47 protein-coding genes, 1 tRNA gene, 4 pseudogenes and 1 riboswitch (2 of these 53 running past the window's edge) are annotated in these 57,671 nt (G+C 60.9%); of the genes and pseudogenes, 21 read left to right on the top strand and 31 right to left on the bottom strand.

From position 1 onward, the window contains the following. The 3 genes in view from ppk2 to ychF are tightly spaced (at most 50 nt apart) and all read left to right on the top strand, a layout consistent with a single transcriptional unit that may run on beyond the window. Window positions 1-494: the 3' portion of a polyphosphate kinase 2 gene (gene ppk2, locus FIV09_RS13050; RefSeq protein ID WP_254702432.1), read on the top strand. 406 nt of this gene lie to the left of the window's left edge; only the last 494 of its 900 coding nucleotides appear in the window; its start codon lies off the left edge, out of view; the stop codon is at window positions 492-494. 50 nt (window positions 495-544) lie between these two features. Continuing rightward, on the top strand, window positions 545-1,939 hold the full coding sequence (locus FIV09_RS13045; RefSeq protein ID WP_152450425.1) for an MATE family efflux transporter: 1,395 nt from the start codon (window positions 545-547) through the stop codon (window positions 1,937-1,939). Window positions 1,940-1,974: 35 nt separating this feature from the next. Next, window positions 1,975-3,072: a redox-regulated ATPase YchF gene (gene ychF, locus FIV09_RS13040; protein WP_152450423.1), complete on the top strand. Its 1,098-nt coding sequence runs from the start codon at window positions 1,975-1,977 to the stop codon at window positions 3,070-3,072. A 19-nt stretch (window positions 3,073-3,091) separates the two neighbouring features. Here ychF and FIV09_RS13035 read toward each other — a convergent pair whose 3' ends face one another. The 5 genes from FIV09_RS13035 to FIV09_RS13015 form a co-directional block, all read right to left on the bottom strand. Next, window positions 3,092-3,310: a hypothetical protein gene (locus FIV09_RS13035; protein ID WP_152450421.1), complete on the bottom strand. Its 219-nt coding sequence runs from the start codon at window positions 3,308-3,310 to the stop codon at window positions 3,092-3,094. A gap of 200 nt (window positions 3,311-3,510) precedes the next feature. Next, the gene (gene thiD, locus FIV09_RS13030) at window positions 3,511-4,317 is read right to left on the bottom strand and encodes a bifunctional hydroxymethylpyrimidine kinase/phosphomethylpyrimidine kinase (RefSeq protein ID WP_152450419.1); all 807 of its coding nucleotides are present in this window, start codon (window positions 4,315-4,317) and stop codon (window positions 3,511-3,513) included. Beyond that, window positions 4,314-4,922, bottom strand: coding sequence for a thiamine phosphate synthase (gene thiE, locus FIV09_RS13025; protein ID WP_152450417.1), 609 nt, complete (start codon window positions 4,920-4,922; stop codon window positions 4,314-4,316). The genes thiD and thiE overlap by 4 nt, the downstream gene beginning before the upstream one ends. Beyond that, window positions 4,919-5,710, bottom strand: a complete 792-nt coding sequence (gene thiM / locus FIV09_RS13020; RefSeq protein ID WP_152450415.1) for a hydroxyethylthiazole kinase — start codon at window positions 5,708-5,710, stop codon at window positions 4,919-4,921. The genes thiE and thiM overlap by 4 nt, the downstream gene beginning before the upstream one ends. 45 nt (window positions 5,711-5,755) lie before the next feature. Next, window positions 5,756-5,851, bottom strand: a riboswitch (TPP riboswitch). 96 nt (window positions 5,852-5,947) lie between these two features. Continuing rightward, window positions 5,948-7,333, bottom strand: a complete 1,386-nt coding sequence (locus tag FIV09_RS13015; RefSeq protein WP_152450414.1) for a M20 family metallopeptidase — start codon at window positions 7,331-7,333, stop codon at window positions 5,948-5,950. Window positions 7,334-7,648: 315 nt separating this feature from the next. On the opposite strand from FIV09_RS13015, the gene FIV09_RS20730 reads away from it, so the two are divergent. Both FIV09_RS20730 and FIV09_RS12995 read left to right on the top strand, forming a co-directional pair. Further along, entirely contained in the window at window positions 7,649-10,513 is a 2,865-nt protein-coding gene (locus FIV09_RS20730; protein ID WP_305793792.1) for a Hint domain-containing protein, read from the top strand. 175 nt (window positions 10,514-10,688) lie between these two features. Beyond that, on the top strand, window positions 10,689-11,726 hold the full coding sequence (locus FIV09_RS12995) for a sodium:calcium antiporter (protein ID WP_152450412.1): 1,038 nt from the start codon (window positions 10,689-10,691) through the stop codon (window positions 11,724-11,726). Here the strand turns inward: FIV09_RS12995 and FIV09_RS12990 are convergent. Further along, complete coding sequence (locus FIV09_RS12990) at window positions 11,711-14,293, bottom strand: cation-transporting P-type ATPase (RefSeq protein WP_254702227.1); 2,583 nt, start codon at window positions 14,291-14,293, stop codon at window positions 11,711-11,713. The genes FIV09_RS12995 and FIV09_RS12990 overlap by 16 nt on opposite strands. Before the next feature lie 283 nt (window positions 14,294-14,576). On the opposite strand from FIV09_RS12990, the gene FIV09_RS12985 reads away from it, so the two are divergent. Next, window positions 14,577-14,666: transfer RNA gene (locus tag FIV09_RS12985), tRNA-Ser, on the top strand. Between the two features lie 349 nt (window positions 14,667-15,015). Here the strand turns inward: FIV09_RS12985 and FIV09_RS12980 are convergent. Genes FIV09_RS12980 through FIV09_RS20755 form a run of 3 tightly spaced genes read right to left on the bottom strand, consistent with a single transcriptional unit; the run spans window position 15,016 to window position 17,359 of the window. After that, window positions 15,016-16,710: a recombinase family protein gene (locus FIV09_RS12980; protein ID WP_152450408.1), complete on the bottom strand. Its 1,695-nt coding sequence runs from the start codon at window positions 16,708-16,710 to the stop codon at window positions 15,016-15,018. A 2-nt stretch (window positions 16,711-16,712) separates the two neighbouring features. Beyond that, the gene (locus FIV09_RS12975) at window positions 16,713-17,090 is read right to left on the bottom strand and encodes a DUF2924 domain-containing protein (RefSeq protein ID WP_152450406.1); all 378 of its coding nucleotides are present in this window, start codon (window positions 17,088-17,090) and stop codon (window positions 16,713-16,715) included. A 26-nt stretch (window positions 17,091-17,116) separates the two neighbouring features. Beyond that, window positions 17,117-17,359: a DUF3489 domain-containing protein gene (locus FIV09_RS20755; protein ID WP_152450404.1), complete on the bottom strand. Its 243-nt coding sequence runs from the start codon at window positions 17,357-17,359 to the stop codon at window positions 17,117-17,119. A gap of 581 nt (window positions 17,360-17,940) precedes the next feature. Here FIV09_RS20755 and FIV09_RS12965 point away from each other — a divergent pair. From FIV09_RS12965 to FIV09_RS12945, 4 genes and pseudogenes are all read left to right on the top strand, one after another. Next, window positions 17,941-19,236: a DNA methyltransferase gene (locus tag FIV09_RS12965; RefSeq protein ID WP_152450402.1), complete on the top strand. Its 1,296-nt coding sequence runs from the start codon at window positions 17,941-17,943 to the stop codon at window positions 19,234-19,236. Further along, a complete protein-coding gene (locus tag FIV09_RS12960) occupies window positions 19,233-19,664 on the top strand; it encodes a DUF5681 domain-containing protein (protein ID WP_152450400.1) in 432 nt (143 codons plus the stop codon). The genes FIV09_RS12965 and FIV09_RS12960 overlap by 4 nt, the downstream gene beginning before the upstream one ends. Beyond that, complete coding sequence (gene terL, locus FIV09_RS12955; RefSeq protein ID WP_172975728.1) at window positions 19,648-21,063, top strand: phage terminase large subunit; 1,416 nt, start codon at window positions 19,648-19,650, stop codon at window positions 21,061-21,063. The genes FIV09_RS12960 and terL overlap by 17 nt, the downstream gene beginning before the upstream one ends. 364 nt (window positions 21,064-21,427) lie before the next feature. Further along, window positions 21,428-21,910: pseudogene (locus FIV09_RS12945) on the top strand (IS110 family transposase); the annotation flags it as partial. 373 nt (window positions 21,911-22,283) lie between these two features. Here the strand turns inward: FIV09_RS12945 and FIV09_RS12940 are convergent. After that, the gene (locus tag FIV09_RS12940; protein ID WP_172976579.1) at window positions 22,284-23,378 is read right to left on the bottom strand and encodes a site-specific integrase; all 1,095 of its coding nucleotides are present in this window, start codon (window positions 23,376-23,378) and stop codon (window positions 22,284-22,286) included. 584 nt (window positions 23,379-23,962) lie between these two features. Between FIV09_RS12940 and FIV09_RS12935 the strand changes: the two are divergent. After that, window positions 23,963-25,038: pseudogene (locus tag FIV09_RS12935) on the top strand (IS3 family transposase). Window positions 25,039-25,165: 127 nt separating this feature from the next. Here the strand turns inward: FIV09_RS12935 and FIV09_RS12930 are convergent. Together FIV09_RS12930 and FIV09_RS12925 are read right to left on the bottom strand one after the other, a co-directional pair. Then, a complete protein-coding gene (locus FIV09_RS12930; RefSeq protein WP_172975727.1) occupies window positions 25,166-25,603 on the bottom strand; it encodes a MarR family winged helix-turn-helix transcriptional regulator in 438 nt (145 codons plus the stop codon). A gap of 591 nt (window positions 25,604-26,194) precedes the next feature. After that, window positions 26,195-26,563, bottom strand: a complete 369-nt coding sequence (locus FIV09_RS12925) for a PleD family two-component system response regulator (protein ID WP_152450391.1) — start codon at window positions 26,561-26,563, stop codon at window positions 26,195-26,197. 384 nt (window positions 26,564-26,947) lie between these two features. Between FIV09_RS12925 and FIV09_RS12920 the strand changes: the two genes are divergently transcribed. Then, a complete protein-coding gene (locus FIV09_RS12920; RefSeq protein ID WP_152450389.1) occupies window positions 26,948-27,883 on the top strand; it encodes a PleD family two-component system response regulator in 936 nt (311 codons plus the stop codon). Between the two features lie 72 nt (window positions 27,884-27,955). Here the strand turns inward: FIV09_RS12920 and FIV09_RS12915 are convergent, their stop codons facing one another. Continuing rightward, window positions 27,956-28,702 carry an acyl-homoserine-lactone synthase gene (locus FIV09_RS12915; RefSeq protein WP_152450387.1) on the bottom strand — a complete coding sequence of 249 codons (747 nt, stop codon included), beginning with the start codon at window positions 28,700-28,702 and terminating at the stop codon, window positions 27,956-27,958. Between the two features lie 165 nt (window positions 28,703-28,867). On the opposite strand from FIV09_RS12915, the gene FIV09_RS12910 reads away from it, so the two are divergent. Then, a complete protein-coding gene (locus FIV09_RS12910; protein WP_152450385.1) occupies window positions 28,868-30,295 on the top strand; it encodes a sensor histidine kinase KdpD in 1,428 nt (475 codons plus the stop codon). Window positions 30,296-30,516: 221 nt separating this feature from the next. Here FIV09_RS12910 and FIV09_RS12905 read toward each other — a convergent pair whose 3' ends face one another. Continuing rightward, on the bottom strand, window positions 30,517-31,830 hold the full coding sequence (locus FIV09_RS12905; RefSeq protein WP_152452585.1) for a UDP-glucose/GDP-mannose dehydrogenase family protein: 1,314 nt from the start codon (window positions 31,828-31,830) through the stop codon (window positions 30,517-30,519). 201 nt (window positions 31,831-32,031) lie between these two features. Between FIV09_RS12905 and FIV09_RS12900 the strand changes: the two genes are divergently transcribed. The 3 genes from FIV09_RS12900 to kdsA are packed head-to-tail and all read left to right on the top strand — an operon-like array spanning window position 32,032 to window position 34,597. Beyond that, the gene (locus tag FIV09_RS12900; RefSeq protein ID WP_172975725.1) at window positions 32,032-32,991 is read left to right on the top strand and encodes an SIS domain-containing protein; all 960 of its coding nucleotides are present in this window, start codon (window positions 32,032-32,034) and stop codon (window positions 32,989-32,991) included. After that, a complete protein-coding gene (locus FIV09_RS12895; protein WP_152450381.1) occupies window positions 32,988-33,779 on the top strand; it encodes a 3-deoxy-manno-octulosonate cytidylyltransferase in 792 nt (263 codons plus the stop codon). Before FIV09_RS12900 ends, FIV09_RS12895 begins: the two co-directional genes overlap by 4 nt. Next, window positions 33,776-34,597: a 3-deoxy-8-phosphooctulonate synthase gene (gene kdsA, locus FIV09_RS12890; RefSeq protein ID WP_152450379.1), complete on the top strand. Its 822-nt coding sequence runs from the start codon at window positions 33,776-33,778 to the stop codon at window positions 34,595-34,597. Before FIV09_RS12895 ends, kdsA begins: the two co-directional genes overlap by 4 nt. Before the next feature lie 191 nt (window positions 34,598-34,788). Here the strand turns inward: kdsA and FIV09_RS12885 are convergent, their stop codons facing one another. The 5 genes from FIV09_RS12885 to rfbC all read right to left on the bottom strand — a co-directional run bounded on the left by FIV09_RS12885 (window position 34,789) and on the right by rfbC (window position 41,787). Beyond that, window positions 34,789-35,790: a PleD family two-component system response regulator gene (locus FIV09_RS12885; protein WP_152450377.1), complete on the bottom strand. Its 1,002-nt coding sequence runs from the start codon at window positions 35,788-35,790 to the stop codon at window positions 34,789-34,791. Between the two features lie 357 nt (window positions 35,791-36,147). Beyond that, window positions 36,148-37,740 (bottom strand): ATP-binding protein, encoded by a 1,593-nt coding sequence (locus FIV09_RS12880; RefSeq protein ID WP_152450375.1) that lies wholly within the window; start codon window positions 37,738-37,740, stop codon window positions 36,148-36,150. A gap of 232 nt (window positions 37,741-37,972) precedes the next feature. Next, window positions 37,973-39,961 carry an acyltransferase family protein gene (locus FIV09_RS12875; protein WP_152450373.1) on the bottom strand — a complete coding sequence of 663 codons (1,989 nt, stop codon included), beginning with the start codon at window positions 39,959-39,961 and terminating at the stop codon, window positions 37,973-37,975. A 163-nt stretch (window positions 39,962-40,124) separates the two neighbouring features. Continuing rightward, window positions 40,125-41,222 (bottom strand): acyltransferase, encoded by a 1,098-nt coding sequence (locus FIV09_RS12870; protein WP_152450371.1) that lies wholly within the window; start codon window positions 41,220-41,222, stop codon window positions 40,125-40,127. Between the two features lie 4 nt (window positions 41,223-41,226). Next, window positions 41,227-41,787: a dTDP-4-dehydrorhamnose 3,5-epimerase gene (gene rfbC, locus FIV09_RS12865; protein WP_152452583.1), complete on the bottom strand. Its 561-nt coding sequence runs from the start codon at window positions 41,785-41,787 to the stop codon at window positions 41,227-41,229. Between the two features lie 473 nt (window positions 41,788-42,260). Between rfbC and FIV09_RS12860 the strand changes: the two genes are divergently transcribed. From FIV09_RS12860 to FIV09_RS12850, 3 genes are all read left to right on the top strand, one after another. Next, window positions 42,261-42,761, top strand: a complete 501-nt coding sequence (locus tag FIV09_RS12860) for a PleD family two-component system response regulator (protein ID WP_172975724.1) — start codon at window positions 42,261-42,263, stop codon at window positions 42,759-42,761. A gap of 40 nt (window positions 42,762-42,801) precedes the next feature. Continuing rightward, complete coding sequence (locus tag FIV09_RS12855; protein WP_152450367.1) at window positions 42,802-43,776, top strand: PleD family two-component system response regulator; 975 nt, start codon at window positions 42,802-42,804, stop codon at window positions 43,774-43,776. 194 nt (window positions 43,777-43,970) lie between these two features. Then, entirely contained in the window at window positions 43,971-44,930 is a 960-nt protein-coding gene (locus tag FIV09_RS12850; RefSeq protein WP_152450365.1) for a PleD family two-component system response regulator, read from the top strand. A gap of 133 nt (window positions 44,931-45,063) precedes the next feature. Here FIV09_RS12850 and FIV09_RS12845 read toward each other — a convergent pair. Beyond that, window positions 45,064-45,249: pseudogene (locus FIV09_RS12845) on the bottom strand (IS3 family transposase); the annotation flags it as partial. Between the two features lie 60 nt (window positions 45,250-45,309). Between FIV09_RS12845 and FIV09_RS12840 the strand changes: the two are divergent. Together FIV09_RS12840 and FIV09_RS12835 are read left to right on the top strand one after the other, a co-directional pair. Then, a pseudogene (locus tag FIV09_RS12840) lies at window positions 45,310-46,013 on the top strand (IS6 family transposase). Between the two features lie 409 nt (window positions 46,014-46,422). Next, on the top strand, window positions 46,423-46,893 hold the full coding sequence (locus tag FIV09_RS12835) for a helix-turn-helix transcriptional regulator (protein ID WP_152450363.1): 471 nt from the start codon (window positions 46,423-46,425) through the stop codon (window positions 46,891-46,893). Between the two features lie 56 nt (window positions 46,894-46,949). Here the strand turns inward: FIV09_RS12835 and FIV09_RS12830 are convergent, their stop codons facing one another. From FIV09_RS12830 to FIV09_RS12780, 11 genes are all read right to left on the bottom strand, one after another. Next, the gene (locus tag FIV09_RS12830) at window positions 46,950-48,740 is read right to left on the bottom strand and encodes a TadG family pilus assembly protein (protein WP_152450361.1); all 1,791 of its coding nucleotides are present in this window, start codon (window positions 48,738-48,740) and stop codon (window positions 46,950-46,952) included. Next, window positions 48,730-49,161 (bottom strand): TadE/TadG family type IV pilus assembly protein, encoded by a 432-nt coding sequence (locus FIV09_RS12825; protein ID WP_172975723.1) that lies wholly within the window; start codon window positions 49,159-49,161, stop codon window positions 48,730-48,732. The genes FIV09_RS12830 and FIV09_RS12825 overlap by 11 nt, the downstream gene beginning before the upstream one ends. A 5-nt stretch (window positions 49,162-49,166) precedes the next feature. After that, a complete protein-coding gene (locus FIV09_RS12820; RefSeq protein WP_152450357.1) occupies window positions 49,167-50,138 on the bottom strand; it encodes a type II secretion system F family protein in 972 nt (323 codons plus the stop codon). Beyond that, window positions 50,131-51,069, bottom strand: a complete 939-nt coding sequence (locus FIV09_RS12815) for a type II secretion system F family protein (protein WP_152450355.1) — start codon at window positions 51,067-51,069, stop codon at window positions 50,131-50,133. The genes FIV09_RS12820 and FIV09_RS12815 overlap by 8 nt, the downstream gene beginning before the upstream one ends. Then, window positions 51,066-52,724 carry a CpaF family protein gene (locus tag FIV09_RS12810; protein ID WP_152450353.1) on the bottom strand — a complete coding sequence of 553 codons (1,659 nt, stop codon included), beginning with the start codon at window positions 52,722-52,724 and terminating at the stop codon, window positions 51,066-51,068. The genes FIV09_RS12815 and FIV09_RS12810 overlap by 4 nt, the downstream gene beginning before the upstream one ends. Next, window positions 52,721-53,932: a hypothetical protein gene (locus FIV09_RS12805; RefSeq protein ID WP_152450351.1), complete on the bottom strand. Its 1,212-nt coding sequence runs from the start codon at window positions 53,930-53,932 to the stop codon at window positions 52,721-52,723. Before FIV09_RS12805 ends, FIV09_RS12810 begins: the two co-directional genes overlap by 4 nt. Before the next feature lie 99 nt (window positions 53,933-54,031). Then, window positions 54,032-54,238, bottom strand: a complete 207-nt coding sequence (locus FIV09_RS12800; RefSeq protein ID WP_152450349.1) for a Flp family type IVb pilin — start codon at window positions 54,236-54,238, stop codon at window positions 54,032-54,034. Window positions 54,239-54,627: 389 nt separating this feature from the next. Then, window positions 54,628-55,371 (bottom strand): SDR family oxidoreductase, encoded by a 744-nt coding sequence (locus FIV09_RS12795; RefSeq protein ID WP_152450347.1) that lies wholly within the window; start codon window positions 55,369-55,371, stop codon window positions 54,628-54,630. Between the two features lie 93 nt (window positions 55,372-55,464). Then, on the bottom strand, window positions 55,465-56,592 hold the full coding sequence (locus tag FIV09_RS12790) for a CaiB/BaiF CoA-transferase family protein (RefSeq protein ID WP_152450345.1): 1,128 nt from the start codon (window positions 56,590-56,592) through the stop codon (window positions 55,465-55,467). A 106-nt stretch (window positions 56,593-56,698) separates the two neighbouring features. Then, window positions 56,699-57,154, bottom strand: coding sequence for an Hpt domain-containing protein (locus tag FIV09_RS12785; protein WP_172975722.1), 456 nt, complete (start codon window positions 57,152-57,154; stop codon window positions 56,699-56,701). A gap of 209 nt (window positions 57,155-57,363) precedes the next feature. Continuing rightward, window positions 57,364-57,671, bottom strand: partial view of a DUF11 domain-containing protein gene (locus tag FIV09_RS12780; protein ID WP_172975721.1) — the end only. 3,013 nt of this gene lie beyond the right edge of the window; only the last 308 of its 3,321 coding nucleotides appear in the window; the start codon falls outside the window, past its right edge — the gene reads right to left on this strand; the stop codon is at window positions 57,364-57,366.

The following is a 57,671-nucleotide window of genomic DNA, read 5'->3' as shown; positions in this document are numbered from 1 at the left end:
GGGTGGAGCGGGTGATGGGGTTCTGCGAGCCGCACGAATACCTCGAATTCATGCGTCAGACACCGGAGCTTGAGCGGATGCTCGTGCGCTCGGGCATCCGGCTTTACAAATACTGGTTCTCCGTCACTCGCGACGAACAGAGCGCACGGTTCCGCAGCCGGGAAACCGATCCTCTGAAGCAGTGGAAACTCTCGCCCATCGATATGGCGAGCCTCAATCGCTGGGATGATTACACCGAGGCCAAGGAGGCGATGTTCTTCTACACAGACACGGCCGATGCGCCCTGGACCATCGTGAAATCCGACGACAAGAAGCGCGCGCGGCTCAATTGCATGCGGCATTTCCTGTCCTCGCTGGATTATCCGGGCAAGGATGCGCGCATCGTGAAGGGACCCGATCCGCTAATCGTGGGGCGCGCGGCGCATGTGATCCTGCACGATCAGCACATCCTCGGGGCATCGCTGCATCCGCCCGCACAGGACGCGACAGCGTAGCGCCGACGGCCGATCTTGCGCCGCGCGAGGGCCGGGCGTAAGCCCAGCCCATGACGCATATCGAGCTGTCCTTCCCGCGCCATCTGCGCGCCACGGCCGTGCTGGGCCTGCCGCTTGTCGGCGGGCATCTCGCGCAGTTTGCCATTGGCCTGACCGACACGGTCATGATCGGCTGGTACGGGGTGGCGGAGCTGGCCGCGCTGACGCTCGCCGTGACGGTCTTCATGACCTTTTTCATGTTCGGGACGGGCTTTGCCTTCGCGGTCATGCCGATGGTGGCCAGCCACGCCGCGCAAGGCGACGATGTGCAGGTGCGGCGGGTCACGCGGATGGGGCTGTGGCTGTCGGGGATGTTCTTCCTCGCCACGCTGCCGATCTTCTGGTTCTCCGCGCCGATCCTGCGTGCGCTCGGCCAGGAGGCTGTGCTGGCGGGCGATGCCCAGACCTATCTGCGCATTGCCGGTCTCGGACTGGCGCCGGCACTCGGCGTGATGGTGCTGAAAAGCTACCTAGCCGGGATGGAGCACACCCGCGCGGTGTTCTGGATCACCGTGCTCGCGGCGCTGCTGAACGTGCCCTTCAACTGGGTGCTGATCTTCGGGAGGTTCGGCTTTCCGGAGCTTGGCATTCAGGGGGCCGCGATCGCGTCCGTGCTGACGCACTCGGTCGCGGCTGTGGGCGCGATCCTCTATGCCCTGCGGGCGTTGCCGCAGCATGACCTTTTCACCCGGTTCTGGCGTCCGGACGTGGAAAGCCTCCGGGCGGTCTTTCGTCTGGGTTGGCCCATCGGTCTGACCAATCTGTCCGAAGTCGGGCTCTTCGCGGCCTCCTCGATTCTGATGGGATGGCTGGGCGCCGTCCCGCTTGCCGCCCATGGCATCGCGATCCAACTCGCCACGGCGGTGTTCATGATCCATATGGGCCTCTCCAACGCGGCCACGATCCGCACCGGCAATGCCTTCGGGCGCGGGGATGCGGCGCATCTGGCGCGGGGGGCCAAGGCCGCGCTGATCCTGTCAGGGGGGATTTCGCTGCTGGGGATGGCGGTCTTCATCCTGGCGCCGGAGCCGCTGATCGGGCTGTTTCTCGATCCCGCCGATCCCGCGCGCCTCAACATCATCGCCATCGGCACGGGGCTTTTGATGATGGCGGCACTCTTTCAGGTGGTGGACGGAGCGCAGGTCATCGCGCTCGGGCTATTGCGCGGGGTGCAGGACACGCGTGCGCCAATGTGGATGGCGGCGCTGGCCTATTGGGGGGTGGGCCTGCCCGCGGCGCTCATTTTCGGCTTTCCGCTGGGCTGGGGCGGCATCGGGGTGTGGTTCGGTCTTGTCCTCGGTCTCGGCGTGGCGGCAATCCTGCTGCTGGCCCGGTTCTGGACCCGCGCCTTGCCGACATTCGCCGCCACCGGGCAGAGCCTTGCGCCCGAAGCCGCAGGCCAATAGAAGCGCCCCGTTCGGGCATCAGGAAAGGGCAGAACATGGGCTTTCGCATGGGAATCGTCGGCTTGCCGAACGTGGGCAAGTCCACCTTGTTCAACGCGCTGACGCGCACCGCATCCGCACAGGCGGCCAACTTTCCGTTCTGCACGATCGAGCCCAATGTCGGCGAGGTCGCGGTCCCCGATACGCGGCTCGACAAGCTGGCCGACATCGCCAAATCCAAGCAGATCATCCCGACCCGGATGACCTTCGTGGATATCGCGGGCCTCGTGAAGGGCGCGTCGAAAGGCGAAGGCCTCGGCAACCAGTTCCTTGCGAATATCCGTGAAGTCGACGCCATCGCGCATGTGCTGCGCTGTTTCGAAGATGGCGATGTCGTGCATGTGGATGGCCGTGTCGATCCCGTCTCGGACGCCGAGACCATCGAGACCGAGCTGATCATCGCCGATATGGAAAGCCTCGAGAAGCGGCTCCAGAACATCGTGCGCAAGGTGCGCGGCGGCGACAAGGAGGCGGTGCAGCAGGAACGCCTGATGAAGATGGCGCTTGAGGCCCTGAACGAGGGCAAGCCCGCCCGCACGGTCGAGGTGGCGGAAGACGATCTGAAGCAGTGGCGCATGCTCCAGCTTCTGACCGCAAAGCCCGTGCTTTACGTCTGCAACGTCGCCGAGGCGGATGCCGCCAACGGCAACGCCCATTCCGACGCCGTGGCAAAGATGGCTGCCGAGCAGGGCAATTCCCACGTCGTGATCTCGGCCCAGATCGAAGAGGAAATCTCCCAGCTCGATGCCGAGGAAGCCGCGATGTTCCTCGAGGAAATGGGGCTCGACGAGGCGGGTCTCGACCGGTTGATCAAGGCGGGCTACCAGCTTTTGCAGCTTGAGACCTATTTCACCGTCGGTCCCAAGGAAGCGCGCGCCTGGACGATTCCGATCGGGACGCCCGCGCCGAAAGCCGCTGGTGTGATCCACGGCGATTTCGAGAAGGGCTTCATCCGCGCCGAAACCATCGCTTACGACGATTTCGTAACCCTGGGCGGGGAACAACCCGCGAAGGACGCGGGCAAGATGCGCGCCGAGGGCAAGGGCTACGTCGTCAAGGATGGCGACGTGCTGCACTTCCTCTTCAACACCTGAGCGCGCGCCGCGCGAGGGCTTACCACAGCGGCATCTGGTGGATCGGTCCTCGCGCGCCGCTGTGACGGCGATTGGCCTCGCTGCGCGGGGCGATGCCCATGTCGTCCAGCCGGTCGCGCGGCAGGGTGTCGAGACGCGCGGCATCGCGCGCCTGGCGTCGCGCCTCGCGTATCTGGCGGAAGATCGTTATAAGAGGATGGCTACGGACGCTCTGGGGCAGGGCGAGGATACGGGTCATGGCAATGTCTCCGGATTGGGGCTTTTGAATGCCCCGATCCTCGCAACCGCCCGTCATCCTATCGCAAAGGTCCGGCTGTGATGACGCCGCCCGCGCGCAATCGTTCCGTCAAATCGACGTCTGCCTGCGTCAGGTGGCGATCCCAAAGCCCGCGAAGAGCCTGCGGACCGCGCGGCATATCGCGCCGCGCGCCGCGGTGCTCAACCCTGCCTGTCTGCGAAAGCGTGGAAGTGATGCACGGGTCCGTGGCCCGAGCCGACCTTCAGATCGTCCGCATGCGCGATGGCCGCGGCGATATAGGCTTTCGCCCGCGCGGTTGCTTCGGGCAGCGCATGGCCGTGACCCAATTGCGTGCCGAGCGTCGCGGAAAGGGTGCAGCCAGTGCCGTGGGTATTGCGCGTGAACGTGCGGGGGCCTTCGAGCCAATGCGCGCCCGCTTGGGTCATCAGAAGGTCGGGGCTGTCCGCGCCGGTCAGATGCCCGCCCTTGAGCAGCACCGCATCTGGGCCGAGTGCCAGAAGCGCTGCCGCCTGCGCCTCCATCGCGTCCCGTGTTCGGGCCGCATCCGTGCCCAGAAGGTCCGCCGCCTCGGGCAGGTTCGGCGTGATCAGGGTGGCTATTGGCAGGAGCCGATCGCGCAGGGCCTCGACCGCGTTGGTGGCGAGCAGACGATCCCCGCCCTTGGCCACCATCACCGGATCGAGCACCAGGGGCGCCGCCAGCCCGTCCAAGGCCGCTGCAACCGCTTCAATGATTGCAGCGCTGCCCAGCATGCCGATCTTGACCGCATCGACGGCGATATCCGCGCGGATGGCGTCGATCTGTGCGGTCACCATTTCGGGCGCGGTCAGCGTGACGGCCCGCACGCCTTGGGTGTTCTGCGCCGTGAGCGCCGTGATCGCGGCCATGCCATAGCCGCCATTTGCCGAGATCGCCTTCAGATCGGCCTGAATGCCCGCGCCGCCCGAAGGGTCCGACCCGGCAATGGAAAGGATGTTGGGGATCATGCGCGCCTCCATGCGTCGACAAGGTGCCGCGTCGCGGCTTCCGCGTCAGTCGCGCGGGCAATGGCCGAGACGACCGCAAGTCCCGCAGCGCCCGCGCGCTTCAGAGCGGGGATGTCGGCCGCCCCCAGCCCACCGATGGCCACGACCGGCACCGAAGAGGCCGCGACGATCCGCGCGAGCCCCGCCGCCCCGATGGGCGCCGCGGCGTCGGGCTTCGTGGGTGTCGCCCGATAGGGACCCGCGCCGATGTAATCGACACCCTCCGGGATGGCCGCGCATTGTGCCTCCGTCTCGACCGACAGGCCCAGCAGGGCCTCTGAGCCAATCTCTGCCCGCGAGCGCTCCGGATCGCCATCGCCCTGACCGATATGCAGATCCGTCCCGGTCCCGGCGCTGACTGCGATCCGGTCATTGACGAAGAGCCGGACACCAAGGGCCGAAAGGTCGGGCTGCACCTTGCGCACGAGTGAAGCGATCTCCGCATCCGGCGCGGATTTGTCGCGGATCTGAACGGCCCAGGCGCCGCCGCGGGCCGCGGCCATCACCTGATCGATCACGGGGCGGTCGGCGGTGGGGTCGGTGACGAAATAGACTGCGCCGATCACGACACGACCTCGATCCGGGCGGCGGCATCGAGAGCCTCCGGCGTCAGCGCATGCAGCGCATCGAGGAAGGCGGGCTGAAAGCTGCCCGGACCCTGCGCCGTTTGGCCTGCCACCTCTCCGGCCACACCGTAGGCGGACATGGCTGCCAGCGTCGCTTCGAAAGGCGGCTGGCCCACGCAGAACGCGGCGATAACGCCGTTGAGCGAGCAGCCCATCACCGTGATCTTCGCCATCAGCGGATGACCGTTCGCCACGCGCGCCGCCCGGCTGCCGTCGGTGACGAAATCCACCGGGCCCGACACGGCGACGATACCACCTGTGCGCTGCGCCAATTGGCGGGCGGCACTTTCGGCATCGGCCACGCTGTCGCCCGCATCGACCCCGCGGGCCTGACCGCCGAGGCCCGCAAGTGTCAGGATTTCCGAGGCATTGCCGCGCACCACAGTGGGCCGTTGGTCCAGAAGCCGCGCCGTCAGGTCCTGACGGAAGCGCGTCGCGGCGACGCCGACCGGGTCGAGGATCCAGGGGCGCTCATGGGCGACCATGACCCCAGCGGCCTCCTCCATGGCGGCCCCCCATTCGGGATCGGCGGTGCCGATATTAACCGTCAGCGCCTGGGCGAGGGCGGCAAATTCCGCGACCTCGACGCGGGCATGCACCATGGCGGGCGAGGCACCGATCGCCAGAAGCACGTTCGCCATCGTGTTCATCGCGACGAAATTGGTGATGTTATGGACGAGGGGCGCTGTCTCGCGCAGCGTCCGGAGAGACGATCCGGGATGTGTCATCTGGCCTCCTTTCGGGCGGAGGCACGGCAGACGCGGCGCAGGTTCGGCGACGTCCCCGCAACTTCCTCCGCCGGCATGATCCGGTTCAGGTTCGAAGGGTGCTTCTCAGCCCGCCTGACGCGGACGCCCCTGTTGCAAGGCGTAACGTGCAGCCCAAGGGCGGCGTGTCAACCGCCGTTCCATGCCGGGGGAGACCAGTGGGTCCTACAACGTGCGCGTTGAGGCGCGGGAGCAGGCTCAGCGCGGCGTCTCTTCCGCCCCGATATCCCAGAACAGCCCGGCCATCAGCCTGAGGCCGTCGCGGCAGACCGATGTCAGAACATGCTCGTCGGGCGCGTGCTGGGAACAGGCGCGGTAGGAATGCGGCACCCAGACGGTCGGGATACCAAGGATATCGGCGAAGACATCGTTTGGCAGCGATCCTGCGAGGTTGGGCAGGATATGCGGCGCTTGCCCCGAGGTGCGGGTGAGGGAGCCTGCCACGAAACGCACCCAGGGGTGATCGGGCGACAGGCGTGTCGCCTGGAAAAGCCCCGTCTCGCAGGGATCGACCCGGACCGCAGAGAACCCATGCGCGTCGAGATGCCGTCTGAGCGCAGGCAGGATCTCCGCGGGATCGGTCCCCACGACGTAACGCAGCTGACAGGTGGCGCGGGCCTTGGCCGAGATCGCGTTGACCGGCGCCTCTGGCACGCCGCTCGTCATGGCCAGCACGGCAAAGCTGTTCCAGCCGAAGGCCCGCTCGGTCGGGGTCAGATCCTCCTCGCCCCAATCCTCATCCACCGACGGGCCGTCCTCGTCTTCGATGGGCAGGTCGCGCAGGGCGGCGCGGATGTCGTCGGTGAGGCTCTCCGGGCGCCATTCGGGAACCCGGATCTGGCCGCGCGCATCGGTGATGCAGGACAGCGCCTGGGCAAGGATCATCGCGGGATCCGCAAGCAGGCCGCCCCAATTGCCCGAATGATGCGCCCCGTCCCGCAGATCGACGACCAGATCGAAGGTCAGACCGCCGCGCGAGCCCATGAACAGGGTGGGCGTCCCGGGCTGCAGACGCGGGCCGTCCGAGGCGATCAGGACGTCCGCGCCAATTGCGTCCTTATGCGCTTCGAAGAACTCGGCAAGACCGGGAGAGCCGGTCTCTTCGCCGGTCTCGATGACCACGCAGCAATTGAAGCCGAGCGCGCCGCGCGTCTGCAGCACGGCCTCGAGCGCGGCGAGGTTGATCAGGTGCTGTCCCTTGTTGTCCGCCGTTCCGCGTCCATAAAGCCGCGCGCCTTCCTCCTTGAGGCGAAAGGGATGCAGACCCTCCCGCCATTGGTCCTGCTGGGCACGGATCACGTCGCCGTGGCCGTAGATCAGGATGGTTGGCAGGTCTGCGCTTTCCTGCCGCCTTGCAACAAGGATCGGATGGGCCGAAGCGACGGGATTGGCGTGGATTTCGCAGGAAAACCCCATCCGGCTCAGCCGGTCGGTCATGGGCTCGCGCAGGTAGCGCATCAGTTCGGGCGCCTGATCGGGGTTCTGGCTTTCCGTCTCGAAGGCCACGAGGCCGGCCAATTCGTCGGTGAATGCTCCCGTATCGAAATAGTCCGATATTGCGGTGATTGCGGTCTCTTTCGTCATGTATCGGATCCTCGTCGTTGCGCGGCGACATTGATCGAAAGCCGCCGCCCATTGCAATGCGCGGAGGCGCCGCCCGCGACAGGGCGGCAGCAGCAGGACGAGGCTATGTGACCGGAGGGCCGCGCCGGCTCAGAATACCCTGACAGCCCTTTGACCCTAAAATTAACTACAAATTTTCGCCTAATTCTCAGCGCATTTAAGACACCTGCGCATCGTATCTGACTTCGAAACAAACCCGTGCAAACGGGGAAATTTGGGCTCTCGCGGTCGCGCCGTTTACCAAAAACGGCACCCGTTCGAGCAAGGAGCAGGTCGATGCCGACGTATTCGGTGGACATCTACATCACGGATCCGCTGAACGTCTGGGGCACAACCGCAGGCGTGACACGGACGTGGACCGGTGCCGCCGATACCGGCGGCACGGCGACGATCACCGATAACCAGCCGGGTGCCGGGTCGCTTACGCTCGAAGATATCGGGGCCGGCGAGACCGCGACCGCCACGGTCACAACGCCAAGCGGCACATCCACCAACGTATCGGTCTACGCCGAAGAGGTCTGGACGGTCACGGATACCGTCACCGGGGAGACGTTCCAGGTCGCCACCCTGCGCGTCACCTCCGGGGATTCCACCGGCTATTACACGCTGTCGGAACAGACCCTCGTTCAGGGCCGCAGCTACACGGTCGACCAGGTCGATACGACACCCAATGCCGCCGCGGGTGATCCGCTTTTCACCTATGACGATTACACGATCGGCACGATCGAGGGCACGGCGGGCAACGATTCCATCGACTTCGGCTACAACGATCCGCAACTCGAAGGCATCGACCAGAACCCGGCCGCGTTCGGCGACACGATCTTCGCGGGCGCGGGCAACGACACCGTCTATGGCGGCGAAGGGTCGGACACGATCGATGGCGGCAGCGGCGACGACCTGATCTATGGCGGCAGCGACACGCTGACGAACCCGAACCTCAACGAGACCTTCCAGTGGAGCGACGTCGCCCCGGACGGCACGGATGTCTCGGGCGGCTTCACCCAGAATGCAGGCGCCGTCGATGTCACGGTCGCGTTCGCGAATACCGGCAATAACGCCCCGACCTTCGAGATCGACACTGGCCAGCCCCAATTCGTGGGCAGTGAGGGCTTCGCGACGAACTCGTCGCTCTTCCTCTTCGGCAACGGGGATGGCCCCACCTCGACCACCACCATCGGGTTCAGCGGGGCGACCGCAGAGTACGAGGATGAGGTCGAAAACCTGACCTTCATCATCAACGATATCGACTGGGGCGCCGGCAACCATACGGACCTCGTGACCGTCACCGCCATCGACGCGAACGGCGATCCGGTCACCGTCCAGCTGACGCCCTTCGGTGCGGATACCGTCAGCGGCAATACCATCACCGCAAGCACGAATGCCGATACCGCGGCACAAGCAGGCGGCGCGGTGCTGGTGGAGATTGCCGGTCCGGTCTCGTCGGTCGATATCAGCTATGCCAACCTGCAAGGCGGGACCCAGGGCATCTGGGTCACCGACATGTCGTATGACGTGATCCCGACCGCGCCGGACGATGACGTGATCACGGGCGGCGCCGGGGCCGACACGATCTTCGGTGAGGCGGGCGACGACACGATCACCGGCGATGATGGCAACGACTCGCTTGATGGCGGGGACGGCAATGACAGCCTCGAGGGCGGCATTGGCGACGACGTCCTGTCGGGCGGGGCTGGCGACGACACGCTCCTCGGCGGGGATGGCAACGACACGCTGATCGCAGGCGACAGCACCGGGACGGGTGACAGCCTCGTTGGTGGGGCGGGCGACGACGTCCTGACCGAGGGCTCTGGTCTCTCGACGCTCGAAGGTGGCGATGGCGCGGACCTGTTCAACGCGGGCTTCGGCACGGCCACCATCACCGGCGGCGAGGGCGGGACCGATTTCGACACGTTGTCCTTCGCGGATGCGGATGATGCGGTCACGGTGCTGCTCAACGGCAATGAAAGCGGCACCTACACCGACGCGGACGGCGACAGCGGCACCTTCACCGAGATCGAGGCCTTCGAGCTTTCCAGCGGCGCGGACAGCTTCGACGGCACCGCCTCCTCCGCGCCCCTCGTCGTCGATGCGGGTGCCGGTGACGACACGATCATCGGTGGCTCCGGCGATGACACGATCGACGGTGGCCTTGGCAATGACAGCCTGACCGGCGGCGATGGCAACGACATCTTCACCCTGTCGGACGGCACCGACACGATCACCGATTTCAACATCGCGGGCGCGGGTGACGACGACCCGACGAACAACGATTTCATCGATCTCGGCGCGTATTACGACAGCCTCGACGAGCTGAATGCCGACCTCGCGGATGACGGCATCCTGAACCAGTCCAATGCCTTCGACGACGAAGGCAACGCAGTCGATTATACCGACAACGCCCAGTTCGGCGCCAATTCCCTGACCGTGCTCGGTGCCGATGGCGGGACCTTCTCATACGACAATACCGGGATCGTCTGCTTTACCGAGGGCACGCGCATCCTGACCCCCAATGGCGAGGTCGCCATCGAGACGCTGCGCGCGGGCGATCTGGTCTGCACGAAGGACAACGGCGCGCAGCCCCTGGCCTGGATCGGCCGCCGCGAGGTGGGGGCGGAGGCGCTCAAGGCCGATATCGGCCTGCGTCCCGTGCTTATCCCGGCAGGTGCGCTGGGCAATGAGCGCGACCTCCTGGTCTCGCGCCAGCACGGGATGATGGTGGGCACGGATCACCTCGTGCGGGCGATCCATCTGACGGATATCGTGCCGGGCGTGCGCATCGCGCATGGCAAGAAGGCCGTGACCTATTTCCATCTGATGTTCGATGCCCACCAGATCATCTTCGCCGAAGGCAGCCCGAGCGAGAGCTTCTTTCCCGGTCCCATGGCGTTGCAGATGATGGCGCCGGACGTGCGGCAGGGCCTCGAGGCGCGGTTTCCGCAGCTGGCAGGCGTGGCGTCCGTCGCGGAGGCCGAGCGGTGCTACAGCGTTCTGGCGCGCCCCTTCGCCCGGAAGAAACAGGTGGCCGCATTGGTGCGGGCAGCCTCGTGCCGGGCGACGAAAGCCCCGCCTCGCAGGCTAGCGCGCGGCGCGCGGCCCAAGCTGTCGCAATCCTACCTCGAAGCCGCGGCTTTCGCCGTCTGATCGCCGCTTGGCCCATCGGCGCGCACTGCTGACAGGCGCAGTTGGTGGCGCAGTTAGGGGCGCAGTTTGAGGGCGCGGTCTGAACGCGGTCTCCAGACGCGTTTCGGCGGGGCGCCGAGACCCCCGATTGATCCCGGTCAACGCCTGACGCGCCCGGACGCCCTATCGCACATGCATGATGCTGCCCGCGACCTCCCTGCCGATCAGTCTTCTGGGCTTCGTGCTGGCCGCTTGCGTGATCTGGGTGTCCGGGGCGCGGCTGGCCTACCTCGCTGATACGCTGTCCGAACGGATGCGGCTTGCGACCTCGCTCGTGGGGCTCTTGTTCCTTTCGCTCGCGACCTCCTTGCCCGAAGTGGCGACGACGCTGACCGCAGCCGTGCGGCAGGACAGCGACCTCGTCCTGAACAACCTCTTCGGGGGCATCGCCCTGCAGACGGCGATCCTGGCTGCTGCGGATTTCCGCGCGCGCCGCGCGATCACCAGCTATCCGCGCAAGGCCAATCACGCGCTGGAGGCGACGCTGGTCGTTCTTTTGCTGTCCCTCACGCTAATCTTCACCATCCTCGGCGACAGGCTCAGTTTTGCGGGGATCGGCCTTGGCGCGGCCTTGGTGGGGCTGGCTTATCTGGGTGCCATCGCCTTGCTGCGGCGCTATGACGGCAATACCGATTGGGTGCCTGTGGATTTGCCCGATCCCGATCCGCTGCCCTTTCCCGCGCCCACGGGCCTGCATCTTGAAAGCAATCGCGCGCTTGGCCTTCAGGTAGCGCTGGCCTGCGCGCTGATCCTCGTCTTCGGGCTCTTGCTTGTGGTGCTGGCGGGGCGCATCGCCACGCAATCAGGGCTCGGGGCCAGCTTCATCGGTGTCACGCTGCTGGCGGCCGCGACATCGCTGCCCGAGCTAACGACCAGCCTGACCGCCGTCCGGATCGGCGCCTACACGCTCGCTATCTCCAACATCTTCGGTAGCAACCTCATCATGGTCGTGCTGGTCCTTCCGGCCGATATCCTTGTGAGTGGCGCGCCGATCCTCAATCAATCCACCGACACGGTGCGGCTGTCGCTCTGTTTCGGCATCCTCGTGACGGCTCTGTACCTCGTGGGGCTCATCGTGCGGCGCAAGCCTCGGATCGGGCCTGCGGGGCTCGACTCGATCCTCGTGCTTCTGGGCTTCGCGGGGAGCCTCTGGGCCTATTACCTCGTCCGCTGAGCTCGCCGTGCCCGCAGATGCCAGATCGTCTTTACCGCTTCGGGCACGATCAGCAGCGGCAGCGCGAGGGCCGCGATCAACTGCCATTCGGCCCATCCGATGGGGGCTGTATGCAGCAACAGTTGCAGCGGTGGCCAATAGACCGCCAGCGCCTGTGCGGCCATGGTCACGGCAAGGGCCAGCAGCAAAAGCGGGTTCGACAGCCAGCCGATGCGCCAGCACGGCGTGTGTAGCGAGCGGAAGGCAAAGACGCTGACCTTTTCGAAGACGACCATGCCCGTGAAGGCCGCCGTGCGCGCGACATCGACGCCGAGATCCTGCAGCGACAGGAAGAGCCACAGGCTGGCCGAACCGGAATAGGCCCCGAAGAGCGCAATCGTCCCGATCCCGGCCCAGCCGAGGATGGGCGCATCACGCGCGCGCGGCGGCTCGTCCATGTGGTCAGGCTCCGCCTTCTCCAGCCCGAGCGCCACGGCGGTCACGCCATCGGTCACGAGGTTCATCCAGAGGATCTGCGTGGCAAGGAAGATCAGCGGCCCGCCCATGGCGATATTGATCACAAGGGCCACGATCTCCCCTGCATTGGAGGACAGAAGGTAGCGCACGAATTTGCGAATGTTGGCAAATTGCCGACGGCCTTCGCCGATGGCCGCGACGATGGTGGCGAAATTGTCGTCCAGAAGCACGAGGTCCGCAGCCTCGCGCGCCACGTCCGTGCCGCGGATTCCCATCGCGACGCCGATATCGGCCTGCTTCAGCGCGGGCGCGTCGTTCACGCCATCGCCCGTCATGGCGACGATCTGACCGCGCGCCTGCAGCGCCGAGACGATGCGCATCTTTTCGGCAGGCCGCGTGCGGGCGAAGAGGATGTCATGCTCCAGCCGGTCCGTCAGCTCCGCATCAGACACGGTATCGAGCGCGTCGCCCGTCAGCGTCTCGGTCGGGGACAGCCCCACCTGATCGGCTATGGCGCGCGCCGTGACCGGACTGTCACCCGTGATCATGATGACCCGGATCGCGGCGGAGCGGGTCTGCCCGATGGCCGCGCGTACCTCGGTCCGGGGCGGATCGATCAGGCCCACAAGCCCGAGGAAGGTCATTTCCTCTTCGGTGCCGGTCACATCATCAGCGGCGCGGTCAGCGAGCGCGATCACCCGCAGACCCTGTTCGGCCATGGCCTCATAGGCTGTGCGGATGGCCTCACGGTCCGCCGCCGTCAGGGCGCGCGCCCGGTCGCCCTCGCGGATGCGGGTGGAGACATCGCTCACGGCCTCGGGTGCGCCTTTCATCAGCATTCGGAAACCGTCCGCGTCGCGGATCACGACGCTCATGCGCTTGCGGTCACTGTCGAAGGGGATCTCGGAGAGGATCGCCGCCTCGGCCGGTATCGGCTGCCAGCCTTTGTAAGCCAGCGTAACGAGGGCTCCTTCGGTCGGTGCGCCCGTCATGGTCCAGCCCTCGGGGCCATGCGCAAGGCGGGCATGGGTGCAGCCAATCGCCACGCGCAAGAGGTCCGCGAGCAGGGGGTCGTCCTTGGCGCGGATGCGGGCCCCGTTCTCGGCGATGTGACCGGTGGGATCGTAGCCCGTTCCGGTGACGCTGTAGCTGCGGGCGGGCGTCCAGATCGCGGTCGCGGTCATCTTGTTCTCGGTGAGCGTGCCGGTCTTGTCGGTGCAGATGACCGATGCCGCGCCGAGTGTTTCGATGGCTTGCAGCCGCCGGGCGAGGGCATGTTGGCGCACCATGGCCGCAGCGCCGAGCGCCAGCGTGATCGTCACCACCGCGGGCAGACCTTCGGGCACGATGGCCACGGCCAGCGACAGGCCTGTCATGAGCATCTCGGTGAGATCACGCCCGAGCGCCAGCCCCAGGAGGGCGATCCCCGCGGCAATCGCCAATGCCGCGAGCCCGAGCTGCGTGGCCAGGCGTCCAAGATGGCGTTGCAGGTGGGTTTTCTGACGGATCGTCCCGCCGGTGAGGCCCGCGATCTGGCCGAACTCGGTCGCGGCACCGATGGCGCTGACCTGCGCCTCCGCCCGGCCCGCGACGATGGCGGTGCCCGAGAAGAGGGCGGGCGCTTCTGCACTCTTGCTGACCGGGACGGACTCGCCCGTGAGCACGCTTTCGTCGACCCGCAGCCCCTTGCTGTCGCCCAAGACCGCATCGGCGGGCACCGTATCGCCCGTCTCCAGCAGGATCAGATCGCTTGGCACCAGCTCGCGCGCGGGAATGATCTGTTCCTGCCCGTCCCGGATCACCGTGGCCTTCGGCGCCATGAGCGAGCGCAGGGCAGCCAGCGCCGTCTCTGCCCGCCATTCCTGCACGAAGCCCAAAACGGCGTTCAACACGACGACAAGCCCGATCGCCGCAGCGTCGATCCATTCGCCAAGCGCCAGCGCGACACAAGCCGCAATGACGAGGATCAGGATCAGGAAGCTGGAGAACTGCCTGAGCAGGATTGCCCACGGCCCGGAGATCGTGGCGTCGGGCAGGGCGTTCCACCCGGCATCCCGCCGTCGCTCCAGCACCTCGGCCGCGCTCAATCCGCGGTTTGCCGTCTCTCCCACTGTGATCTCCGTGAATGACCTCGTCGCGCACAACGTTAGCGACAGGCTTCGGCCGGGTGACATGATCGGGATCAAGCCGCGCGCTTTGTCTGAAAGCCCTGAGCGATATGCACCCGGTCGACCCGTTCCGAGCAGGGCCTGATGCAACGCCGCGCGCGGCAGGCTTTCGAATAGGGGTGTCTTTTCGCCCGTTATCAAGGGCTTGGCGGCATTTGCACCGTTATGCCGAATTGCCGAAAATTCGCCTTGTATTTCTGCGGGTTGGACGTCTATACCCGTCGGCGGAGACGTGGCCGAGTGGTCGAAGGCGCTCCCCTGCTAAGGGAGTAGGCGGGAAACCGTCTCGAGGGTTCGAATCCCTTCGTCTCCGCCACTGACCCCCGTCTCTGTTTCCCCGCCCGATTTCCCGCTGATTTCTGCCGATTTCCCGGCGGTTTAGCCGATGGCTTTCCGCGAAGAGACTCTCCTCATCTCTTGATCAGTTGCCTGTTTCGGACGGCGTCTCTGCACGGTGCATCCGGCGCTTCGGTTTTGTCTGGATTTCCCTGTTCGCAGGGAATTTGCAGGGAATTTAGTGCCCCTAGGAATAGGAGGAGTTGGATCCTGCGCAAAAATCCTTCTAATCCCATTGGTTTGCTGAGAATTCCCTGCATGCGTTAACAGGGAATTCGTTCGTCCGATCAGGGATGTTTTTCAGCAGATCAGGGAAGGTCTCAGCGGGATTAGGGAGAAATCGCTACGGCATTGAAGCCGTAGATCTCTTCCTGGCGTGACCAGTCGAGGGGGACGGGCCGGCGAATGATCTGCTCGAGCGTCAGATCCGGAGGCTGCAGGCCTTCGAGAAGGGCGATTTGGATCCGGGGCGACAGGAATGCCAGCTGCGTGCGCGTCCTGATATAGGAGGCCGAGCGTCCGGACTTAGCAGCGATCTCGTGCAAGGGGATGCCGCAGCGCACATCCGACGCCCAGGCATGGGCGCTCTTCAAGGCACGCAGGATCGTGTGGTCCGGGGAGGGCAGGGCCTCGCCTGTCACAATCTTTCCTTCGACACCGCGCCGCCGGAGCGCGAATGGCACGTTGATCGTGAGGACCTCCGGGGCGATGTCCTGGATTGGAAGCTCCAGTGCAGCGGCAAGCTCGAAGCTATTGAGGCTCAAAATCAGACGCCGGTCTTCGATCCGGCCGGAGGCCAGGATAGCGCGCAATGGGTCTGCGGCCTCCTTGTCGAGCGCGTTCGCAATCATCTGGACCCGCGTGGACACTCTATCCGCCTGCGTCAGATCAGGCTCCCTGCAGATGCGGTGCGTAATGGACAGGTCCGTGAGGTGACGTGCGATTGCCCGCGTGATGGCTTGTTCGAGAGCGGTTGCGGGGAGACGCCAGCCGCGTGCATCCTTGCCGCCTGAGATCAGCCTGTTCGAGACATAATAGCGGATCTGGCGACCGTAACGTTTGGTGTGGGTAGGGGTGAGACGATCGCCGGTCTCGTCGTGCATTTTGCCGGTGAGCGGGGCCGCCCATCTGGAACGTGACGCGACTGGATCGTCTTTGCGCCTCCGAGGACGCGCGCTGGCAGTTTGAAGCTTGCTCTGAACGCTGTCCCAGATTGCCTCATCGATGATGGGTTCATGCTGGCCATCAAAGAGCTGGGACTTGTGCCGGATCTTGCCGATATAGATCGGGTTGCGCAGCACGGCATAGATCTGACCGCGCGAAAAGGGACCGCCACCTTGGTGACGGCCGCTTTTGAACTGGTGCAGCTTTGAACGGAGGCCTTTCTCGGTCGCGCTCTTCATGACCGCGTTGAGACAGCCCAACTCTTCGTAAATCATGAAGAGGTTGCGCACGACCCGCGCTTCCTCGCTGTTCACGATCAGGCCACGGATCTTTGGGTCGGGATGCGGATCGTAGCCAAGAGGGGGAAGCCCACCCATCCACAGTCCCTTCTTCTTTGACGCGGCAATCTTGTCGCGGATCCGCTCCGCGGTTACCTCCCGTTCGAACTGGGCGAAGGACAACAAGACGTTAAGCGTCAATCGCCCCATCGAGGAGGCGGTGTTGAAGGCCTGGGTGACGGAGACAAAGGAGCAGTCGGCGGCATCGAGGCGCTCGACCAGCTTGGCAAAGTCCGCCAAAGACCGCGTCAGCCGGTCGATCTTGTAGACCACGACCATTTGTATGTGCCCGGCAGCAATCTCAGCCAGCAGGCGCTGCAGGGCCGGACGGTCCAGGGTGCCGCCCGACAGACCTCCGTCATCAAAGCGTGTCTTTGCCGCAACCCAGCCTTCATGGCGCTGGCTGGCAATATAGGCGGCACATGCCTCGTGTTGAGCATCCAATGAGTTGAAGGCCTGATCGAGCCCCTCATCGGAGGATTTGCGCGTATAGATGGCGCAGCGGATCCGCGGCTTGGACATGGTCAGGCCGGACGCTTCAGGCTAAAGAACCGCGGGCCAGACCATCGCGCGCCTGTGATCGCGCGCGCGATCGGCGACAGCGATCGATAATGCTGCCCGTTCCAAAGAAAGCCGTGATCCACCACATCGACCACATGGGTCATGCCATTCCATTCCCGGATCAGGCGGGCACCGGGCTTCAGCGTGTTTGGGATGCCGTGCCGGCGGTCCTGTTTGGCTGCCTTCTCAAGCTCGGCAGCAAATCTTTTTGGCAGACCGCCGCGCGCCCTGGCTTGGAGTTCAAATGCCAGGTAGCGCCTCAAAAAGGGCTGACTGACATGCTTCGGGGCAGATTGACCAAAGAGCTTATCCCAGGTCGCAAGCAGCGTCTCCCGGTCCATGGCTTCGATCACTGCAACAGAAGGCCTCACGGTTTTGTCCCGACACGCGCGGCGAGGCGGTATGTGCCCTTATCGCCATGTTTGGTCGGAGGGGCATAGGTGATCTGATGTCCTGCCTGTCGGAGCCTGCTCAGTGCGGCCCGAACCAAATGTGCTTGCCAGCCCGTAGCGCTTTGAAGCGTGGCGAGATCCGCGCCCGCTTTGCGGCTCAGAAGCGATAGGACTTTCGCGGTCTTGGTTTTTTGCGTTCGAGAAAGAGATGTCGGCATGAGATATCCTCAGTATTGATCGACCCGCACAGTATGCCGGGCCTTGTACTGAGGCGCGCCCGGCGCGTATCCGGGCTCATCCCACTGACGCTCGTCTGCCTTGGGAAGTCCAGTCCGATTTGTACATACTCATGCCGCCCAAGTCATGTCTCTTGGCGACAGGTTGCTATTCCCTCGGCCTGGTGGCGCTGATCGCGCTCGTTTGAGGCTCGTTGGGGCCACAAACACGCTTTCAGGAACGGCACCAATTGTTGCGCTTCTGCATAATTGCATCTCAATATCTGGTCGCGACGGCGGTAGTTCTTGATTTGTATTTTAATCTGAGCTTAGCCTGCTTCTTGATAGGGATCGACGTCTGCCCGCCTCTGGATTGGTGGAACGAAGTGCCGGATGGCAGCCCTGGCTCCAGAGAAAAGTCCACTGGCTGGATAGCCTCGTGGCGCACGCCCTTGGATGGGGGCACGTGCAGTTCGGTTCGGATGATCCAGCTGCTGCCATTTAAAAGCCGACAGCGCCTTTAGGCGCACCCCATCAATTGCCCGGAGGCGCGCTGCGTCGGCGGGCGTTCGAAGGAGCTCGCCATGAGCCTGACCTATCTTGATGTCGCCATCGGCGACGTCCGTCCCTCTGCGCGCAATGCGCGCACACATACGCCGAAGCAGATCAAACAGATCGCAGAGAGTATTCGACGCTTTGGCTTCACAAATCCGGTTTTGATCGATGAGACCGGCACGCTCATCGCGGGCCATGGGCGTCTTGAAGCGGCCAAAACGCTTGGACGCACGACGGTGCCGGCCATCCAGGTCGCGTATCTCTCGGGGCCTGAAAAGCGCGCACTTATGCTTGCGGATAACAAGATCGCACTGAATGCGGGCTGGGATATGAAGCTCTTGGCGCAGGAGCTTGAGGAATTATCGGCTGCGGCGCTCGATTTTGACATCGAGACAACAGGCTTCGAGGCACCGGAGATTGATCTTATCATTGGATCGCAAGGCGCGGCAGAGAGTGAGGAGCCGGAGGTCGTTCCCGAGCCGCAATGGTCAGGCCCGCTGATTACGCGCCCCGGGGACATTTGGATCCTTGGGGAACACCGGATCCTCTGTGGGGACGCACGCAACCCAGAAGATTATGAAAGCTTGATGCAAGGTGAGCGAGCGCAGGTTGGCTTCACCGATCCTCCGTACAATGTTCCGATTGCGGGTCATGTCAGTGGCAAGGGCAGCGTTCAGCATCGTGAATTCGCCGAAGCCTCTGGTGAGATGAGTTCCGCTGCGTTTACGAGCTTCCTGTCCGAGGCGCTTGGTCTTGCGGCGGCGCATAGTTGCGATGGTGCGGTCTGGTTCGCGTGTATGGATTGGCGGCACCTTGGCGAGATGCGCGCGGCGGGTCTTGAGGCCTTTGGGCACTGGCTGAATCTTTGCGTCTGGGCCAAGACCAATGGCGGGATGGGGAGCCTTTATCGAAGTCAGCATGAGTTGATCTTTGTCTTCCGAAACGGGGGCGCGCCGCATCGCAACAATGTGCAGCTTGGGCAGCATGGCCGAAACCGGACGAATGTCTGGACCTATCCCGGTGTGAACACGTTCCGGGCGGGCCGGATGGAAGAGCTGCGCGCGCATCCGACGGCCAAGCCCGTCGCGATGGTGCGGGATGCGCTCCTCGATGTCTCAAGGCGCGGTGACGTCGTGCTGGATCCGTTCCTTGGGGCAGGGGCAACGGTGATGGCCGCCGAGCGATCTGGCCGGATCGCCCGCGGGCTAGAGATTGACCCGGCCTATGTCGATGTCATCCTGCGGCGCTGGCGCGCAGACACCGGCAATGACCCGATGCGCGCGGGCGACGGCGCGGCGTTCTCCGGAATGGAGCGTGCGGCATGAGCAAGAAGACAGAGTACGACGTGGGCTACGGCAAACCCCCGCAACATACGCGTTTCAAAAAAGGCAGGTCCGGAAACCCTGACGGCCGACCCAAAGCGGCGCGAAACTTTGCAACCGATCTTGAGGCCGTCCTGAACGAGCGCATCCAGATCACCGAGAACGGGAAACCAAAATCGGTCAGCAGCCAGGTGGCGGCGCTCAAAAGGCTCAAGGCGGAGGCTTTGAAGGGCAATGCGCGCGCGCTCGACCGCCTTCTAGATTTGGCAGCGGCGCATTCGGCGGAGAAGGAGGCACAATCTCAGGAGCGTTCGCTCAGCGAGGCAGAGGCGGACATCCTTATGCGATATGAGCATGATGTCTTACATAGAGCCGGTGTGGAGACCGGCCCTGATCAAGACGGGAGCGAAGCTGATGCCCCAAGCAATTGATCCCGTCACGCTGTTAAACGCAGTTCTACGAGCGGATTTGTCTTCCTTCATCCAGCGCGCATTTGGGGTGGTGGCACCGGGCAACGCCTATCATCACAACTGGCATATCGATGCGATCGCCTATCGCCTCAACCAGGTGGCGCGCGGAGAGATCACGCGGCTCATCATCACGATGCCGCCGCGGTCCATGAAGTCCATCGCGGCGTCGGTGGCCTTCCCAGCATGGCTGTTAGGCAATGATCCACGCGCGCGCATCCTGGCTGTCTCATATGCGGAAGGCCTCTCAGAAAAGCTGGCGCTCGATTGCCTGAAGGTAATGGAGGCACCGTGGTATCGTCAGTGCTTCCCGGCGACGCGGATCGCGCGCGGGCGCGGCGGCCGCGCCGATTTTGAGACCACCAGGGGCGGGGGGAGGTTCTCGACCTCGATCGGAGGAACGGTGACGGGGCGGGGTGGGGACATCATTCTACTCGATGATCCGCACAAGCCGGAGGAGGCGACCTCCGAGGCCAAGCGCAACCAGGTCTTGGATTGGTACCGCACAACCCTTCTGAGCCGACTGAACGACCCGGCACACGGGTCTATCGTCCTTATCCAGCAAAGGGTGCATGAGGCGGATCTGGCCGGAGAGTTACTCAGCAAGGGCGGCTGGACGCACCTCGATCTTCAAGCCATTGCCGAGGAGCCAGTGGAGATTGACCTGGGCCGTCGCGGAACACTGCGCCGCCCGGAGGGGCACCTTCTGCATCCTGCACGGCTGCCTCGGGAGGTCTTGGAGCGCCATCGCCAGGATCTCGGCTCCTACGTGTTCGCCGCGCAATATCAGCAGCGTCCAGCGCCGCTCGATGGCGGCCTTGTGAAATGGTCGTGGTTCCCAACCTATGACGTGCCTCCAACACGCCAGCCGGGTGATCGGATCGTTCAATCCTGGGACACGGCCTCGAAGGCCGATGAGGTCCATGATTATTCCGTCTGCACCACCTGGCTGGTGCGCCGAACCGAGGCTTGGCTTCTGGATCTCTTTCGAGGGCGGCTTGAATACCCTGAATTGCGCCGCCGCATCACTGCCGACGCCGCCAACCACCGAGCGTCGTTGATCCTGATCGAAGATGCTGGATCGGGAATGCATCTGCTGCAGGATCTGAGAAGAGCATCTCGCCTGAATGTCGTCGGAAATCGGCCCAAGGACGATAAAGCCACGCGTCTTATGTCGGCGTCTCCCTTGATCGAGGCCAGGCGTATTGCGCTTCCAGCACAGGCTCCATGGCTTGCCAACTTCCGGCGCGAACTCACGCTGTTTCCAAATTCAAGGTATGACGATCAGGTCGACAGTCTTACGCAGTTTTTGGGGTGGTTTGGGCGGCCAAGGCAGGTCGCCTTGGTCGGGACGCAGGAATGAACGGGGGCAAATGTGTGAAGGAAAGCATGGGCACCAGCTCTGATGGACAGCTCGTTGTTCGGTTCCACGGTTTTCTGGAGCGATTTATTCGAGGGAATGGGGCAAGTACTATAGGACAGAATCGTTATGGCTGCGCTACGACCACGCACGCCGTCAGAGCGGCAACACAGCGCTCGTAGGCTTCAACCGCGGCGTTGAACTGGGAAGGTTGATTTGGCGTGGCTTAGCCGCGACGTGCGGCTAAAGGCTACTGATAGGTTTGGGCTTATTCCGTTGAAAAACCCGCGCTTGATCGAGGGCTATGGTGCTGATTCAATTCCACCGATGGGTGGGAGGATTGGCGATGATGGGACCGAGGCAGGAAGCGCAACCGGCTCTGTTCCCGATTGTCACACAGTTGGACACACTCCAGCGACAGATCGATCACCTGGAGGAGAAAATACTTGCCTGGCATGGGGCCGATGAAACGAGCCGTCGTCTTGCCACGATACCCGGTATCAGTCCGATAACCGCCTCCGCCATCGCCGCAGCTGTTCCCGACCCGGGCCAGTTCAGATCAGGCCGACAATTTGCAGCTTGGCTCGATCTGACGCCGCGATCCAACAGCTCTGGCGGCACGGATCGTTTGGGCGGCATCAGCAAACAAGGCGACGGCTACCTTCGAAGATTGTTGGTTGTCGGAGCGACCGCTGTCGTTCGTATGGTCCGTAAAGACCTAAGCCGACAGCCCTGACTGGCGGCATCGCTCGAGCAAAAGACGGTACGTGTAGCGAATGTCGGCTTGGCAAACAAGTCTGCTCGAATCGCGTGGGCCGTCATGACACGAAAGGAAGCGTACACCGCATAGAGTTCACCGAACCGCCGAAATCTGGCGACAGGATGGTGAGAGAGGGCTGAGTGGTGATGACAAACCGGTCAGACCGGTGATCGGCCAAACCCAGGGGAGCAGAGCGCTTCGAGCGCGTTGACCTGATCAGGGACCCGATCCGCGGACTTCATCAGGGCCAGCAGCCATGTCGTGCTGCGCGAACAGGCAGGACACAAGGATGCACCCGACCGGTGCGTATTGCCGCCAGAAACCTCTTGCACCGCAGGGGCCGTCCACAGCATCAGGTCAAGCGGACGCCATTTTGTCTCTGTTTCGCCGACAAAGCGACGGAAGCTTGGAGCCAATCCGGATCGATCGCAGCATCTGTTGCGATTTGAAAGAATAGTTGAAATTAAGAGAGTGCATCTTTCTCTGCTCGCCCAAACACTTCGAGGATGTCCTTGTGGGTGTTCACGTAGGTTCGCGGAGGATGGGAAGACACGCTGGGTATTGCTCCGTAGTCTCGCCAGTCATCTGGTTGAACAGCTTTCCAAAGCTCACCCAATTGTTGCTTCCGCTCCAACGCTTCGTTGTACAGAGCTTGGTCGAGTGGTGTGAAGCGGGTTCGTATTTGGTCTTCGCGAAAATGGTCTGCCAAGTGTCCGTAGGTGTTGCTGACCGTAATGGTGTTGGCGTGACCAAGTTGCTTCGCGATGACTTCTAGCGGGACGCCAGCACGAACAAGGTCGCTTGCGTAGGTGTGTCGCAGTCCGTGGAAAACGAAGCTTTTAGGTAGCCCTGATCTTGAGACGGCTCTGCGGAAAAGAGACGTGTGCTGCTTGCGCCAGTTCAAACCCATGTCTGAAGTAAACACCGGCTCGCGTCGCGCCTTGCCTTCGCAGCACTTCAGAAAGAAGGCCATGCCTTCGTCGGGCAAGAACACAAATCGTGCGGGGCTGCGTTTGAAGGCCGCGATGCGAATGCCAAAACCCTGATCGCCCACATCTTCAACCCGAAGCTTGGCGAGTTCCCCCACTCGACAACCAGTGTAGAGTCCGGCCAAGACCAGCAGCCGCAGGGCTGGCGTGCAGTTGGTGAGAAGTCGTCTGCATTCCTCGCGGGTGAGGAAGATTGTGCGAGGACTGTGCGTCACCGGCATGCGTTTCAGGCAGCGCCAAGGGCGTTCGGTATCGATCTGTCCATTGTCCCAGGCATGTTGAAAGGCCATCCGCATGATCGACACCAGCGAATTGAAGGTGCGCTTTCTGCACCTTACCTCATCTACGGTAAGCTCGCGCGAATCAGCCGTGCGCGAGTAATCCATGAACCCAAACCTTGGAGGTCGTTCGAGAACTTGGCGTGCGAGGCGGACCAGATGCTTGGCGCTGAACTCATCCAGCGGGATTGAGGAGAAGTCCGGCACGATGTGATAATTCATAAGGATCAGGTTGTTGTAGTGGCCTCCCGGAGAACGAGCGATCCGCGTCCACTCAGTATAATCCTTCAAGGCATGTCCTACTGTGTAGGTCTCCCCGATTGGGCAAACGGAGAGCTCCTTTGTGCGTTCGGCGGGCCTCGTTCCATGGGCGATGGATTTGACTTCAGGGGTTTCGAACCAGTCAAACGCCCGCTCGATTGCAAGGAGGTAACTGACCTGACCGCGACCCAGCGGTAGTGCGGGTCCCAGGCACTTCTGAATGTATCTCTTGTCAGTGGTTAGTATGCGGGCTGTCCAGTTGCAGATTCTCCCATCGGGTCGATGTACGCCGATGTGCCGCCCAACAAGCAGGGTGTGAAAGTAGGCAGACTCGCGAAACTCTAGGGCCTCGATTAGATGCTGCTCCCGAAACGGGCAGGCGAGCACTCTGCCTTTCGCCGCATCGGGCACGCAGTCTGGGACCTGGTCCGAAGTTGGCATTGCGTCCTCCTTGCTGCAATGTGGAGAAACTAGTGTAACAGGACCGGCTGCTTGGTCGTTGTTTACTCGCTGCAAACGCCCGGGGGACCCAGCATGTTCTCCTTTTAACCTGCCCACCCCCGGACATCCCACAGTCTGATGTAGTGTCTGCTTAAACGTGAAGGAGCAGACAAATGAGGAAGAGCCGTTTCATCGATGCGCAGATAATCGGGATGATCAAAGAGCGGGAGGCTGGGATGCCAACTGCGGAGGTGTGCCGTAGGCACGGCCCGAGTCCGGTGACGTTCTACAAGCTAAAGTCTAAGAATGGCGGCATGGAGGCTTCCGCGGCCGCCAGGCTGAAAGCGCTGGAAGACGAGAACGCCAAGCTCGAGCGCCTGCTGGCCGACACCATGCTCGACAATGTCGTCCTGAAGGATCTGCTGGGAAAGAACTGGCGACATTGACCGGGCGGCGAGAGGCGGCGCTCAGGGCAATGCGTGATCATGATATCTCGCAGCGCCGGGCCTGCTAGCTTCTTGGTGTCGATCCAAAAACAGTCCGGCGCACACGCCCGCAGGACTGCACCGAGATCCGCGAGGAGATGAAGGGGATCGCCGGGAAGCGGCGCCGGTTCGATTATCGCCGGATTGGTATCTTGCTCGAGCGCAAGGGCATACTCATGAACCACAAGAAGCTTTATCGGCTCTACCGAAAAAAGGGACTGTCGGTGAAGCGACGGCGCGGGCGCAAGCGAGCCCGGGGGTCACGAACGCCGATGCCTGAGGCGGCGCATCCCAATGCCCGCTGGTCGCTCAACTTTCTGGCCGACTTCGTCGGCGCCTCGCGCAAGTTCCGCATTCTGGCGGTGATCGACGATTGCTGCCGGGAGAACTTGTGCCTGACCGCCGACACCAGCATCTAGGGCGCCCGTGTCGCCCGTGAGTTGGAAGCGCTGGTGCGGATCTACGGAAAGCCCGCTTGCGTCGTCAGATATAATGGCACCGAGTTCACCAGCCGCGCCATCCTGAAGTGGACCGACAATAACGGGGCGCCCTGGCATTACATCGACCCCGGCACGCCGCAGCAGAACGCCTTCATTGAGTCATTCAACGGCAGCCTACGCGACGAGCTTTTGAATGAGGAGATCTTTGACACACTGGAGGACGCCCGCCGGACGCTTGGCCAATTTGACGGCTCCAAGCCCGGCGCGCTTGCCCGGAACGACCTGCCAGACTACCAATCTCAAATCCGCAGACTCTCTTTATGAACGAGGGACCCAAGGGGGCAGGTCAGAGGGCCGATTTTTCAAGTACAGTGGCACTTAATGCATGGTTTTAATGTTTCTCGCTGTTTCAGGGATTTGAGTTAGCGAGTTTGCGTCGGGTTGAGAGGGGTCATTTAGTCGATGCGGACCTATTCAGACCATTAATAAGATTTATTGCTTGTTTGCTATGGGTGCGGGCAACTTCGGTGCCCAAGGCCTGCTCGATGATTATATTGATGTCACGCCATACCCGGCGCACCTCCGTCAGGAGGTTTCGACCCTTGTCCGTCAGCTCAATCGCGTTGGCACGTTTGTCCGAAGCACTTATCTGCCGGGTCACAAAACCATTTGCAATCAATCGTGCAGTCATCGTGCTCATGCTTGCGGCCCTGACTTGAAATTCCTCTGCAAGCACGTTCTGAGACACGGTTCCTAGTCTATCCAGCTTTAAAAGGATGCGAGCTTGCCTAGGCGTGATACCAAGCGGTGCAAGGCGTTCGCGCAGCCGCTCTTCCAGCGCTACTGCAGCATACAGAATAGGATGGAATAAATTCGACTTCTCGGGCATAGTATGACCTGACATGCTAAGTTCATTCTTACATCTTAAGCGTATGTAGAAAATCTTGAAATAATAACAGATGGTAGTTGAGATATAACGAAACTTGAAGTCTTTGGTGAATGTGTTTGAGTGGTCTCACTCTTCTATTTCAACTTGGTGTAAGTGTCGCAGTATTTGCTGTTTAGCTCCAATAAAAATTGGTCAACCATTTGTGGTAATTCAGAAAATTAAGCGCAGATCATCGAATTAAACATCTCTAAAGGTGAGCTTAAGCTTAAAGTCTATGGAGAAAACCTGCCAGATCTATTGATCTCCCCCTTTCCAACCCTCGTTCATAATGAGGTTCTGCGAGATTGATTTCGGTATTCGGGGTCATCCTTTTTATAAGGGCAAGTTATTTTCTCTGATTCTACCGCTAAATAGCTGTTGTTGCAGATGAAGATATGCAAGAAATAATTTGATTTATTTACAAGAAGTTGGCGCAAGGTGATCGCGTGACAAAATTTTATAATTGGCAGACTGTTGTCTTGAATAGCTTGGGGTTTATGTTTTTAATTTGAGCTCAAGGATTTTCTTCCGTACCTATCCACTGGAGGCTTTCTAGGTTTCGAAGAATTTCCAGATCTTTTCCCCCAGTGTCATCGGGTCAAAGGGCTTGGAGATGATATCGATTGCTCCGGACCGCATCATTTCGTCCCGTTCGCTTTCTTGGGACAGAGCTGAGAAGAAAACCGCGGGAACATCTTGGTAGGCCGGCTTCTTTCGCAGTTCGGCCAACAACTCCATCCCATTCATGCCAGGCATCATTTGGTCGAGAAGTAAGAGGTCTGGTTCATGGTCGTCGCATACCTCAAGGGCCGAGAAAGCATCATGGCATTGTACGACGTCAGTTAGCCCCGCGAAATCGAAGCTAATTCGACATATTTCACGAATGTCATCGTCATCCTCGACATGAAGTATTCTATACATATTTTTCGTCCCAAATGCAGAGCGATCTGAAGACCGGTGCGAGCCAGTTGGTCAACTTCACATATCTCATCGTCAACATCATGATCATGCTATCTTTGGTGCTTGGTGTTTCGAGGCTGGAAGGCTGCTGCTAAATGCAAAGTCTCTCTCGGTTCACCTATCAACGTGAGAACCTCAACATGACCTTCGAAGATGGCCTTGGCAATGTTCAATCTGTGACCCGCAACGTCGGCTTGGTGGCTGCTAGAATCATCTGCATCTAGGATTGTCCTTGAGCTGCCGAATGAACGTATTTGGAACCTGTAATCGTCATCTTGTCGCCAACTTTTGAACAAGTTCAACTGTAAGTAGAAGCGGCCAGAAACTAGAATATACAGGTCTCTTATGCGCATCCTCGCAGTTGATGACGATCCGATCATCCTGGACCTCCTAGGTCTGGCGCTCTCGAACTCACCGTACAACGATTTTGAGCTTACCTCCTCAAGCGAGGAGGCGTTGCAGCTTCTTGAGGAATCCGAGGATCCTTTCGAGTGCTTCTTGCTCGACATCCGGATGCCAGGAATGGATGGCATCGAGCTGTGCAAGAGGATCCGGGAATATCCGGAATATGATCAGACTCCGATCATCATGGTGACACGCCTTGACCATCGCAATTATTTGGAGCGTGCTATCATGGCCGGCGCGAGCGATTACGTGGTCAAACCCTTCGAAGGCCCTGAAGTGATCATGCGGATCGAGCTCGCGGAAGTACGTAGGCTTCTAATGCCACATGAGAGGATGTCGAAGCCCTTTCTCGTTCCCTCTGAGCTTTGTAACATTGCTCAAGGACGTGTGTCCGAGGCATTCCCGTTGAAGGGGGTTTCGAACTTCTTCAATCTACAAGACATGACCTATCGGTTGATGGATCTGCCGATGTTCACACAGATGACCTTTCTGGGCTTGAAGGTAACAAACGCCCCGAACTTGCATGCGCAGCTATCGCGTGAAAAATTTCAGAACGTCATGGGAAAAGTTGGCAAGGCCGCTGCTGGGGCCCTGCAAAATAAGCCATTCATGATGTCACATCATGGCAATGGTATACTGAGTATCGTCATAGCGACCAACAAGCTGCTGTCCCATCGGCGACTGGGAGCCTCGATCAACCAAGCCTTCCGAAATATACCACGAGACACACAGGCACGGCCGCATGTTGTCATAGCGTCTTCAGGGCCTCCCAAGCACGTACCCAAATCAGAGCGTGTCGTTCGGCTGCGGCGAACTTTAAAGTCAGTTCGTCAAATGAGTGAGAAGCCAGAGGCGGAACAGCTGACAGACTGGTGAGGCAGCTCCGGAGTTTGCCGCGCGCCCTTTTGAGATATCGTGAAAGCATGTCCGTTCAATTCACGGCTTTGCCTACTGTGCAAACTTTGCGACGTGCATGACGGCAGCCTGGGTTTTGTCGCCATCGATAACCAATTGGGGGCCGAGAGGTAACGCACTGAGGCCCAGCCTTCCCATCCACCGGCGAAAGACAGCCGGAACTATCCCGATGACGTGGGAGGCACCGTGGCGAACAGCTATCGAGGCCATTTCAATCATTAGCTGCGCCTGAACAACACTGCGACGCTCGGCAGGTACGTCTGATGACACGAAGAGACGAGTGGCTTCCCATACGTGATCCGCTACAGGAGCACTCTCATAAAGAACGTGCGCGGGAATATCCGTTAGCAGACCGCGCTGGGCATCTCTCAACATGTAACTGTAGCAGCCACACTTAGCGGTTGTGGGCAGTAATCGAATGCCTGCAAGCACCTGACCGAAATCATGGATGGCGATGGAGACGCTCTGAGGGGTGTCGTACTGATCGAACTCCATCCCATCAACGTTTGGGAGATTCCATCCCTTTTGATCTATGAAGACCCGCTTTCTTGCCCTTAAAAACTCAGGGTAGAGGTCTCCATACCGGGCTTGCGTATGAATAGACAGCTCGGCTGTGCGAAGGCGTTTCGGGTACAGGTGAGACAGCGTTTGCTGAAGCGCGTTGCCCTGGTCGCTTTGAGAGGTCGTCTTGCGGCGCTGATCGTGAGCGTCGCTCGCAGGTAGTAACTCGGGAAGATCGCGCCGCCGTGGTTCCGAGAGGCTTGATTTCTGAAGTCCCATATAATTTGGCTCTACCTATGAGTTGCGACGTCTCGACTTAGTCTCGCCATGAATATGTCAATTTCTCGTCAAAGGGAAGCCATACAAGCCCGCTACAATCTTCAGTTGTGTCAATTTTGATCTGGTAGAATTTTTGACTGCACATACTCATTGACAGGCAGCACCATGACTAGCCATTTCCGGCATCAAGCAGCGGTTCTGAGTTCACTATTGCCTCGGCAGGGCGAAGATGCCGATCTATGGTCGGTACGTCGGCGCCTGCGAGATTATGCAAAGGTTGGCCGACAGCTCTTTCTACAGCGCATTATCATATACTCCTTCGCGATCACGCTCGCGGGTGCGTATTACGACTGGGGCGTTGCCACCCTATTTTACTGTCTTGTCGGCCTTGTTGAGGTGTTCGATGGCCGCGTATTTTTGTCGATTTTGAGAACACGAAGGTGGTCTTCGCAATCTAACAAGACGGCGATGCTCCAGATATATGCAGGAACTGTTCTCAGCGCGCTCGCGATTGCAGGTTTCTCCATCTCTCTGGCGATCCTACAAGGGCCTTGGGACGGCCATTTCCTGGCGCATTTCATCTTGTTTTCAGCCGCTGTCTTCGCATGCATCAACAATCGGCACTTTTTGGGTGTGCTGGCGGTCAGGCTCGCCATATATACGGCCGCGATATTGTTCATACCGCTCAGAGATATTTGGCTGGTCAGGCCGCCGCTGTCTTCGGACATTTGGCTTCACTTCTTTACGGTTCTGTTCGTTCTTGGCTTCATATTCGAATGCGCCCGAAGCTTTTTGGTCGGCTACAGTCAGTATCTTGTCGGTCGCAAAGCACTGGAAGATGAGCACGAGCGGACGAAGGCGGCGTATCTGGCAAAATCGCGTTTCTTATCGACGGTTAGTCACGAGCTCCGGACGCCGCTGACTTCAATCAAAGGCTCTCTTGAGATCGTCAACTCCGGCATGCTCGGGGAGCCTCCAGAGAAGTTCAAAAGACCTCTTGATGTCGCTGTTCGCAACAGCCGTCGACTGGCTGATCTTGTCGATGACCTGCTGCTGTTGCAAAAAGGGGAAGCGGGTGAAATCGACTATAATTTCGACATTCAAGATTTTGGCGCCGCAGTATGCGAGACTATCGAGGCCTTTCGTCCATACGCCGAACGTAAGGGGATCTCGCTGATCTCTGATGTTCGGGCCGGAGTGAACTGGGCGCGATTTGATAGCAAACGCATCGATCAGGTGATCGTCAACATCCTCTCGAATGCTGTTAAGTTTTCTAATGAGAGCGGTGCCGTGACGATATCGATGATGACCAAAGGGCCGTTCGTAAGGCTGTCAATTAAAGATGATGGTATAGGCATTCCCGAGGAGGCTCGAGAAAAAGTCTTCGAGGAGTTTCAGCAAATAAACTCGTCGTCGACTCGCGCCCACGAGGGAACTGGTCTTGGGATGACCATATCCAAGCAGATCATGAAAGCGCATCAAGGCTCGATCGACTTTGAAAGCAAGCTTGGCTCGGGCACGGTTTTCTCAATAGAGCTTTATGAAGAGGAAGAACCACTTTCGCATGCGGAGCCGGACTCGAGGGTTGCTTGAGGTTTTGGGGGGCGCAATCGTATAGGCGGATTTTAAGAATGCTTAATCTTTGAAATGCGCGCGTCGATGGGTGATCGCACCCACCGACGAACGTAGAGTTCACATCCGTGCATCATTGGTTCTTCGTCAGCTCTCCCTACGTGCGTTGCATGCCCACCGCATCCACATGGACAAGGCCGGACGACACCATCGGGAATGGGAACAACGTCACGCACCTACTGTCAAAATCCAGCGCGTCCGATTGTGGCGTAGGCTTCAAATCCCGCGGCGCGAGCATCCTCGGGTGCGTAGATGTTGCGCAGATCGCCGAGCCGCGGAGTTTTCATCGCTTCCGACATAGCCTTCAAGTCAAGCGCACGGAACTCGTTCCACTCGGTCAGGATCACCAGGAGATCGGCATCCTTGGCCGCTTCATATGGGTCGCTCTCCCACACGACACCGGGAAGCAGAGCCTCGCCTTCGCGGCGACCCTGTGGGTCGACCACGCGGACCTTGGCTCCTCCGCCTACAAGGGCGGGAACAATCGTAAGTGAAGGCGCGTCGCGCATGTCGTCAGTGTTCGGCTTAAACGTGACGCCAAGGACAGCGACCGTTTTTCCATTGAATGATCCGTCCGCGAGGTCGATGAGCTTATCGACCATGCGCCGCTTGACCTCGTCGTTGATCTTGATGACCGCCTCGGTGATTTGCATCGGGCTGGCGTGATCCTGGCCAATCCGCGCCAGGGCCTTGGTGTCCTTCGGAAAGCACGAGCCGCCATAGCCGGGGCCTGCATGCAGGAAGGTCTTGCCGATCCGCCCGTCGAGGCCCATCCCCTTGGAGACCTGTTTCACATCCGCGCCGACCTTTTCGCACAAAGCCGCGATCTCGTTGATGAAGGTAATCTTCGTGGCGAGGAAGGCGTTGGCGGCGTATTTGATCATTTCCGCCGATTCCAAGTCTGTCACTACGATGGGGAAGTCGCGCAAGTAGAGTGGCTTGTAAATGTCCTGCATGACTTGAGCTGCACGATCGGTCTCTACGCCTACAACCACACGGTCGGGCTTCATGAAATCGTCAATCGCCGCACCTTCACGCAGGAATTCCGGGTTCGAGGCAACGTCGAAATCAAGGTCGGGGTTTGCCGCGGCCACGACCTCGCGAACCTTGGCATTGGTGCCTACCGGAACAGTCGATTTAGTAACGATGACGAGGTAGTGGTCGGCAGCCTTTGCGATCTCTTCGGCGGCGGCCATCACATAAGTCAGATCCGCATGCCCGTCGCCGCGCCGCGTGGGCGTGCCCACGGCGATGAAGACCGCATCCGCATTCTTGATCGCGGCCTTGATGTCGCGGGTAAAGGACAGCCGCCCGGCTTCCACGTTCTTTGCCATGAGCCTGTCGAGCCCCGGCTCGTAGATCGGCACCTCGCCGCGCTCAAGCATCTCGATCTTGCGCGGATCCTTGTCGACACAGACGATCTCGTGGCCAAAATCTGAAAAACATACTCCTGATACCAAGCCCACATAGCCGGTGCCGATCATTGCAATCTTCATGGGGTCAATCCCTGCTAAAAAACTGTTGCGGCTTTGAATGGGGCAGGGCGCTTTCAGTGTCAACGATTACACCGGTCAAGCGCGTGTAGCCATTTCCCTGTTTTGGCACATAGGCCACGCCCCCGGTAAAAGGCTCCGTGGACAGGGCGAGGCGGCCCCGATACACCCGGGCCAACAGAGCCTAGAGGACAAATGGCCGCTATGAACGCAACAAGCACCAGCATGCGGATCGCCCGCGCGGTCCTCGAGACCGAAAGCGCAGCCCTTGCCCGTCTGGCCGAGGAGATCTCGCCCGAGATCGAGGAGGTGGTCGCCAGTCTCCTGGCCATCCCGGGGCGCATCGTGGTCTCGGGCATGGGCAAGTCGGGCCATGTGGCCGCGAAGATCGCAGCGACGCTCGCCTCCACCGGCAGTCCTGCGCAATTCGTCCATCCCGGTGAGGCCTCCCATGGCGATCTCGGCATGATCACCAGGGACGATGCGGCGATCCTGATCTCGAATTCGGGCGAGACGAAGGAGCTTGCCGATATCATCGCCCACACGCGCCGCTTCCGGGTGCCGATGGTCGCGATCACGCGGAACCCTGAGTCCACGCTGGCCCGGCAGGCGGATCATGTGCTCCTGCTGCCCGACGCGCCCGAGGCCTGCGCGTTGCGCATGGCGCCGACCACCTCGACCACCATGACCATGGCCCTGGGCGATGCGCTGGCTGTGGCGCTGATGGAGGCGCGGGGCTTTGATCGTGAAAGCTTTCGCACCTTCCACCCCGGCGGCACGCTTGGCGCGCAGCTTCTCAGCGTTGCCGCGGTGATGCACCAAGGCGACGCGCTCCCGGTGGTCGGGCCCGACACGGATATGGGCGAAACGCTCCTGACCATGACCGCCAAGGGCTTCGGCGTGGCGGCCCTCGTGGAGGAGGGCAAGCTCACCGGTGTGATCACAGATGGCGACCTGCGACGCAATCTCGACGGGCTGATGGGCCGCTGGGCGGGGGATGTGGCCACGCGCAACCCCACGACCATCGCGCCCGAGGCCCTGCTGGTGGAGGCCCTGGGGATCATGAACGACCGCAAGATCTCGGCGCTCTTCGCGGTGGACGAGGGCGGCGCGCTCAAGGGGCTCGTGCATATCCACGACGCGCTTCGTGCAGGTGTTGCATGAGCGCCGTCGTCTTCATCCCCGCACGCTATGCCTCGACGCGCTATCCCGGAAAGCCGCTCGTGGAGCTCGCCGGGGCAACGGGGCGCAAAGCGTCTCTAATCCAGCGCAGCTGGGAGGCGGCCCAAGGCGTGCCCGGCGTCTCCCGCGTCTGCGTTCTGACCGATGACGACCGTATTCGCGATGCCGCGACAGACTTCGGTGCGGAGGTTCTGATGACCTCCTCCGCCGCGCGCAACGGCACGGAGCGCTGCGCCGAAGGGCTCGCCCAGCTCGATGTCGATCCCGAGATCGTGGTGAACCTGCAGGGCGACGCGCCCTTGACCCCGCCTTGGTTTCTCGAGGCGCTGATCGCGCGCATGCAGGGGGAAAATGCCGTGCGGATGGCGACGCCCGTGCTGCGCACCGAGCCTCAGACGCTCACGAACTTCGTCACCGACCGCAAGGAAGGCCGGGTCGGCGGCACCACCGCGGTGATGCGCGGCGATGGCTCGGCGCTCTATTTCTCGAAAGAGGTGCTGCCTTATGTGGGCAGCCTGAAAACCCCGCCCGAGGTCTGGCATCATGTGGGCGTCTATGCTTACCGCCCGGACGCTCTGCGCGCCTATGGGGGCTGGGACGAAGGCCCGCTCGAGCGCGCCGAAGGGCTCGAACAGCTGCGCTTTCTGGAGAACGGCTGGCCCGTCACCTGCGTCGAGGTCGAGGCGCGCGGCCGCGTCTTCTGGGAGCTCAACAACCCCGTCGATGTCGCCCGGATCGAGGCGGTGCTGCGAGAGGAAGGAATCGCATGAAAGACGTCCGTATCGGAGACATGACCGTCTCTAACACAGCCCCATTCGCCCTGATCGCGGGGCCCTGCCAATTGGAAAGCCTCGATCACGCGCGCATGCTGGCCGAGAAGATCGCCGCCGCCGCGGAGGCGGTAGGCCGCCCCTGGATCTTCAAGGCGAGCTACGACAAGGCCAACCGCTCCTCGCTGTCTGGCAAGCGCGGCCTCGGCATGGAGGAGGGGCTGTCGATCCTTGCCGCGATCAAGTCCGAATTCGGCGTGCCGGTCCTGACGGACGTGCACAGCGCGGAGCAATGCGCGCCGGTGGCCGAGGTGGTCGACGTGCTGCAGATCCCGGCCTTCCTGTCGCGCCAGACCGACCTGTTGCTCGCCGCGGGCGAAACGGGGGCGGCGATCAACGTCAAGAAGGGCCAGTTCCTCGCGCCCTGGGACATGGAGAACGTGGCGGCCAAGATCGCCTCGACCGGCAATGAGCGGGTGATGCTCTGCGAACGCGGGGCCTCGTTTGGCTACAACATGCTGGTCTCGGACATGCGGTCGCTGCCGATCATGGCCAAGACCGGCTACCCGGTCGTCTTCGACGCTACCCATTCGGTGCAGCTGCCGGGCGGGCAGGGCAGCTCCTCGGGCGGGCAGCGCGAATTCGTCGAGCCGCTGGCCCGCGCGGCCCTTGCGGTGGGCTGTGCCGCGGTCTTCATTGAGACGCATGAGGATCCGGACAATGCGCCAAGCGATGGGCCGAACATGGTGGAGATCGGCAAGCTTACGGACCTACTACGCGGGCTCGCGGCGATCGACGATCTGACCAAGCACCTCTAGGTAGCGAGGTGGCAATGCTTGATGAGAATTCTGTTAATCAAGCCGTCCGGTCGGCCGCCATTTCTTCCGGCAATTCCGAACGCGTGTCTAGTTCGCTATGTGGAGTTCGCCCAAGCGGCTAGTGCCAACACGTCCAAACCCTTATGAGGTCGATGGCGCAGTCGCGAAGCATTTCCTACACGACTCACTGGTCAGGAATCTGCATCTATGAACTCAGAGATCTGAGCGAAGATATTATCTTCAACTACACTTATCTCGGGGAAGCCATGGAGACCTGCTGTACTAGCTGACTTGTATTCATTTCGAACAAGGTCGATAAGGGTCGATCTGGGAGTAACGCGCTGCTCAATAAGAGGCGTTACGGCGATCGAAGGCGCGTTCAAACGCAGAAAGTCGGCTGCCTCATATGCTTTGTGGATACCGATATCCACCTGCTCACGAAGAGGCGTTGAATTTATGGGAAGTCGACCCACTACACAGCAAATAAAACGACCAGCACCTATGTAGGAGTACCAGAACGGCTTCTCGAATTTAATGTTACTAAGTGCTTTGCTGAGCTTGTGCAAAAAAACGACAGTATTTTGTGGTTGATAAAGCTTCTTTTCTCTGCATATTTCGCTCAGATCTATTCTGTACAATGTAGCCTGATAATTACCGTCTTTGAGTTGAAGCAACTTATTTTCAAACTGGAAATAGTCTAGCATCCCATCGGCATCAGGAAAGCAAATTCGTTTAGATACGTCTGCCAAGTCAAGGGTGGAGCCGTTATCGAGTACAGCTCGGAGTGTCTCACGGCTTTTTTGCATATTCCGTAAGGCGTCCACAAGCAGCATTGCCATGTGTATGCGGCCAGTCAGATCAATGTCGTCCAGTGGTTTTCTTAAGAAGTCCGTGGCGCCCGCGTCGAATGCGCGATCCATGCTCTCGGCTTCTTGAGTTGCCGTAATCATGATGATTGGCGTGGCGCGATATTCTGATCTCTGCCGAAGTAGTGCGCAAAGCTCAATCCCATCTATTCCAAGCATCAATATATCAAGTAAAATACAGTCGAACGGCGTAATCTGTGCGTCGATTACCTTGAGGGCATCTTCGGAAGACACAGCCAGCGTGAGATCGGTAAGACCTTTTTGTTCGAGTCTCACTGCAACCAAATCCAAAAATATTGGGTCATCATCTACGACAAGTATGCGCATTTACGAGCACCCTCCAGGGTCGACCTAATGTACATGGCTGAAGGATGAGGTCTTTTTGAAAGCAATTTCAGGGAAAATCTGTGTCAGAATCTTCAGGAGTGCTGGCATAATTTCAGCGGTGACTTGCCGACTCGGTAGATACCGGTCACCAAGTATATGGGTTCGCATCGCTGTTCCCCCGCGCATACTACATAGAGCCGGAGCGGTTATGACCGCCTGAAGCTAATATAAATACCAACGATCTGCGTACGACTCAGGAAGTGGGCTGTAGATATCAGATTCAATCTGAGAATTTTTTGAAAAAGAAAACGGCTGGGGATGGGCATTCACTGCATAAGTTTAGTTAGATTGAGAAAGCTATTCGACTTCAGGCAACTCAACGTAGAAAGTCGTCCCAGCGCCGATCTCGCTCTTAAACGAAATATGCCCGTGGTGCTGGTCGACGATTGCTTTGACGATACTCATGCCGAGGCCGGTCCCTCCGCCGAAACGATACGAACTTTCGCTTGCTTTTGTAAAACGATCATAAAGCACGGGTCTCATCTTTTCTGGGATGCCTTTTCCACGATCCCTGACCCAGAATCCGCAGCGGCCATCTAGTAGTCCAAGATCAACCTGACCGCCTTTTGGCGACGCTTTGATGGCGTTTGTCGCTAGATTGACCGCAAGTTGCAGGAGCATGGCTTCGACGCCGTGAACGATGTAGTCCATTTGGGCCAAGCTTGAAATACTCACTGTCACGTTGTTGTCTGCTGCGAACTGTTTCGTGTCGATGGCGCATACGTTCAGCAAAAAAGTGAGGCTAACATCTTCGCGATCTACGTTGGTTTGCTGGCTGGACAACTTACCCGCATCCAGAATGGCTCTTGTCAGAGCTTCTAGGCGATCCGAATTCCTCGCCGCGGTTTTGAGCAGCTGCTTCGCATCAGACGGCAGATCTGCGGCATAGAGGTCCAGAAGGCGAAGGGCGCCTTTTAGGGACGTGAGGGGTGTCTTGAGCTCATGGCTTGCCGTAGAGATCGCGTTGTCGCGCTCTGCGTCCAACTTGCTGCGTTGAGTAGCATCCCGAATGACTGCGAGGTAACCCATCCGGCTCCCGTCATGGGCGTCCATCGGAATTGAATGCGTTTCGCCGACAATCATCCGACCGGACTGGTGCATGTACTCGACGAGCATCGGTTCATTCTTCCCAGATTTCCACTCGTTATATGCTTTTTCTCCGGCTTCCTGGTAGGCTGCTAAACTCGAGTAAAGCGCTGAGGTTTGACGACCGGTCAAGTTCGAGGCGGAGTAGCCGAACATCGTCTCAGTAGCAGGGTTCACGGAGATGATTTCGCGTTCAGGACTCGCGAAGACAACGGCGTCCGGCATCGCAGAGAGGATGGCTTCCAGCAGCGTCGTCTTCTTATCGAGCTCACGTTTGGCTTCAGAGTGCTCCCATTCTTTAGAGATCCATTGGCCGAAGTGGCGCGCCAGGTCATACTCTTTGTCGCTGAAGGGACGGTTCAGGGCTGCAGAGCTTGAAAAGTTCAGAGTGCCGTGTACCCGACCGTTCACCCGCAAAGGTACGCCGATATAACTCTCCAAACCAAAATCCTGGTAGCATGGATGGGTTCGGATCTCGGACTTGGCAACGTGATGGAAGGCGGTGACATCGTCCGCCTGAAGCGTGTGGACGCAATAAGTGCCGGACAGGTCAAATGCTGTCCCTGGAGCAGGCGCGGCTTCTAGCGCGTGGCTATAGCGCACAACGTACCGCCCTTCGGTGACCACACTGATGATCCCCAACGAGAGGTTGAGAGCCTCGCAGCCTATGCGTAGAAGACGCCGGGCCTTTTCCTCGAAGAGGATCTCGGCATCGAGCGCTAGAACAAAGAGCTGCCTTAGGGCTTCATCGATCCGAGCATCGTCGCTCGCTGGGAGCGGCCGATTGAGTGATATATCCTTCACGCCGCGTCCTTACTGGCTCAAGTAGCAAATGACCGTAGTGTGTAATGCGCTACAGGAATATTTAATGAAAATCTGAGAACTGAATGTGTTGCGCTACGCCCACAAGAACTTTGTGCACAGAAGAGCCTGGGGGACAGGTAGGAATAGACCGGGAACTGCTCAAACTGATCCTTTGTCAATAACTTACGCTTTTTCGCTGAAGGCGGGATAGGGACACTTACGCAAACTTAGACTACTGTCTTCGCAAATTTTGGAAGACCGGTTCCAATATCGGCGCAAGCCGACGGGCAGCACTATTTGTAAGGTGGTTGGTGTCGAAATACTGCACCACGCCATCGTGGAGCGCGAAGCAGGTCACCGCATCGCAGAGCGCGGGCCAGGGATCAAGCCGCGTGACCTCCGCCCCGGACCAGAGCGCGCGGGCCTCGGCCACACGCGGCCCCAGCGCGGCGCGGCTCACGGAGGTCTCGGTCACCGGCGGCGCGGCCAGCGGCCAGCCCCGATGCGCGGCTTCTTGGGCGGCAAGGCGGCTGTCATAGGCGGGCTGTTCGGGGGGCTGGGTCAGCACGAAGACCGGCAAGCGGGCGGTGCGGAATGTCTCCACAGTCTGCGTCACTGCCGCGTCCAAAGCGGGACCGCCCGTCCTGCCGCTTGTCGGATGCGACACGGCAATGCGGTTCTCCGCATCAAGCCCGATCCCGGTGCCGGACGCGTAGTAATTCCATCGTCCGATCAGGAGCACGCGGGCGAGGCTGGGCATCCCGGCGATGGCGGTCTCGATCCGGGCATTGGCTGCGGCGCAGGCGGCATCCTCGGCAGGGCTCGCGCTGTTCTCGGACTTTGTGATGCCGAAAAGCGGCGGGCAGCCCGCGCGCCAGATGGCCAGTGCTGGCGTATCCTCGGCGGCAAGGCGCAGACCCTCGTAAAGGGCGCGCAGATGGCTGTCGCCCCAAACCAGCACCTGTGGCGGGCCGTCCGGACCAAGCGGGCAGATCTCGAGCCCGGTGAAGGGGTCCTCCTCCGGTGTGGTGCAGCGGCTGAAATCCTGCAGGAAATCGTCCGAGGCAGCGATATGAACCCGCGCCTCGGGGCCGAACCGCCCCGGCACCCCGTCCTTGAGATAGGCAAGGACGCCAAAGGCCATGGCCGCGCCGCTGGCTGTGATTACAAAGCCCAGAAGCGCGCGGGGGCTCGCGAGGCGGCCTCTGCGCACAGGCTGTTCGATCGCGGCCCAGGAGGCCCAGGCGAGGGCGACGGACAGCGCCATCCAGGCCGCGGCCTCCCACCAGCCCGCATAGGCCCCGCGCAGCTGCAGTGACAGGGTGAGAACGGGCCAGTGCCAGAGATAGAGCGCATAGGAAATGCGCCCCACAAAGACCATGGCGGGATGGCGCAGAAGCGAGCCCACACCGCGCCCTGCCCCTGCCCAGAGCACGCCCATCGTGCCGATCACGGGCAGTAGGGCCCAGGCACCCGGAAAGGCTTTTTCGGAAGAAATAGAGATAAGTCCCGCGCCGATCAGCGCAAGGCCTGTCCAGCCTGCCCAACGGGGACCGAGCGTGGGCCGTCCCCGCATCCAGATCGCCAAAAGTACGCCCGAAAGAAGCTCCCATGCTCGGAAAGGAAAGAGGTAGAAAGCGGCCTGCGGATCGCGCGGCGTCACCCAGAGGCACGCGGCGAGCGAGGCGGCCCAGATCGCCGCCAGCGCCCATATCAAGGCCTGCGGCCGGCGGGCGAGCGTCAGCACCAAGAGCGGCAGGCAGAGATAGAACTGCTCCTCGACCGAGAGCGACCAGGTGTGCAGGAGGGGCTTTTCCTCCGACGCCGCGTCGAAATAGCCGGCCTGGCGGTAGAAGAGCACATTCGCTAGATAGACAGAGGCCGCGATCAGCGCCTTGCCGTATTCGCGTAGCTCGAAGGGCAGCAGGAGCGCCCAGGCCACGAGGCTCGTGACCAGCGTCATGGCGAAGAAGGCGGGGGCCAAGCGGCGGAAGCGCCTCTGCCAAAAGGCCCCGAGGCGCACCCGGCCCGTGGCCGCGCGTTCGGCCCAGAGCAGCCCGCCGATGAGGTAGCCCGAGATAACGAAAAACACGTCCACCCCGGTAAAGCCCCCGGGCAGCGCCACGCCAAAATGATAAAGCACGACCGCCCCCACCGCGATCGCGCGTAGCCCGTCGATATCGGCCCTGTAGGGCAGATGCGGGGTGGCCAGCCCGCTCATCTGGGGGCGAAACAGGGGGCGGAGTGATGCGACATCGGGCGGGTCTTGTCCTTCGGGAGCGGGGCTCTTGCGCGTGATTGCCAGAAAGCGTGGCCTTTTCGATGGGCTAACTTGGGAATTTTTCGGGCGGGATGTCACCGTTGTTTGAAAGCCATCCGATCGATCATGTTCGGCGCTTTGCAGCGCCTCCCGATGCAAATGACGTCTTTAGATTCAGAAACGGCTTCTCGTAGTATCGAAAACTGAATTCGGCAGCGATCAAACAGGCGCTCCAATAAATCAGGTGAAACAGCACAGTTTCCAGATTGAGCCCCAAAATCTTGGAGGCTTCTCTCACAAAATGCAGGACTGGCAGGTGCAACAGGTAGAGCCCGTAGCTCACCGCGCCGACCCGGGCCAAGGGCGCTTGCCGGAGTACCGGCGCCAGCGCGCTGTCCTCGCGCATCACCAGGGCGGCCAGCAACGCCGTCATGGTGAGATGCAGCGCGAGGTTCGGTAGACCTGTCACGTCGCGGGGTAGAAGAGCCATTAGCGCCACCAGCACGGTCAGCGCGGCAAGGCTCGCCCAGCGGGTGCCAAGGACTGGCCAGAGTGTCGCGAAGCCCTTCCTGCCATGCAACATGATTGCAAGGCCCGAGCCCATCAGGATCGGCGCGTAGGTTGCGACGGGCAGTGCGAACCTTAAGGGTCCCCATTCTGGTGCAGTGAGGCCGAAGACCCCCATTACACCCGCTACGTTCACCGCTATGCCCGCTACCAGCACCGGCAAAAGCCAGTGAGTGGGCAAGATGATCAGGATAACCGGCCAGAGCAGATAATATTGCTCCTCCACCGACAGCGACCACATCGGCGCAAGGTTAGGGATGTCGGTAGTCAGGAAATTCGCAAGGAAGAGATAATAGAAGGGCCAGATCTCGGCTGCCTCTGCATCGCCCTGAATCAGGACGTAATAGCCCCCAACGGCAGTCACCACGACGAGGTATAGCGGTAGAATCCGCAAGGCGCGCCGCCAATAAAAGCCCCGCAAAGAAATGGAACCGCTCCGGTCCCGCTCTCGTAGAAGCAGCGTGGTGATCAGATAGCCTGAAAGTACGAAGAACAGGTCCACCCCTAGAAATCCGCGCGCCGCAATCACCGGCCCATCGGTCAGCGCCGCACCCACTGGGGAGTGATGGTAGAGCACCATCGCGATAGCCAGCGCCCGCACCCCGTCCAGCGCGCCGAAATGGCGGGTCTGGAGGTAGCGCAGATGGGCGTGCATTTTGTCAGACAATTTTGAACGGGGTAGTGAGCGCAGATAGCTTTTGCGCGGCGGCATCTTTTTCAGAAAGAATCGGGGTAACGCCAGGATCTGGCCAGACGATGCCGATTCTAGGATCGTTCCACAAAAGAGCCCCCTCGTTCTCGGGCGCATACGTGTCCGAGCACTTGTAGACAATCTCGGTATCTGGAGCCAGCGTCATAAAGCCATGAGCGAAGCCTGCGGGGACCAGCAGTTGGCGGCCGTTTTCTGGGGTCAGTTTCACGCCCACCCAGTCGCCGTAGGTCGGGCTGCCCTGCCGGATATCGACAGCAACATCGAACAACGCGCCGCGACCGCAGCGTACCAGCTTATCCTGAGCGCGCGGCGGGGCCTGGAAATGCAGCCCACGCACCGTACCCGCTGCCGCTGACAGCGAATGGTTGTCCTGGCGCCAGTCGAAGGCCAGCCCAGCTGCCTCGAAGACGTCGTGGTTCCAGGTCTCCTCAAAAAAGCCGCGGTGGTCGCCGAAACGGCGTGGCGTGAGGATCAAAACGCTCGGAAGACTTGTCTGCTCAATGTTCACTGTTCTGGTTGGGCTCTCTGTTTCGTTTGCATAACCTGTTTTGGTCACAATTGCATGGCATGTCTACAGCCTGCTGGGGTGGTGTTGTTGCAAGATCTTAAGATGAGCTGCAACACCATCACCCTCTCGTTAAATTGGATCAGAATTTCGTTGTCTAGGGTTTACATCTTTTCCTGATGCTCCTCCCTGAGCTATTTGAGAGCTGACCAAGAAGACCGGGCGATCCGCCGATATCAGACCTAAGCAACGGCTTGATTGATTTATGGTCCGAAGTACCGCAGCTGACCAAGTGTTTGGTAAGCCGGTAAATTTTCGGTTTTAGGCTACCATGTGCGTCCGAACCACCGTCATACGCCATATTTAGAACAATATGCGGACTAGAAACGACCACACTATCAACATGCCGACTCCCAAGTTGGAGTCACATTTGATGGTACCTTCAAGCAACGCTTGGAGGCCGCAAGATGCATGTCATGGTCGTAGATGACGATACGTTCATCTTAGATCTTCTCACAACGATCCTTACGGTCGACGGTAGGCATACTGTCGACTGCATGGTGTCACCGGTAGATGCAATCCGTGCGTTATCCAAAAATTCTGGAAAATATGACTGCTTGATATTCGACATCATTATGCCGGAGATGAACGGGATCGAGCTTTGTCGCCTCGCAAGAAGTATGCCCGAACTCGATAATACGCCCATACTCATGCTTACAGCAAAACGAGAGACTAAATATCTAGTCGACGCGATGCATGCCGGTGCTTCCGACTACATCACAAAGCCTTTTGAGGTTGCGGAGATCGATTTTAGGATGAATGCGGCAATACACCTCCATTCCTCCAGGAGGAACATGAAGCGATCAAATGAGAGGATAAGTCAGGGAGGCTCCTCAAGGTCGAATAAGCCGATGATTACCAAGAGCGAAATAATGTCAATATTCGCTGATGAATTATATAAATATAATAAAAAGTGAAATTGGGTAGAAGCAAGCTATCTGAAAAAGGATCGCCCGGATGCGAATTCTAGTTGTAGATGACGACCCTATTATTCATGAAATCACCTCACTCATACTTAGCGGTATGGACGTAGGTGGAATTGATTTTGCTTCTTCAGGTGAAGAGGCTGTTTTAAGGATTCACCACGCGAAAGTAGCCTACGATTGTTTTTTAGTTGATATTCAGATGCCCGGAATGAGCGGTGTTGACTTGGTAGGTTTCATCCGAGCAACTCCGGGATATCATTCTACGCCAATTTTGATGATCACTAAGGAGACTGATCGGAAGTATGTTGATGGCGCTTTTCAGATGGGCGCAACGGACTTCGTGAACAAGCCGCTTGATAGCTTCAATTTGCGATCAAGAATGAACGCCATCATTCAGCTGGTCAATAAAAATAATGAAATACAAAGGCTTAAGCAGGATGTCGTAGGCGTAACTGAGCAGCGATCTCGTCCAGCGAACCTAATTCAAGAAGTTCGGATCGAGGATGTGGATGGTTGCATCGACTATCTTCGCCTTGAAAACTACCTGCTTTACCTTTCGAGGTCAGACACGTTCGGTATGTGCGCATTCGGAGTGTCAATAAATAACATCGCGCGATTATGTACAGGGATGAAGGAGTATGAGTTTCGCTTTATCCTTCAGGATGTCGCTGAGATCTTGGCAGAGGTATTGAAGCCAAGCCGGTTCATGTTTTCCCATGCCGGGGGTGGTAGCTTTGCGGGCGTAACTGATCTCGGAAGGCAATTCGGCAGGCAGCGGTTCCTAGACCGATGGGCAGAAGTGTCATCCAGATATGATCTCTACTACGGAGACGGCCGAGCATTTGTCTATAATGTATCGGTCAGTGACCCTGTTCCTCTGGTTTTCAAGTCTCAACAGGCCACGATAAGGGCGCTGAGGAAGGCGGCAATGGATGCTGAAATGATAGCGGGAAACTTGGATGCGGGGAGCTCGACGGAAGTTCAAAAGAAGGTTAGCGGGATATGATCGAACATACCCCACCGAATACTTTTGGCTACTACCTTACTTGTAGGCTAAAGCTGAGTGCTAAGTAGTGTATGCCTCTTAAAATGACTGGTAGAAATCGCTTTAGTTGCGATCAACGAAAACAAAACAGTATACTAGTAACATTTTCTACGGTGACATCGGGGACAAATCCTATGAAAGCCATGAGGTAAAAAATGAAAATCCTGATTGTAGATGATGATGTGCACGCTTGTGAAATTTTGGAGGCATACCTCCACGACGTCGGGTATAGCGAAACGACGATTGTTACCAATCCAGATGAGGCCTACTCCTTATTGAATCAGGGAGGGAAGCCATTTGATTGTATTTTACTTGATATCGTCATGCCGGAGAAAAATGGTATCGAGCTATGCCGCGATATTAGGACGCTTGAGAGCTATAAGAACACACCTATCATCATGATAACAGCAATGACGGACAAGAAGTTCATTGACTTATCATTTCGTGCTGGGGCGTTCGATTATATTACAAAGCCATTTGAATTGCTTGAGGTAAGCGCGAGGATGCGCGTTGCGCAAAGGTCAATCTCCGAGCGCAAAGCAGCGATGGATAGTTATTTAGCGCTTCGGTTGGAGAGCAGTAAGTCAAATGATATCTCTGGCTTCCCAATGGTGTCTGTTGATCGCTCCATTGATGTCATGAGCATGAATGTTGAAAGCCAGAACATGGTTTCGCTTCGGTCTTTCGAAAGTTACCTTGAGAAGTTAACTCGAAGCGAAGGCAACAATGTTCAAGTGGCACAAATTCAGATAAGCAACATAGATGCGCTCTATTCAGAGAAAACGGCGGAAGAGTTTCTGGATGTTCTCTCAATCTTTATTGGGGTTCTGAGGGAGGTATTTGAATTGCAGGATATGTTTGTAAGTCATATTGGAATGGGCACATTCATCTTTTCGATGGTCAATACGGACGTGCCTGACCCAGATGTAATGACGTCGCAGATAAGTAGCCTTCTTGCAGAGAGGGTTGGCGAAGCACATCTGGATATTACGATCGGAGAACCAATTCAGATGTACGTTGGTTCGCCTCCAAATTTCGATCGTTTGATCAAAGTTGCGAAGGCGCGCATAAAAGCAAAGAAGGGTAATCCTGGCTTGATGGCGATGGCTTCTTGAGGGGTGCTTTCAGACAAACTCAGCAAGACACGTGTCAGGGTAAATCCCCGGATGTACAGGTGATTTGGAAGTAGAAATTTCTCTGCCGGACGAATGGAGAGAATGGCCTGCTTCCGTTTCCGTGGACACGGGTTTAGATTTGCATTGCTCGGTCCTCGAACGCCGTGGGGCTGAGATAACCCAACTTCGATTGGCGTCGTCTCGGATTGTAGAAGCGCTCTATGCAATCGAAGACGTCGGCGCGGGCGGCATCGCGGGTGCGGTAGACCTTTCGTGCCGTCCGCTCGATCTTAAGCGATGATAAGAAACTCTCCATCGCAGGGCACTGTCAGAGGAACTGGGACTTGAGCGGGGCAGGGCGGTTGCGTAGCGTCGGGCGATGATCAAGCGCAGCCCGTTCCGGTATTAAAGACCAGCCCGGAGATCATTCGTCTGGCGGTGATGCTATATGTTCGGTTCCCGCTGTCGCTGCGGAACGTCGATGACCTTCTGCACGAGCGCGGCATCGAAATCAGCCACGAGACGGTGCGCTACTGGTGGAACCGCTTCGGCCCGACCTTCGCCGCCGAGATCCGGAAACGCCGGATCGAGGGGCTTCGATCGAGCCGGTGGCGTTGGCGCCTCGACGAGGTGTTCGTCACGATCATCGGCAAGACGCACTATCTCTGGCGGGCCGTCGACCACGAAGGCGAGGTGCTGGAAAGCGTGGTCACCAAGCGCAGCGACTGCAAGGGGGCGCTGAAATTCCTGCGGGAACTGATGAAACGGCACGGGCGGGTCGAGGTGCTCACGACGGACACGCTCCGGTCCTACAGCGCGGCTGTGCACGATGTCGGCCACATCAACCACGAAGCCGAAGGGCGCTGGATCAACAACCGCGCCGAGAACTCGCATCTATCATTGCGAAGACGCGAGCGCGCGATGCTTCGATTCCGGCGGATACTAAGTCTTCAGAAATTCGCCGCCGTCCACTCATCCGCTCACGATCACTTCAACTAGGAGCGCATTCTCTCCAGCCGCGACATCTTCAAGCAGAACCGCGCAGCTACTCTCGCCGAGTGGGGCGGTCTCGGCGCGGCATAAAGGTCAGCGCGACTGCCGCAGTAGAGACGAGTTCGAATTGGTCTGCCAGCACCGCCATTTTCCTCATTGAGCAAATTGCATCCGTATGGCGGCTTGCCGACAGGCACGACAGCTGCGCGGCCTGATGCATCGCAACGATCCTATGGCGCCCCCGGTCACCGGCGCAGTTGCCCGTCGCGACACCCCATAAGTTCCGTCATATCTGCGGCTTATCCGCAAGGTCGTGGTTGCAGGAGTGTCGGGGATAACGCTTCCCCGGGGCCTAGTCTCGCCACAATCATCGTTAATCTAAGCCCCACCGAGAAGGAAAATTAACAGGAGCAGGCTTGTGTTGCGTATTTGGATTTCGGGGTTTGGTTTGGTCACAGCGATAGCTGCGCTCAAGACGTATTTGATCTGGCATTTTGCGATGCCCGGCGAGGCCGCGGACCCGGCAATCCTGTCGGCGCTTTTTGCCCTGTTCTTCGCGCTCACGGCGACGGTGGCCTATGTTACCTTTACGCAATTGCGCTCATTCCTGAACCGTCAGCGCAAGGAAAAGCTGGCACCGGGCGCAGGGGAGCCCGTGGCCAAGGAGACGGTGATCCTGCGCCATGCTTCCGATTGGGGGCTGTCCAAGGCCGAGGCGGATGTCGCGATCTTCGTGGTGAAGGGATTTTCCAACAGCGAAATCGCCGAGATGCGCGGCTGCGCCATCGCCACGGTGAAATCGCAGCTTGGCCGTATCTACCAGAAATCCGGTCTGGAATCGCGCTACCAGCTCATCGCTTTCGTCACCGACGAAGTATGCTCGATGGCCAATGAAACGGACGCGCCGCAGACCCAGATGCGCACGCGTAATGTTCTTCCCCTTGTCGGGCGCAGCAAGTCCGCCGCCTGAACCGGCGGCGCGTATCTGACTGGCTCGAAACCCCGCAGCCGGGGGCATCTGACGCCTCACTGAACGAGGCGGATCGGCTCGCAATGATGCCCGGTCAGGGTCAGCTCCCCCGCACCCATCTGCAGCCCGGCCGCGTCGAGCGCGCCGTCGAGGACCGCGTCAATCGGTCCGGCGAGGGCGGAAAGAAACCGTGTCGGCAGAAGGGTGAGCAAGTCTGCGACCAGCGGCGCTGCGAGCCCGGAGACCAGACCTTCCTGGCCGGGTTTGACGCGCAGTTCCGTATTGGCAGGCGACAGCAGATCCGTGATGGCCGTCGAGAGCAGATCGCCCGACCCGTAGGTCTTCGTCGTCGTGCCTGCGGCGATCTCTTCATGGGTGAAGCGGACAGTCTCGGCTTGCGCGCGGCCTGCCGTCGCGTGCGACCGCGCCTGGAGCGTCAGCCCGGCGATGGTCACATCGGGCAGCAGCGGCAGATCGATCACGAGGGTCACCTCGAGCAGATCGGCAAAGCCCAGATCCGCCGGATCGATGCCGCCTGCGGTGTCCGCGTCCTCGGGCAATGAACCGAGGTAAAGCGCAGCGACTGCCGTTCCGTTTTGCGGATGCAGCGCGGTGGGCGCGGTCGAGAAGGAGGTCGCGACCGCTTGCGGGTTGGTGACCGAACAGCCGATCTCCTCCAGCGTGGCGGTTGCGCCTGCGAGTTCCGCGACAAGCGGCAGATGGATGCGGGTGGCCTGAACGCCGATGCCCAGATTGCCAAGGATGGTCGGATCGACGGTGATATCCGTCTGCACATTCATGGCGGCGCGGTGCAGTTGCACGCCTTCTTCGCCCAACGCGACCCAGCCCGATTGCGCGGGGGGCTCTGCAGCGGTCAGGGTGATATCCGTGGCGAGGATCCCTGGCACGCCCAGATCGGTGGTCAGGGCGATGGGCGCCTGCGCATCACCCGCGGCCACCACGGCCCGTACGACATCCAGCGCCGAAATCTCGATCTCGGACAGGAAATCCGAGGCGGTCAGGCCGAGCGCGGGGTCGATGCCACCGACGAGCGCCGCCACCGATACCGAAGACGTGTCCGCCGCTTGGGCCAGCCCGCTCACGGCCTCTGCCAAGGGTGCCGGCAGAATCGTGGACAGCGCGTCGATCATGTCGCCGACGCTCGTTGTGGCTGTCAGCACCTCCGCAGGGTTGCGCGCGTCGCTGCCGAGGCCTGTGGCGAGCGCGCCGAGCAGCGTGCCAAGGTTCACGGATGTCTGCGCCATGATCTGCATATCTGCAAAGCCGATGGCGGCGCTTGCCCCATAGTTTTGCGCAATGAGCTGATTGAGGTCCGCCGCATCCAGATGGGCCACGTGACTTGTCAGCGCAAAGCTGGCGGCACCGGTCCGGGATGCCGTTGCCGTTCGCGTCAGCGGCACATGGGTCTCCGTGGTGAAGGCGCGGGCGAAATGGAGGGGGGCGTCGTCTTTCAGGACAACGCGGACGGCGTTGATGCCGGGACTGCCTGCGGGCAGGGCGGTGAAGCGGTCTTGCGGCGCGATGGCGGGATTGCGCAGAAGCCGACCCGTCTGAAGGCTGTCCAGCGCAGAAGCCGCCGTCCCGTTTCGCGCAAGGGTATGGGTCGCGCGGGCGGGGGCCTCGTCGGGCTCGGCCATCGCGCTGACAGCGGTCAGGTCGGTGACCTGCTGCAGAAGCGACCGATCCCGGTAGAGCGAGGCTGCGTCCACGCCCAAAGCCACGAAACCGATCAGCACGGTCAACATCAGCGAGACGATGATCGCCACCGCGCCGTCTTCGTCTTCGGTGAAACGCCGCACGCGGTCCGTTGCCAGGTCAGTAAGCAAGATAGGCGCTCCCGGTGATGCGGGTGATGCCCAGTTTCAGAAACCCGTTGGCGAGGTCCAGCAAAGATCCGTCCACGGCATAGGCCACCTCTACGTTGATGCCTGCGGGGGCTTCGGTGTCGAAGGTCACGGTCGGCGTGACGGAATCCTGTGCGAGCAGCGGATAGCGCTGGCCCGCCTCTGACAGGTAGGCGTTGGCGAGCGTCGCGCGTTCGGTCTCGTCGAGACCGGTCACGGAGGCACGCGCTGCGCCCGAGGCCAAATGCTGAACGGAATGGCTGACCCCCATGAAATAGCCCAGCGTGACGATGCCGAATAGCAGCGCGAACAAGAGGGGCGCGATCAGGACGAACTCGACAGCAACCGCGCCGGATTGATCCTTGAGGAACCGGCGTGCGAAGCGACGTGAAAGACGGGCCATTCGTGTCATCCTCCGGAGATGATGTTGTCGAAGATGCTCAGGGCCGCGGGACCGACCAGGACCACGAAGACCGCGGGCATGATGCAGAAGATCAGCGGCATGGTCATGATGACCGGAAGGCGTGCGGCCTTCTCCTCGATCGCGATGAGACGGTTGGCGCGCTGTTCGGTGATCAGGGTGCGCATCGCCTTCGAGAACGGCGTGCCGTAGGTGTCGGACTGATCCAGCGTTTGGGTGAAGACACCGAATTCCGGCAGAGGCACGCGGATATTCAGCTTGTCATAGGCCGCGCGCCGATCATTGGTCATGTGCATCTCGGAGACCATCTGCAGGATCTCGCGCGCCAGTTCCGGGCTGATCGCGGCCAGCTCATGCGCCACGCGGTGCAGTGCCGGTTGCGGCCCGAGGCCCGCCTCCGACGAGATCACCAGCAATTCGAGCATGTCCGGAAAGCCGCGGCGAATACGGGCAAGACGTGCCTTGCGCCGCCGGGACACGACAGCATCGACGCATTTCGACACGGCAAGGGCTGCCGCGATCACGCCGGCGGCGGGCAGGACCATCTGAAGTCCGAAGCTTCGGCTGCTCAGAACCCAGATCGTGCCCAGAACCACGACAATGAGCGGCAGGACGGTCTTCAGAAAGGCGTAGATCAGCAGCGCGTCGCGCCCGCGATACCCGGCGGAGGCAAGCTCCATCGCGGTCTCGCGCGCCTCACCGCCGAGGATGATCGACAACCGCTCGCCCATCTGCACGACGATTCCGTGCAGCTTGCGGCCCGCATGGGCGAGGCTGCCGCTCTGGCGCCGCGTCTGATGCAGGTGGCGCGCCGGGGCCGTGCCGTTCGCGCGATTGAGGCGCAGGGTCAGGCGCTCGCGTTGCCGTTCATTATGCAAGAGTGCGGCAAAGCCCAGCACGCTGAGCACCAGGCCGCAAAAGGCGGGCCAGAAGATGGTCGGGGTCAGGGTCTCAAACATCGAGCTTGCCCATCTGCGCCATCATGAAAACGCCCAGGCTGATGCTGGAGATCGCGACGAGCGACATCACCTGCCCACGTGGATCTGCATAGAGCGGCTCAAGGTAGCCGCCGTTCAGAAACCCGATCGCGAGCACCACGGCAAAGGGCAGGGACGCCAGAATGAGCGCACTGGCACGGGCCTCGGAAGACAAGGCGCGCGCCTTCTTGCGCAGCTTGCGCCGTTCGCGAAGCTGCGCGGCCAACCCCTCCATCGTCTCGATCAGGTTTCCGCCGGTTTCGGTTTGCAGCGATGTGGCGACCGAAAAGAAGCTTACCTCCGGGGTGGGCACCCGCAGCTCGAGCCGCGCAAGGCTATCGGCCAAGGAGGTGCCCATCCGGATCTCGTCATGGCAGCGCGAAAACTCCGCATGGACGGGCCCCTTGGTGGTGTCGACCACGATGGCCAGCGAGTCGGCAACGGGACGGCCCGCGCGCAATCCGCGTGCGAAGATATCGAGCGTTTCGGGCAATTCGGCCGTGAAAGCCGCCCGGTAGCGGGCCTTCGCGATCCGCAGGATCAGGCTTGCCGCGCCAATCGGCAGCAGGACCGCGAGGGGCAGCGCCAGCACGGGATGCATCCCGAGAAAGAGGACCGCCAGGGCGTAGAGGCCGAGCACGGCAAGCGATACCTGCACCAGAAGCTCCTCGATGCTGACCCGCAGGCTGGTTTGCGCCAGATGCGCTTCGATCCGGCCGAACGTGCCGTGTCGCTCCTGCTTGGCGGTGCGCTTGGCCTGCGGCGCGGCGGCGGGTTGCGCTCGCATGCGGCGCGCGCGCTGCAGGCGGGTGTGGTGTCGGCGGCGCTGACGGTCCGCCTGGATCATGAACCACAGGCCCAACCCGGCAAGGGTGACGAAGCCGGCCGCGAGACAAAGAAGGATGAGTGTCATGGCTTGGCCCTCAACAGCGCGTCGAGCTCATCGGCCACGCCGTATTCGGCGGCCCGGCTCGCGAATTTCGGACGGAAGCCGGAATAGCGGAAATCGCCCCGGACCTCCGTGCGGGTGCTGCTCGGATCGGCTTCGAAGGTGAACAGGTCCTGCAGGGTGATCGTGTCGCCCGCGATGCCCGCAATCTCGGAGATGGAGGTGATCCGGCGTTTGCCGTCGCGCATCCGCGAGACCTGCACGATGAGATGCACCGCATCGGACAATTGGCGCCGGACAACGCCCGTGCCCGGGGCAAATCCGGCGAGGGCGGCCATGCTTTCAACGCGGGTCAGCGCTTCGCGCGGGGAATTGGCGTGCAGCGTGCTCATGGAGCCGTCATGCCCGGTATTCATCGCCTGCAGGAGATCGAGCACCTCGTCGCCGCGGATCTCGCCAATGATGATCCGGTCGGGGCGCATGCGCAGCGCGTTGCGCACGAGGGTCCGCATGGTCACTTCGCCGGTGCCTTCGACATTGGGCGGACGCGTTTCGAAGCGGACCACATGGGGCTGCTGGAACCGCAATTCGGCGACGTCTTCGATGGTCACGACGCGCTCGCCCTCGGGGATGAATTGCGACATGGCGTTCATCAGGGTCGTCTTGCCGGACCCGGTGCCGCCGGAGACGAGGATATTGAGCCGCAGGAACGCGGCGAGACCCAGAAAGGCCGCCATCTGCGATGTCAGGCTGCCATTGTCGACCAGTGCCTCGAGCCGGATCGGATTGGACGGGAACTTCCTGATCGTGATGGTCGGCCCGTCGATCGCCAGGGGCGGCACGGCCACGTTGACGCGACTGCCATCCTTGAGGCGTGCATCGACCATGGGCTGGCTTTCATCGATGCGCCGCCCGATGGCGGCCACGATGCGGCTTGCCACGGCGAAGACATGCGCATTGTCGCGAAACCGCACTTGCGTCAGTTCCAGCTTGCCCGACCGTTCGACATAGACCTGGTGGGGCCCGTTCACCATGATGTCCGTCACCCGGTCATCGGCCAGCAATGCCTCAAGCGGGCCGAGGCCCAGCATGTCCGCCAGAACCGCGTTCACCAGATCGGACACTTCGCGTCCGTTGAGATGCATCTTGCGGTCTTCGGACAGCCTGCGGATGGCGTCGTGAATGGCCTTTTCCTGCTCCGCGCGCGGCTTGCCCGCGAGGTCCGAGAAGTCGAGGATATCAGACAGATCCTGCACGACCTTGTTGGCCAGATTCATCAGATCGCCGGAGAACGCGCCCGTCTCGACAGCGGCGGATGCGGGCTTCACGGGTGCGTCGGAGGCGTGCTGCCACGTCTCCAAGGTCTGCGCCGGGGCGGTATCTGCGAGGCGCGAAGGCTGCGGGCTCGCGTCCTCATCGGGGGCCGCGGCAGGAAGCGGAGTAGCGGCAGGGAGCGGCGTCTCCGGATCGGGATCGCCCTCAAGCGCCGCGGTCGCCGCGACAAGGATCTGACGCTGGAGCGCCAGTGGCCATGCGGCTGCCGAAGTCTCAAGCAGGTAGGTGACCGCGACATTCGCCCGCTCGGACGCGGATAGGCCCTCCGCATCGATCTGCTCTGCAATCGACAGGACCTGCGGCAGCGCATCCGCGATCAAACCCTGGGGGACGTGCACGTTCATCCGAAGAGCCTCCGCATCAGGGAACGCTTCGCTGGCGCGTCGTCCGTGTTCGCAATCGGCAGCGCTGCCGCCCAGATCGCGGCGACGGCCTTGGCGTAAGCGCTGCGGGGCTGGCATTCGATCAGCGGACGGGCGGCGCGATGCGCGCGCGCGATCTGCGCGTCGCAGCGGGGCAGGGTTGCCACGATGGGACGGCCGATTGTGGTCTCGATATCCTTGCGGGACAGGCCCGCATCGCGCCGCAGCTCGGACAGGACGGGCAGGATGCGCAGATCCGGGCTCTCCGCCGCGATCCGGTCGATCAATTGGCTCGCCGCATTCACGCCCGCGAATCCGGCCGGGATCACCAGCACCAGCGCGTCGAGCTGTGCAGCAAGCGTTGCGTGCTGAAACAGCGTGCCGCGGGGCAGATCGGTGATGACCGCGTCGAACTCGGCCCGGAGCGGCGCGAAGATCCGGGGCAGGCCTCGTTCGAGGCTCTGGGCCTCCTGGCCCGCGCGGATCTGGTGGGAATAGAGCGAGAGGGTCTCCGTCAGGTGATCCATCGTCGCCGAGAGGAAGGTGGCGTCGATCCGGTCCGGTGCGACCAGCGCCTCATAAAGCCCGCCGGTTTCATCCCGGTCGAGGTCGATGGCCTGCGATCCGAATTGCAGATCCGCATCGAGCAGCGCCATGCGCCGGTTCGCGCCTTTGGGGGCCGCGCCGTGAAAGGCGAGGTTCTGCGCCAGAAGACTGGCGCCCACGCCCCCGTTGCTGCCCATGACAGCGATAGAGGGGCTTTTCGGGGCGGGCACCGGCATCTTCACCACGACCGGACGCTCGGGCGCATCCCGGTGCACGGCAAGAATGTCATCGGCCTGGGCGGGAAGGGGGAAGTATTCCGTGGCCCCCGCCTTTCGCAGGGCGCGGTAAGTCTCCATATCGTCCTGTTCGCCCAGAACGACGAGCTTCGCGCCCGTGCGGCAAATCTCGCGCACGCATTCACAGGCAAGATCGAGGGGAATGTTGCCGATCTCGGCCAGGACCGTGAGCGCCAGTGGCACGTCGGCGCAAAGCCGGGCCGCACCGCTCAGACCGCCGCCATGCACCGCCCGGCTGTCGCCACCGCCGTGCTGGACGACAGAACGGGCAAGGGCTGCGCCCGCATCGGTGCAAACATAGGCGGCAAATCGGGCGATACCTTGGGATGTGGCGGAATCGAACGGCATGAGGGGAGTCCTTGATGGGGGAAGGGGCAGGCGATGCACGCGGTCGGGCCGCGCGCATCGCCCGTGCGGGGGACGCGATGGTCGCTGACCGTGGTGTTATTACGTGTCGGCGGGTGCCTCGGCTGACAAAGCGTCGCTCATCGTTTGGAAGCCGGAATTGGTCTGACCGCCCAGCGTGGCAACGGTGCCGACAATCACCGCACCCACGAGGGCGGCGAAGAGGCCGTATTCGATCGCGGTCGCGCCGTCTTCGTCTTTGGCAAAGGTACGGGCGAAGGCTTTGATGGCGATGCGTGTCTTGGTCATGTCGAAATCTCTCTCAGTTTTTGGGGGTCGGTGTTGACCCGGGATGAGAGTGAAATCGTCGAGTTGCCGGGAAATCGAAATCCGTCCTAGGTGGCAAAAACCCCCGTCCCACCGGAGGTTGTAGGCGTTTCATACCAAGGTCGTACGGCTTTCAGACCGGAATGTGGCAAGACCCGGACAGGCACCGGACGGGATCATGGCGCCGCAATCGCGCGGTCATACGCGGCCACCCGACGCCCGCCCGCGCGGTGTCCGAAAAGCGTTGTTCCGAGTGGGTTTCGAGGCGGAGGGCCATGGATTTGGCCGCAAGACATGGTGGCGTTGGGGCAGAGACGAATCGCAGGCAGCTCTCGGGCAGCAGCAGTTAACGCACCCAGCTCAGCAGGCGGTCAGATCGTGCGCCCGCCATCCACTTCGAGGATGATGCCGGTGATGAACTCCGCTTCGTCCGAGGCAAGGTAGAGACAGGCATTGGCAATATCCGCAGGCTCCGACATGCGGCCCAGCGGGATGCCCGCAATGAAGCCCGCGCGGTTCTCGGGCGTGTCGGGCTTGCCCATGAAATCCTCCAGAAGCCCGGTTGCCCCGATGACCGGGGCCACGCAATTCACCCTGATCTTGTCGGGGGCAAGCTCCACCGCCATGGACTTCGACAGAAGGTTCACCGCGCCCTTGGTGGAATTGTACCAGGTCAGACCCGGACGCGGACGGAGCCCGGCGGTCGAGCCGATATTGATTATGTTGCCGCCGCCCTGCGCCCGCATCACCGGCACGCAGGCCCGCGTCATGTGGAAGATGGAGCGGACATTGACGTCATAAAGCCGGTCGTATTCCTCTTCGGTGACTTCCATGATCGGCTTGTTCTTGTGGGTCCAGCCTGCATTGTTCACCACGATATCGAGCCGGCCGTCCGCGCCTTGCGCCGCATCGACCGCCGCTGCGATATCGGCGGCTTTCGTGACGTCGCCCTGAATGGCCCTGCCGCCGATCTTTGCCGCCACGGCCTCGGCCCCGTCGCCATTGAGATCGACAATGGTGACCTCGGCGCCTTCGCGCGCGAAGGTTTCGGCAATCGCCCGGCCGAAGCCCGACGCGCCGCCCGTGATCAGCGCCGTCTTGTCTGCTAGTCGCATGTCATCCCCCCTTGATGCCGCGCATGGTCCTGCCGGGCGATCTTGCCCAGCAGGGGGCAGGCGAAGTCAAGAGGCGGAGGTCAGGCGAAGCCCTTAGTCCGATGCCGCGAATTCCGCGCGCAAGGCGTCGTCATGCGCGCCAAGGGTCGGCACCGCGCCGAAGCGGGGCGCCTGTCCGCACACCACGGCACCCGGGGCCAGCATCTCGATCTCGCCCGCGCCGGTCTGCACGGTGATCAGGCGGTTCTGCGGATGGGCCATCAGATCGTCGAGATCCGACAGACGCCCATAGGCGATCTTCGCGGCTTGCAACTTCGCGATCATAGCTTCGCGGCGATGGGCTGCGAAAACGGCGGCGACCTGCGGCTCCAGCGCGTCGCGATGGGCGACCCGGTCGGAGTTCGACGCAAAGCGCGGATCGGTGGCGAGGTCGGCATGGTCCAGCACCTCGGCGCAAAGCCGGACCCATTCGCGTTCGTTCTGGATCGAGATCAGCACCGCCTTGCCATCGGCGCAATCATAAGCACCGTAAGGCGCGATGGTCGGATGTTTCAGCCCGACCCGTGCGGGCGGTTTGCCGCCATAGCGCGTCTGCAGATACGGCACGTTCATCCAATCGGCCATGGCGTGAAACAGCGACACCTCGATGGCGCGGCCTCGACCGGTCCGTTCGCGCGCGAAAAGCGCCTGGAGGATCGCCTGGAACGCGGTCATGCCTGCCGCGATATCGCAGACGGACACGCCGACGCGGGCCGATCCATGCTCCGTCCCGTTGATCGCGCAGAGCCCGCTTTCGGCCTGGATCAGCAGGTCATAGGCCTTCTGATCGCGGTAGGGGCCGTCCTCGCCGTAGCCCGAGATCGAGCAACAGATCAGGCGCGGATATGTCTCGCAAAGCGCCTCCGCCCCGAAACCGAGCCGCGCCGCCGCACCCGGGGCGAGGTTCTGGATGAAGACGTCCGCTTTGGCCAGCATCCGCGCCATGAGCGCGTGATCGCCGGGGTCTTTCACGTTCAGGCGGATCGATTCCTTGCCGCGATTGAGCCAGACGAAATAGGCGCTCTCCCCGTCGACGAGGGAATCGTAGTTGCGGGCGAAATCGCCCTCCTCACGTTCGATCTTGATGACGCGCGCACCCCCATCGGCCAGTCGCCCCGACGCATAGGGGGCGGCGACCGCCTGCTCCAGCGTGACCACCGTGATGCCTTCGAGATCCTGCATCGGCTTTCATCCTCCGCGCCTTTTGCCGTGGGGATTATCCCAAAAGACACGGGCATGCGAGGCGGGGCGTTCTTGCAGGTGGCGATGGGGGCGGCTTCGGTCGCCGTTAAGGGGCTTGGATCGCGTCGATATCCAGCGCCTCGAGACGGGCCTTGGTGATGGCCCAGATGCGATGCGCCTCTTCGAGGCCCGCCTCGGACAGCGCCACCTGGTTTTCGCGCAAGGCGGCCTCTGCGGTGCCGAGTGCTGCGTGAAAGCGGTGCGCGCCGAGCACGGCGGCAGAGCCTGCGATCTTGTGCACCACGCGAGCGGTCGCTGCGGTATCCTCCGCCGCGATTGGCGGCACCGGCAGTTCGGCCTCCGTCTCGGAGAGAAAGGTCTGAACAAGGGTCCGCACCGCATCTTCGGGCAAGACCTGTTTCAGTTCGCCAAGGCGGGCAAGGTCGATCGGGTCCGGCGCGCCGGGCGTATCGATGACAGCGCCTGTGTTGCCGGGCTCTGGCCCGTCGGTGGCGGCCGCGCGGCCTCGTCCGGTGAGTTTCTTCAAGAATCCAAGGCGCATGCGTGGCTCCCTACCTTGTCGATCAAAACGCCCCGAACCCAGTGCCCGCCGCGACCACATCGATGATGCGTCTCGCGAACGGGCATAGTGACTGGATGGCGGTGTATCACAGGCGCGCGGCATGCGAATTGTGCATCGGCATATGCGAATATACTTTTGAGACTCCTAAGATCCGCGCGCCGTCGTGCAGGGGGTGTACGGCGGTGAACTCAAGGCGCGATCTCGACCCGGAACCGCACGAAACCCGTCTCGCCCGGCGCGTAATCGCCCGTGCAATCCCAGCGCAGCCCCCCGGCATAGCCCGCCGCATTGGTTGCGGGGGATGCGAGATTGCAGACAAGCTCCGTACCGACCGAGATGGGCGAGGGCACGGGGGCAGCGAGCCGCGTATAGGCGGGCGTCTGGTCGTAGATCGTCACGTTCCGCGCCGCCGTCTCCGACGCATTGCGTAAGTAGATACGGTATTCCAGCACGTCCCCGACGGCGGCCGCATTCTGCGATCCTTCGCCCGAGGCGC

It is taken from the genome of Roseivivax sp. THAF197b, from assembly GCF_009363255.1.
Classification (GTDB): Bacteria; Pseudomonadota; Alphaproteobacteria; order Rhodobacterales; family Rhodobacteraceae; genus Roseivivax.
This window is presented reverse-complemented; position numbering and strand designations above follow the sequence as displayed.

Excerpts from the sequence above, each read along its gene's own strand:
- FIV09_RS13045 (WP_152450425.1), top strand. The coding sequence starts at position 545 with ATGACGCATATCGAGCTGTCCTTCCCGCGCCATCTGCGCGCCACGGCC.
- ychF (WP_152450423.1), top strand. The coding sequence starts at position 1,975 with ATGGGCTTTCGCATGGGAATCGTCGGCTTGCCGAACGTGGGCAAGTCC.
- FIV09_RS13035 (WP_152450421.1), bottom strand. The coding sequence starts at position 3,310 with ATGACCCGTATCCTCGCCCTGCCCCAGAGCGTCCGTAGCCATCCTCTT.
- thiD (WP_152450419.1), bottom strand. The coding sequence starts at position 4,317 with ATGATCCCCAACATCCTTTCCATTGCCGGGTCGGACCCTTCGGGCGGC.
- thiM (WP_152450415.1), bottom strand. The coding sequence starts at position 5,710 with ATGACACATCCCGGATCGTCTCTCCGGACGCTGCGCGAGACAGCGCCC.
- FIV09_RS13015 (WP_152450414.1), bottom strand. The coding sequence starts at position 7,333 with ATGACGAAAGAGACCGCAATCACCGCAATATCGGACTATTTCGATACG.
- FIV09_RS20730 (WP_305793792.1), top strand. The coding sequence starts at position 7,649 with ATGCCGACGTATTCGGTGGACATCTACATCACGGATCCGCTGAACGTC.
- FIV09_RS12995 (WP_152450412.1), top strand. The coding sequence starts at position 10,689 with ATGATGCTGCCCGCGACCTCCCTGCCGATCAGTCTTCTGGGCTTCGTG.
- FIV09_RS12980 (WP_152450408.1), bottom strand. The coding sequence starts at position 16,710 with ATGTCCAAGCCGCGGATCCGCTGCGCCATCTATACGCGCAAATCCTCC.
- FIV09_RS12975 (WP_152450406.1), bottom strand. The coding sequence starts at position 17,090 with ATGGACCGGGAGACGCTGCTTGCGACCTGGGATAAGCTCTTTGGTCAA.
- FIV09_RS20755 (WP_152450404.1), bottom strand. The coding sequence starts at position 17,359 with ATGCCGACATCTCTTTCTCGAACGCAAAAAACCAAGACCGCGAAAGTC.
- FIV09_RS12965 (WP_152450402.1), top strand. The coding sequence starts at position 17,941 with ATGAGCCTGACCTATCTTGATGTCGCCATCGGCGACGTCCGTCCCTCT.
- FIV09_RS12960 (WP_152450400.1), top strand. The coding sequence starts at position 19,233 with ATGAGCAAGAAGACAGAGTACGACGTGGGCTACGGCAAACCCCCGCAA.
- terL (WP_172975728.1), top strand. The coding sequence starts at position 19,648 with ATGCCCCAAGCAATTGATCCCGTCACGCTGTTAAACGCAGTTCTACGA.
- FIV09_RS12930 (WP_172975727.1), bottom strand. The coding sequence starts at position 25,603 with ATGCCCGAGAAGTCGAATTTATTCCATCCTATTCTGTATGCTGCAGTA.
- FIV09_RS12925 (WP_152450391.1), bottom strand. The coding sequence starts at position 26,563 with ATGTATAGAATACTTCATGTCGAGGATGACGATGACATTCGTGAAATA.
- FIV09_RS12920 (WP_152450389.1), top strand. The coding sequence starts at position 26,948 with ATGCGCATCCTCGCAGTTGATGACGATCCGATCATCCTGGACCTCCTA.
- FIV09_RS12915 (WP_152450387.1), bottom strand. The coding sequence starts at position 28,702 with ATGGGACTTCAGAAATCAAGCCTCTCGGAACCACGGCGGCGCGATCTT.
- FIV09_RS12910 (WP_152450385.1), top strand. The coding sequence starts at position 28,868 with ATGACTAGCCATTTCCGGCATCAAGCAGCGGTTCTGAGTTCACTATTG.
- FIV09_RS12905 (WP_152452585.1), bottom strand. The coding sequence starts at position 31,830 with ATGAAGATTGCAATGATCGGCACCGGCTATGTGGGCTTGGTATCAGGA.
- FIV09_RS12900 (WP_172975725.1), top strand. The coding sequence starts at position 32,032 with ATGAACGCAACAAGCACCAGCATGCGGATCGCCCGCGCGGTCCTCGAG.
- FIV09_RS12895 (WP_152450381.1), top strand. The coding sequence starts at position 32,988 with ATGAGCGCCGTCGTCTTCATCCCCGCACGCTATGCCTCGACGCGCTAT.
- kdsA (WP_152450379.1), top strand. The coding sequence starts at position 33,776 with ATGAAAGACGTCCGTATCGGAGACATGACCGTCTCTAACACAGCCCCA.
- FIV09_RS12885 (WP_152450377.1), bottom strand. The coding sequence starts at position 35,790 with ATGCGCATACTTGTCGTAGATGATGACCCAATATTTTTGGATTTGGTT.
- FIV09_RS12875 (WP_152450373.1), bottom strand. The coding sequence starts at position 39,961 with ATGAGCGGGCTGGCCACCCCGCATCTGCCCTACAGGGCCGATATCGAC.
- FIV09_RS12870 (WP_152450371.1), bottom strand. The coding sequence starts at position 41,222 with ATGCACGCCCATCTGCGCTACCTCCAGACCCGCCATTTCGGCGCGCTG.
- FIV09_RS12860 (WP_172975724.1), top strand. The coding sequence starts at position 42,261 with ATGGTCGTAGATGACGATACGTTCATCTTAGATCTTCTCACAACGATC.
- FIV09_RS12855 (WP_152450367.1), top strand. The coding sequence starts at position 42,802 with ATGCGAATTCTAGTTGTAGATGACGACCCTATTATTCATGAAATCACC.
- FIV09_RS12850 (WP_152450365.1), top strand. The coding sequence starts at position 43,971 with ATGAAAATCCTGATTGTAGATGATGATGTGCACGCTTGTGAAATTTTG.
- FIV09_RS12835 (WP_152450363.1), top strand. The coding sequence starts at position 46,423 with ATGCCCGGCGAGGCCGCGGACCCGGCAATCCTGTCGGCGCTTTTTGCC.
- FIV09_RS12825 (WP_172975723.1), bottom strand. The coding sequence starts at position 49,161 with ATGGCCCGTCTTTCACGTCGCTTCGCACGCCGGTTCCTCAAGGATCAA.
- FIV09_RS12820 (WP_152450357.1), bottom strand. The coding sequence starts at position 50,138 with ATGTTTGAGACCCTGACCCCGACCATCTTCTGGCCCGCCTTTTGCGGC.
- FIV09_RS12815 (WP_152450355.1), bottom strand. The coding sequence starts at position 51,069 with ATGACACTCATCCTTCTTTGTCTCGCGGCCGGCTTCGTCACCCTTGCC.
- FIV09_RS12810 (WP_152450353.1), bottom strand. The coding sequence starts at position 52,724 with ATGAACGTGCACGTCCCCCAGGGTTTGATCGCGGATGCGCTGCCGCAG.
- FIV09_RS12805 (WP_152450351.1), bottom strand. The coding sequence starts at position 53,932 with ATGCCGTTCGATTCCGCCACATCCCAAGGTATCGCCCGATTTGCCGCC.
- FIV09_RS12800 (WP_152450349.1), bottom strand. The coding sequence starts at position 54,238 with ATGACCAAGACACGCATCGCCATCAAAGCCTTCGCCCGTACCTTTGCC.
- FIV09_RS12795 (WP_152450347.1), bottom strand. The coding sequence starts at position 55,371 with ATGCGACTAGCAGACAAGACGGCGCTGATCACGGGCGGCGCGTCGGGC.
- FIV09_RS12790 (WP_152450345.1), bottom strand. The coding sequence starts at position 56,592 with ATGCAGGATCTCGAAGGCATCACGGTGGTCACGCTGGAGCAGGCGGTC.
- FIV09_RS12785 (WP_172975722.1), bottom strand. The coding sequence starts at position 57,154 with ATGCGCCTTGGATTCTTGAAGAAACTCACCGGACGAGGCCGCGCGGCC.